50 protein-coding genes and 1 tRNA gene (1 of these 51 running past the window's edge) are annotated in these 57,671 nt (G+C 46.4%); 21 read left to right on the top strand and 30 right to left on the bottom strand.

Annotated elements, in window-relative coordinates:
* A protein-coding gene (locus K7R11_RS13420; protein WP_224491259.1) for an aspartate kinase crosses the window boundary here: on the bottom strand, positions 1-528 show its 5' portion. Its footprint begins 129 nt before the window's first position; 528 of the gene's 657 nt are visible here — the first part of the coding sequence; it begins with the start codon at positions 526-528; its stop codon lies off the left edge, out of view.
* Positions 529-634: 106 nt separating this feature from the next.
* The gene (locus K7R11_RS13415) at positions 635-994 is read right to left on the bottom strand and encodes a YraN family protein (RefSeq protein ID WP_224491258.1); all 360 of its coding nucleotides are present in this window, start codon (positions 992-994) and stop codon (positions 635-637) included.
* 215 nt (positions 995-1,209) lie between these two features.
* On the opposite strand from K7R11_RS13415, the gene metG reads away from it, so the two are divergent.
* Together metG and K7R11_RS13405 are read left to right on the top strand one after the other, a co-directional pair.
* Positions 1,210-3,297, top strand: coding sequence for a methionine--tRNA ligase (gene metG / locus K7R11_RS13410; RefSeq protein WP_224491257.1), 2,088 nt, complete (start codon positions 1,210-1,212; stop codon positions 3,295-3,297).
* Positions 3,298-3,633: 336 nt separating this feature from the next.
* Positions 3,634-4,335, top strand: coding sequence for a DsbA family oxidoreductase (locus K7R11_RS13405; RefSeq protein WP_224491256.1), 702 nt, complete (start codon positions 3,634-3,636; stop codon positions 4,333-4,335).
* An 82-nt stretch (positions 4,336-4,417) separates the two neighbouring features.
* Here K7R11_RS13405 and K7R11_RS13400 read toward each other — a convergent pair whose 3' ends face one another.
* Entirely contained in the window at positions 4,418-5,461 is a 1,044-nt protein-coding gene (locus K7R11_RS13400) for an NAD(P)-dependent alcohol dehydrogenase (protein ID WP_224491255.1), read from the bottom strand.
* A gap of 293 nt (positions 5,462-5,754) precedes the next feature.
* Between K7R11_RS13400 and K7R11_RS13395 the strand changes: the two genes are divergently transcribed.
* The 4 genes from K7R11_RS13395 to K7R11_RS13380 all read left to right on the top strand — a co-directional run bounded on the left by K7R11_RS13395 (position 5,755) and on the right by K7R11_RS13380 (position 10,266).
* Complete coding sequence (locus tag K7R11_RS13395) at positions 5,755-6,492, top strand: hypothetical protein (protein WP_224491254.1); 738 nt, start codon at positions 5,755-5,757, stop codon at positions 6,490-6,492.
* A 103-nt stretch (positions 6,493-6,595) separates the two neighbouring features.
* Complete coding sequence (locus tag K7R11_RS13390; RefSeq protein WP_224491449.1) at positions 6,596-7,498, top strand: histone deacetylase family protein; 903 nt, start codon at positions 6,596-6,598, stop codon at positions 7,496-7,498.
* A gap of 55 nt (positions 7,499-7,553) precedes the next feature.
* On the top strand, positions 7,554-9,689 hold the full coding sequence (locus tag K7R11_RS13385; RefSeq protein ID WP_224491253.1) for a Tex family protein: 2,136 nt from the start codon (positions 7,554-7,556) through the stop codon (positions 9,687-9,689).
* 58 nt (positions 9,690-9,747) lie between these two features.
* Positions 9,748-10,266, top strand: a complete 519-nt coding sequence (locus K7R11_RS13380) for a ferritin (RefSeq protein WP_224491252.1) — start codon at positions 9,748-9,750, stop codon at positions 10,264-10,266.
* A 338-nt stretch (positions 10,267-10,604) separates the two neighbouring features.
* Here the strand turns inward: K7R11_RS13380 and K7R11_RS13370 are convergent, their stop codons facing one another.
* The gene (locus K7R11_RS13370; RefSeq protein ID WP_224491250.1) at positions 10,605-11,369 is read right to left on the bottom strand and encodes a hypothetical protein; all 765 of its coding nucleotides are present in this window, start codon (positions 11,367-11,369) and stop codon (positions 10,605-10,607) included.
* Positions 11,370-11,525: 156 nt separating this feature from the next.
* Positions 11,526-11,861, bottom strand: a complete 336-nt coding sequence (locus K7R11_RS13365; RefSeq protein ID WP_224491249.1) for a single-stranded DNA-binding protein — start codon at positions 11,859-11,861, stop codon at positions 11,526-11,528.
* A gap of 174 nt (positions 11,862-12,035) precedes the next feature.
* Here K7R11_RS13365 and K7R11_RS13360 point away from each other — a divergent pair, with 174 nt between their 5' ends.
* The 5 genes from K7R11_RS13360 to K7R11_RS13340 all read left to right on the top strand — a co-directional run bounded on the left by K7R11_RS13360 (position 12,036) and on the right by K7R11_RS13340 (position 17,763).
* A complete protein-coding gene (locus K7R11_RS13360) occupies positions 12,036-13,559 on the top strand; it encodes a bifunctional GNAT family N-acetyltransferase/carbon-nitrogen hydrolase family protein (RefSeq protein WP_224491448.1) in 1,524 nt (507 codons plus the stop codon).
* 34 nt (positions 13,560-13,593) lie between these two features.
* Positions 13,594-14,151 carry an HNH endonuclease gene (locus K7R11_RS13355; protein WP_224491248.1) on the top strand — a complete coding sequence of 186 codons (558 nt, stop codon included), beginning with the start codon at positions 13,594-13,596 and terminating at the stop codon, positions 14,149-14,151.
* A 112-nt stretch (positions 14,152-14,263) separates the two neighbouring features.
* Complete coding sequence (locus K7R11_RS13350) at positions 14,264-16,468, top strand: WD40/YVTN/BNR-like repeat-containing protein (protein ID WP_224491247.1); 2,205 nt, start codon at positions 14,264-14,266, stop codon at positions 16,466-16,468.
* Between the two features lie 192 nt (positions 16,469-16,660).
* Positions 16,661-17,401, top strand: coding sequence for a hypothetical protein (locus K7R11_RS13345; protein WP_224491246.1), 741 nt, complete (start codon positions 16,661-16,663; stop codon positions 17,399-17,401).
* 11 nt (positions 17,402-17,412) lie between these two features.
* Complete coding sequence (locus K7R11_RS13340) at positions 17,413-17,763, top strand: hypothetical protein (protein ID WP_224491245.1); 351 nt, start codon at positions 17,413-17,415, stop codon at positions 17,761-17,763.
* On the opposite strand, the gene K7R11_RS13335 is transcribed toward K7R11_RS13340, so the two are convergent.
* Positions 17,760-18,227 carry a CBS domain-containing protein gene (locus K7R11_RS13335; protein WP_224491244.1) on the bottom strand — a complete coding sequence of 156 codons (468 nt, stop codon included), beginning with the start codon at positions 18,225-18,227 and terminating at the stop codon, positions 17,760-17,762. The two genes, K7R11_RS13340 and K7R11_RS13335, sit on opposite strands and share 4 nt — an antisense overlap.
* A 282-nt stretch (positions 18,228-18,509) precedes the next feature.
* Between K7R11_RS13335 and K7R11_RS13330 the strand changes: the two genes are divergently transcribed.
* Complete coding sequence (locus K7R11_RS13330; protein ID WP_224491243.1) at positions 18,510-19,334, top strand: NAD(P)-binding domain-containing protein; 825 nt, start codon at positions 18,510-18,512, stop codon at positions 19,332-19,334.
* Positions 19,335-19,439: 105 nt separating this feature from the next.
* Positions 19,440-20,168: a hypothetical protein gene (locus tag K7R11_RS13325; protein ID WP_224491242.1), complete on the top strand. Its 729-nt coding sequence runs from the start codon at positions 19,440-19,442 to the stop codon at positions 20,166-20,168.
* 69 nt (positions 20,169-20,237) lie between these two features.
* Here K7R11_RS13325 and K7R11_RS13320 read toward each other — a convergent pair whose 3' ends face one another.
* The 7 genes from K7R11_RS13320 to dinB all read right to left on the bottom strand — a co-directional run bounded on the left by K7R11_RS13320 (position 20,238) and on the right by dinB (position 28,562).
* Complete coding sequence (locus K7R11_RS13320) at positions 20,238-22,319, bottom strand: M13 family metallopeptidase (RefSeq protein WP_224491241.1); 2,082 nt, start codon at positions 22,317-22,319, stop codon at positions 20,238-20,240.
* A 183-nt stretch (positions 22,320-22,502) separates the two neighbouring features.
* Entirely contained in the window at positions 22,503-23,018 is a 516-nt protein-coding gene (locus tag K7R11_RS13315) for a hypothetical protein (protein WP_224491240.1), read from the bottom strand.
* Between the two features lie 193 nt (positions 23,019-23,211).
* The gene (locus tag K7R11_RS13310) at positions 23,212-23,688 is read right to left on the bottom strand and encodes a DinB family protein (RefSeq protein WP_224491239.1); all 477 of its coding nucleotides are present in this window, start codon (positions 23,686-23,688) and stop codon (positions 23,212-23,214) included.
* Positions 23,689-24,551: 863 nt separating this feature from the next.
* Positions 24,552-24,623 (bottom strand) — tRNA-Arg (locus tag K7R11_RS13305).
* A gap of 86 nt (positions 24,624-24,709) precedes the next feature.
* The gene (locus K7R11_RS13300) at positions 24,710-25,933 is read right to left on the bottom strand and encodes an MFS transporter (RefSeq protein WP_224491238.1); all 1,224 of its coding nucleotides are present in this window, start codon (positions 25,931-25,933) and stop codon (positions 24,710-24,712) included.
* 61 nt (positions 25,934-25,994) lie between these two features.
* The gene (locus tag K7R11_RS13295; protein ID WP_224491237.1) at positions 25,995-27,389 is read right to left on the bottom strand and encodes an exonuclease domain-containing protein; all 1,395 of its coding nucleotides are present in this window, start codon (positions 27,387-27,389) and stop codon (positions 25,995-25,997) included.
* A 69-nt stretch (positions 27,390-27,458) separates the two neighbouring features.
* On the bottom strand, positions 27,459-28,562 hold the full coding sequence (gene dinB / locus K7R11_RS13290; protein WP_224491236.1) for a DNA polymerase IV: 1,104 nt from the start codon (positions 28,560-28,562) through the stop codon (positions 27,459-27,461).
* 58 nt (positions 28,563-28,620) lie between these two features.
* On the opposite strand from dinB, the gene K7R11_RS13285 reads away from it, so the two are divergent.
* The 3 genes from K7R11_RS13285 (at position 28,621) to K7R11_RS13275 (ending at position 30,419) form a co-directional block, all read left to right on the top strand.
* A complete protein-coding gene (locus K7R11_RS13285; protein WP_224491235.1) occupies positions 28,621-29,289 on the top strand; it encodes an NAD(P)H-binding protein in 669 nt (222 codons plus the stop codon).
* 5 nt (positions 29,290-29,294) lie between these two features.
* Positions 29,295-29,786, top strand: coding sequence for a CYTH domain-containing protein (locus K7R11_RS13280; protein ID WP_224491234.1), 492 nt, complete (start codon positions 29,295-29,297; stop codon positions 29,784-29,786).
* Between the two features lie 141 nt (positions 29,787-29,927).
* Positions 29,928-30,419: a YciI family protein gene (locus K7R11_RS13275; RefSeq protein ID WP_224491233.1), complete on the top strand. Its 492-nt coding sequence runs from the start codon at positions 29,928-29,930 to the stop codon at positions 30,417-30,419.
* Between the two features lie 187 nt (positions 30,420-30,606).
* Here K7R11_RS13275 and greA read toward each other — a convergent pair whose 3' ends face one another.
* Positions 30,607-31,080, bottom strand: a complete 474-nt coding sequence (greA, locus tag K7R11_RS13270) for a transcription elongation factor GreA (protein WP_224491232.1) — start codon at positions 31,078-31,080, stop codon at positions 30,607-30,609.
* Positions 31,081-31,190: 110 nt separating this feature from the next.
* Between greA and K7R11_RS13265 the strand changes: the two genes are divergently transcribed.
* Positions 31,191-31,640 carry a hypothetical protein gene (locus K7R11_RS13265; RefSeq protein ID WP_224491231.1) on the top strand — a complete coding sequence of 150 codons (450 nt, stop codon included), beginning with the start codon at positions 31,191-31,193 and terminating at the stop codon, positions 31,638-31,640.
* A gap of 60 nt (positions 31,641-31,700) precedes the next feature.
* Here the strand turns inward: K7R11_RS13265 and K7R11_RS13260 are convergent, their stop codons facing one another.
* Positions 31,701-34,082 (bottom strand): TonB-dependent receptor, encoded by a 2,382-nt coding sequence (locus tag K7R11_RS13260; RefSeq protein WP_224491230.1) that lies wholly within the window; start codon positions 34,080-34,082, stop codon positions 31,701-31,703.
* A 289-nt stretch (positions 34,083-34,371) separates the two neighbouring features.
* Between K7R11_RS13260 and K7R11_RS13255 the strand changes: the two genes are divergently transcribed.
* Complete coding sequence (locus K7R11_RS13255) at positions 34,372-36,816, top strand: ATP-binding protein (RefSeq protein ID WP_224491229.1); 2,445 nt, start codon at positions 34,372-34,374, stop codon at positions 36,814-36,816.
* Here K7R11_RS13255 and K7R11_RS13250 read toward each other — a convergent pair.
* The 7 genes from K7R11_RS13250 to K7R11_RS13220 all read right to left on the bottom strand — a co-directional run bounded on the left by K7R11_RS13250 (position 36,813) and on the right by K7R11_RS13220 (position 42,438).
* A complete protein-coding gene (locus K7R11_RS13250) occupies positions 36,813-38,177 on the bottom strand; it encodes a sigma-54-dependent transcriptional regulator (protein WP_224491228.1) in 1,365 nt (454 codons plus the stop codon). The genes K7R11_RS13255 and K7R11_RS13250 overlap by 4 nt on opposite strands.
* 124 nt (positions 38,178-38,301) lie before the next feature.
* Positions 38,302-38,610 carry a hypothetical protein gene (locus K7R11_RS13245; RefSeq protein ID WP_224491227.1) on the bottom strand — a complete coding sequence of 103 codons (309 nt, stop codon included), beginning with the start codon at positions 38,608-38,610 and terminating at the stop codon, positions 38,302-38,304.
* A 223-nt stretch (positions 38,611-38,833) separates the two neighbouring features.
* Positions 38,834-40,396 (bottom strand): DUF4301 family protein, encoded by a 1,563-nt coding sequence (locus tag K7R11_RS13240; protein ID WP_224491226.1) that lies wholly within the window; start codon positions 40,394-40,396, stop codon positions 38,834-38,836.
* Positions 40,393-40,956 carry an AAA family ATPase gene (locus K7R11_RS13235; RefSeq protein ID WP_224491225.1) on the bottom strand — a complete coding sequence of 188 codons (564 nt, stop codon included), beginning with the start codon at positions 40,954-40,956 and terminating at the stop codon, positions 40,393-40,395. Before K7R11_RS13235 ends, K7R11_RS13240 begins: the two co-directional genes overlap by 4 nt.
* Positions 40,911-41,549: a nicotinamide riboside transporter PnuC gene (gene pnuC, locus K7R11_RS13230; protein WP_224491224.1), complete on the bottom strand. Its 639-nt coding sequence runs from the start codon at positions 41,547-41,549 to the stop codon at positions 40,911-40,913. Before pnuC ends, K7R11_RS13235 begins: the two co-directional genes overlap by 46 nt.
* The gene (locus K7R11_RS13225) at positions 41,533-41,793 is read right to left on the bottom strand and encodes a thiamine-binding protein (RefSeq protein ID WP_224491223.1); all 261 of its coding nucleotides are present in this window, start codon (positions 41,791-41,793) and stop codon (positions 41,533-41,535) included. Before K7R11_RS13225 ends, pnuC begins: the two co-directional genes overlap by 17 nt.
* A 12-nt stretch (positions 41,794-41,805) precedes the next feature.
* Positions 41,806-42,438, bottom strand: a complete 633-nt coding sequence (locus K7R11_RS13220) for a 4'-phosphopantetheinyl transferase family protein (protein ID WP_224491222.1) — start codon at positions 42,436-42,438, stop codon at positions 41,806-41,808.
* Between the two features lie 109 nt (positions 42,439-42,547).
* On the opposite strand from K7R11_RS13220, the gene ahcY reads away from it, so the two are divergent.
* Both ahcY and K7R11_RS13210 read left to right on the top strand, forming a co-directional pair.
* A complete protein-coding gene (gene ahcY, locus K7R11_RS13215; protein ID WP_224491221.1) occupies positions 42,548-43,864 on the top strand; it encodes an adenosylhomocysteinase in 1,317 nt (438 codons plus the stop codon).
* A gap of 178 nt (positions 43,865-44,042) precedes the next feature.
* Positions 44,043-44,792: a hypothetical protein gene (locus tag K7R11_RS13210; protein ID WP_224491220.1), complete on the top strand. Its 750-nt coding sequence runs from the start codon at positions 44,043-44,045 to the stop codon at positions 44,790-44,792.
* 142 nt (positions 44,793-44,934) lie between these two features.
* Here the strand turns inward: K7R11_RS13210 and K7R11_RS13205 are convergent, their stop codons facing one another.
* The 8 genes from K7R11_RS13205 to K7R11_RS13170 form a co-directional block, all read right to left on the bottom strand.
* Positions 44,935-46,758: a cytochrome c oxidase subunit I gene (locus K7R11_RS13205; protein WP_224491219.1), complete on the bottom strand. Its 1,824-nt coding sequence runs from the start codon at positions 46,756-46,758 to the stop codon at positions 44,935-44,937.
* A 42-nt stretch (positions 46,759-46,800) separates the two neighbouring features.
* The gene (locus tag K7R11_RS13200; protein WP_224491218.1) at positions 46,801-47,862 is read right to left on the bottom strand and encodes a cytochrome c oxidase subunit II; all 1,062 of its coding nucleotides are present in this window, start codon (positions 47,860-47,862) and stop codon (positions 46,801-46,803) included.
* A gap of 32 nt (positions 47,863-47,894) precedes the next feature.
* The gene (locus K7R11_RS13195; protein ID WP_224491217.1) at positions 47,895-49,265 is read right to left on the bottom strand and encodes a quinol:cytochrome C oxidoreductase; all 1,371 of its coding nucleotides are present in this window, start codon (positions 49,263-49,265) and stop codon (positions 47,895-47,897) included.
* 29 nt (positions 49,266-49,294) lie between these two features.
* On the bottom strand, positions 49,295-49,855 hold the full coding sequence (locus tag K7R11_RS13190) for a c-type cytochrome (protein WP_224491216.1): 561 nt from the start codon (positions 49,853-49,855) through the stop codon (positions 49,295-49,297).
* 9 nt (positions 49,856-49,864) lie between these two features.
* Positions 49,865-50,389 carry a DUF3341 domain-containing protein gene (locus tag K7R11_RS13185; protein WP_224491215.1) on the bottom strand — a complete coding sequence of 175 codons (525 nt, stop codon included), beginning with the start codon at positions 50,387-50,389 and terminating at the stop codon, positions 49,865-49,867.
* Positions 50,390-50,401: 12 nt separating this feature from the next.
* A complete protein-coding gene (gene nrfD, locus K7R11_RS13180) occupies positions 50,402-51,889 on the bottom strand; it encodes an NrfD/PsrC family molybdoenzyme membrane anchor subunit (protein ID WP_224491214.1) in 1,488 nt (495 codons plus the stop codon).
* A gap of 35 nt (positions 51,890-51,924) precedes the next feature.
* Positions 51,925-55,032 carry a TAT-variant-translocated molybdopterin oxidoreductase gene (locus tag K7R11_RS13175; RefSeq protein ID WP_224491213.1) on the bottom strand — a complete coding sequence of 1,036 codons (3,108 nt, stop codon included), beginning with the start codon at positions 55,030-55,032 and terminating at the stop codon, positions 51,925-51,927.
* Between the two features lie 129 nt (positions 55,033-55,161).
* Positions 55,162-56,442, bottom strand: coding sequence for a c-type cytochrome (locus K7R11_RS13170; protein ID WP_224491212.1), 1,281 nt, complete (start codon positions 56,440-56,442; stop codon positions 55,162-55,164).
* Positions 56,443-56,657: 215 nt separating this feature from the next.
* Here K7R11_RS13170 and K7R11_RS13165 point away from each other — a divergent pair, with 215 nt between their 5' ends.
* Complete coding sequence (locus tag K7R11_RS13165) at positions 56,658-57,065, top strand: SPOR domain-containing protein (RefSeq protein ID WP_224491211.1); 408 nt, start codon at positions 56,658-56,660, stop codon at positions 57,063-57,065.
* Positions 57,066-57,671: the final 606 nt, after the last annotated feature.

Genomic DNA, 57,671 nt, shown 5'->3' with positions numbered 1-57,671 from the left:
GAATATAAAGTAATAAATGCCCGGAACCACCACATTTTCTTCCGGAAGCTTAACGCTGATAGAAGACAGGTGCTCTTCCTTTTGAAGTAAGCGCTCTGACTTGAAGATGTCTTCCACCACGGCATTCATTGAATTACTCACAACGATATTGGTTTCATTTACGCCCCGTGATGAGGTGTAAAATACATCCTGACCATCGATTTCCTGTAGCAACCGGGCCTGTTTATTCAGGATGGTCTCCGAGAGCATAAAGGTATAATCGGTAAGACTTGACCTCACGGTAATTTCTCCAATATTCTTCAGCACTTTAAGAATCTTATGCGTAGCCCGGAACTCCAGATCTGCACTTAGACGCTTAAGCGCCATAACCACTGCGCCATTACGCACCTCCTTTCCCAGTTGCAGCTCGATCTCCGGTTTGATCACACGCGAAAGCGAGGTGAGATTGATGATACCCTGTGCCAAGGCACTTTGCAAAAATGGCTTCGACTTGATGTAATTCTCAACAACAGATGAAATGGTCTTCATGATCCTGTTTTGGATTAAACTGTTTGATTTATTGGAAATTCCGGTATAAAATTACTTTTTTTCAACAATTAAAAAAATTCCTGACTAATTGTTACAAATAAAACAATTAGAAAAAGTAAAACGCGTCTTCCAGGTGCTCCACCTGAACCCCATTTTCGCCTTTAAGAATACCGATGGCGTCAAAACGCACTTCATTATAAAAATCGTTTGCAGTCATATAATAATTAGCTGCCTTTACCAGCCGGGCTACCTTTTTACGTGAAATAAAATCCTGGGGGTGTCCGAAATAATCGGTACTTCTGGCCTTCACCTCGACGATAACGATCAGATTGCCGTATTCGGCAATAATATCAATTTCGGCCCGGTCGTACCTGAAATTGCGCTCAAGAATAACATAACCCTTATCCTGAAGGTAATTAACAGCATGGTCCTCGGCCCATTTGCCTAATCGGTGTGACGATCTCATTATTAGCGTTTTACCCTATAAATATCCGATTATTTTCGATATCTCCGAAATCGCTGCTCTAGTATCCATACTGTTGTAAATAATGAGTGCTGCTCCTGGAATTCCGGGAGGCCTGACTCCCTTTTCCGTATACCTGAAGTTCTGTTCTCATTTTCAGGTTAGCAGGCATACTTCATGTTAAATTGATTATTTTTGTGCCTTCAATGCAAATAACCATGTCAAACACGCTCAGCGAAACATCCAATACTACCCAGAGGTACACCATAACTGCCGCCTTACCCTATACCAACGGCCCCATTCATATCGGGCACCTGGCAGGGGTTTATGTGCCTGCAGATATTTATTCAAGATACCTTAGATTAAGAGGTCACGATGTGGCTTTCATCTGTGGAAGTGACGAACACGGAGTAGCTATTCCTATGAAAGCTAAGAAAGAAGGTGTTTCTCCCCAGGAGGTGATCGACAAATACCACAAGATCATTAAAGATTCTTTTGAGGATTTCGGAATTTCTTTTGACAATTATTCCCGTACTTCTTCACAGATCCACCATCAGACAGCCTCTGATTTTTTCAAAAAATTATACGATCAGGGGGAGTTCATCGAGGAGGTTACCGAACAACTTTACGACCGGGAAGCGCATCAGTTTCTCGCCGATCGTTTTGTAACCGGTACGTGTCCGAGATGCGGGAACGAAGAGGCTTATGGCGACCAGTGTGAAAGCTGTGGAAGTTCGCTGAACGCCACCGATCTCATCAACCCCAAGTCTACTTTAACCGGAAGTAAACCGGTACTAAAGGAAACCCGTCACTGGTTTCTTCCCCTGGACCGCTATGAATCTTTCCTGAGAACATGGATTCTTGAAGGTCATAAGAATGACTGGAAACCTAACGTTTACGGACAGGTAAAGAGCTGGATCGACGAAGGACTGAAACCCAGAGCGGTTACCCGCGATCTCGACTGGGGGATACCCGTACCTGTAGCTGGTGCAGAAGGCAAGGTATTATACGTCTGGTTTGATGCCCCGATTGGTTACATCTCGTCCACCAAAGAGTGGGCGGCCCGCGAAGGAAAGGACTGGGAACCTTACTGGAAAGATAAGAACACAAAACTGGTGCATTTTATCGGGAAAGACAATATCGTATTCCACTGTATCATTTTTCCGAGTATGCTCAACGTTCACGGCGACTTTATACTTCCTGAAAACGTACCCGCGAATGAATTCCTGAACCTTGAGGGAAACAAGCTCTCCACCTCCAAAAACTGGGCGGTATGGCTGCATGAATACCTGGAGGAATTTCCGGATAAGCAGGATGTTCTTCGCTATGCACTAACGGCAAATGCCCCCGAGACAAAAGACAACGACTTTACCTGGAAAGATTTCCAGGCTCGTAACAATAACGAATTGGTAGCCATCTTCGGGAATTTCATAAATCGCGTGGTTGTGCTTACCAACAAATACTACGAAGGTATCGTTCCAGAACCAGGAACCTTTACCGAAACAGACCGGGAAGTACTCGGGGAGTTGAAATCATTCCCTGAAGCCCTGGGGAACAGTATGGAAAGATACCGTTTCAGGGAGGCCTCACAGATCCTGATGAACGTGGCGCGACTCGGGAACAAATACCTGGCCGACGAAGAGCCCTGGAAGGTGATCAAAAATGACCCTGAGCGGGTAAAGACCATCATGTACGTAGCCCTGCAGATCGCTTCGGCCCTGGCTGTGCTCTCTGAACCCATCCTGCCATTCACTTCAGAGAAGTTAAGGAAAATGCTGGACCAGGAAGGAGATCAAAAACTCAACTGGAACGAGCTTTCCACCATGGAAACCTTACTTCCGGCGGGAAAACAGATCAATACAGCCACCTTGCTTTTCACTAAGATCGAAGACAGCGAAGTAGCCCATCAACTTCAGAAACTGGAAAACACTAAAAAAATGAATGAAGCTGCGAATAAAACCGTAGAACCGCAAAAAGAAACCGCGACCTTCGAGGATTTCAGTAAAATGGACCTCAGAACAGGAACCATCCTGGAGGCAGAAAAGATGCCAAAGGCAAATAAACTTTTGATCTTAAAGGTCGATACTGGGATCGACACCAGAACGATCGTATCCGGAATAGCCCAGAGTTTTAAGCCGGAGGATATCATCGGTAAGAAAGTTACCGTACTCGTTAATCTTGCACCAAGAAAGCTTCGCGGAGTAATGAGCGAAGGCATGATCCTGATGACCGAAAATGCGGAAGGAAAACTCGTTTTTGTAAACCCGGATGAAGATGGAGTAACCAACGGGACAGTGATCAGTTAAACGTTTACGATACAACCTATTCGCCCCGCTTATGCGGGGCTTTTTTTATCCCCGGATTCATAAGGAATTATAAGCCCAGTTTCAGAACTGTGCAGTGCAGTCGCCTTGCAGATCCGCCATCCAAAAAAAGACCTACGCCTCTACGCCTGCCTTCCCCATGCAGCATATTCCCTCTGTGATCCATGCATTGTCTTTAAGCCTGGGCCTCACCATTCAACCTCCAGAGTCTATTCCCCTGCCGATCCACCAGCATACTCCTCCCTTGTAATGTGATCAGATATTTACGACCAATACTGTATTGAATAAAACACAGAGAAATAAAACATTGCAAAAAATATGAAAATAGAGATCTGGAGTGACGTAGCCTGTCCGTGGTGTTATATCGGAAAGAAACGATTTGAAAAGGCCCTGGCTGAATTTGCAGCAGCCGAAAAAATAGAGGTGGAATGGAAAAGCTTTCTGCTTAACCCGGATCAGGTAACAGATCCAGAGGAATCCCTTACCGGGTATCTTGCCCGCGAAAAGGGACTTTCTGAAGCACAGGTCATAGAAATGATGGACCAGGTAGCCCGCGTAGGGCGATCGGAGGGGATCGACTTCGATTTTAACAAGGTGGTTGTAGCAAATACGGTTCGAGCCCATGCTTTACTGCAGATGGCTAAGGAAAAAGGACTAGGCCAGGAGATAAAACAAGGGTTACTGAAGGCTTACTTTTCCGAAAGCGTCAACGTAGACAACCCGGATGAACTTATCGCAATCGGGGTAAAAGCCGGGCTGGATGCCGCAGAAATCAAAGAATATCTTTCTACCGACACCCCGTTCAGAAAGGTGGAGAAAGAAATCCGGGAAGCGCAGGCCCTTGGTGTTAAAGGGGTACCCTTCTTTGTGATCGACCGCAAATACGGGATTTCAGGAGCCCAGGAATCCCAGGTTTTTTCTCAAGCCCTGGAAAAGTCCTTTGAAGAATGGAAAAACGCCCAAGGTGCTCCTTTGGATATCACGGAAGGGCAGAATTGCAACAAGGATGAGGGATGTTAACCAAATACCAAAAAAAAGCCCCGTCAAACAATTCTGACGGGGCTATTGATTTTTAATTACCTGTGGATTCTACCAATAAAGCTCAGGATTTAAGCGAACTCATATCGATCACAAAACGGTATTTCACATCCGACTTCATCACCCGGTCATAGGCCGTATTAATATCCTGGATGGGAATCATCTCCACATCGGAAACGATATTGTGTTTCGCACAGAAATCAAGCATTTCCTGTGTTTCCTTTATCCCTCCGATCAGGGATCCGGAAATATGCTTCCGACCGAAAATAAGACCCATGCTGTGGAGATCTACCGGGGTTGCCCCCACCAGAACCATGGTTTTGTTGTTTTTCAGCAAAGGGATATACGGGTTGATATCATGTGCCACCGGAACCGTATTCAGTAAAAAATCAAAGGTGCCTTCATGGGCCTTCATCTGCTCCGGATCCTTGGAAACCAACACGTCATTTGCACCAAGGCGTCTGGCATCATCTCCCTTTTCCGGAGAGGTGGTTATCATAACTACATCTGCTCCCATGGCCGCAGCAAATTTAACACCCATATGTCCGAGACCGCCAAGTCCAATAATACCCACCTTTTGTCCCTTTCCTACCTTCCACTGGCTCAGGGGCGAATACGTAGTGATTCCGGCACAGAGTAACGGTGCTACCGCCTTGGTGTCCAGGTTTTCTGACACCTTTAAAACAAAGGGATCCTTTACCACGATCTGGGTAGAATAGCCCCCGTGGGTAACACCACCCATTACCGGATCGGGACTTCCGTAGGTCATCACCATACCCTTTTCACAAAACTGCTCTTCGTCCTCTTTACAGGAACTGCACTCCCCACAGGAATCCACCATACAGCCAACTCCGACCAGGTCTCCCTCCTTAAAACGGGTTACTCCCGGGCCTACCTCCGTAACCCTTCCAATGATCTCATGGCCGGGTACTACGGGATATTGGGTCATGCCCCAATCGTTGTGCGCAAAATGAATGTCACTATGACAAACCCCGCAATAGGCAATTTCGATTTTCACATCATCTTCATGGAGGTCCCTCCTGTCGAATTCATAGGGTTTTAATGCTTCTTTAGCCGAGAATGCGGCATAGGCTTTTGTATTTGACATCTTTGGTTGTGTAATTCATTAAACAATATTTTCAGTTTGATGAAGGTAGCAAAATAATAGCTTTATACCTGACTATCAACGACTTAAAATCATTGTCTGTTTATAAAAAAATACTGCCCGTCATTACTTTTCCTTTTTCAGGGTTGAATGCCTGAATCCTGCTGCGCTTCTAAGCAGGGCGTAACTAAAAGAGACCTATCTGCCTGGCCTGACAGGCAATAGCCAAATAAAATACCTGTAAAATTTTCATGAATTTCAAAAAATGACGAAATTACCTTCAAATTCAAAGCTTTATGAAACCGCAAGCACTTTTCACCTTCCTTATCGTAATGGCCTGGACACTTTCCGGCGAGGCTCAGACTAAAAAAAGCTCCTGGGATTACCAGCAGTTCGACTGGAACAAAGCATATCAAAGTCAGAGTTTCTCCGGATATTACAAAGAAGGGGGAGAATTTATCGACCTCAAAATGGTGAAGGGATCCCCTTATTTCGTGGCTGTTTTTATGCCCGGAAAGGTATCTTTCCAGGGAAAAACTTCGAAGGATTTTTACATCCGTTACAACGCTTTCGGGGATGAGATCGAGGTAAAGGAAGAACTAAGTGCCACCGGGGTAAAGGCTTTGCTCAAAGACCCTGAGATCACTGCTGAATTTAACGGAGAACTCTTTGTCTATGTCGAAGATTTCATTAACGATAAGGATGAAAAAAACAGCGGATATATGAGCCTTATTCACCAGGGGCCTCAATATACCGTGTATTTACAAAAACGAAAGATCTTCAAACGGGGAAAGGAAGCCCGGACTTCTTTTGAATCAGGTTTTCCGGATCAGTTCGTAGATGAATACAACTATTACATTTCTGAAAACGGCCAACCTGCCACCTACATAAAAATGAATAAAAGGTCGTTAACAGACCTTGCAGACGGAAGTCAGAAAAACAGCCTGAAGCAATTTATCCGGGATAACAATATCGACACCGATGCACCGGAAGATATTGAGAAGCTATTCCGTTTTATAGAACAGTCCATGTAGTTGTCGCACTTTTTTGTTATAACTCCGTCTTTGTATAAAGTATCGGGGGTATCTTAGTATTCACAATCCCTTTTGAAAGTGTAGAAACCAAATTGGAATGAGTTTGCTCAAGGTTGCCTATCATCCTATTTACAAACACCCATTGCCGGAAGGTCATCGTTTTCCGATGCTTAAATACGAACTTCTGCCCCGGCAGTTGCTCTATGAGGGCACCTGCGAACCTGAGAATTTCTTTCAACCGGGGATTCCGGAAGACCGGCATATCCTCGAGGTACACACCCGGGAATATTACGAACAACTGAAGACCTTGTCTCTTGACAGCAGGGCGGTTCGCCGGATCGGGTTCCCGCTCTCTGAAGCACTTGTGAAACGGGAAGTCATCATTGCACAGGGCACGATCACGGGCTGCGACCATGCCCTGACAACTGGCGTGGCCATGAACATCGCCGGTGGTACCCACCACGCATATACCGGGAAAGGGGAAGCCTTTTGCCTGCTCAACGACCAGGCCATTGGCGCCCGCTACCTCCAGAAATCGGGAAAGGCCGCAAAGATCCTGATCGTCGATCTCGATGTGCACCAGGGAAACGGAACTGCCGAAATTTTTCAGGATGACCCCAGTGTTTTCACCTTTTCCATCCACGGAAAAAACAATTACCCCTTTAAGAAAGAGCAGAGTGATCTCGACATTGCACTCGATGATAAAACCGGAGATACCGAATACCTGAATATTCTGAGGGACACCCTGCCGGGATTGATCGAAGACCAGCACCCGGACTTTATATTTTACCTCTCCGGGGTGGATATCATCGCTTCAGACAAGCTCGGAAAGCTAGGACTGAGTCTTCAGGGGTGCAGGGAGCGGGATGCATTTGTCTTTCAAACATGTTACCGGAAAGGCATCCCTTTGCAATGCAGCATGGGAGGAGGATATTCTCCCGATCTTCGCACCATTATCGAGGCCCATGCCAACACCTACCGATTGGCGCAGGAAATATATTTCTGAGTGAAGAGTAACAACCTCCTGTTTTTTTTAACTTGCCTTCCACAAAATTGAGATCATGACTGCCACTCATTATATTACACAGCGACTGAACCTGAACACTTCAGCCATTGAAAATACCCTTCGGCTATTCGACGAGGGATGCACCATTCCTTTCATTTCCCGTTACCGGAAGGAGATGACTGGCAATCTGGATGAGACCCAGATCGAAAATATCAGCAAATACCAAAAGGAATTCCTGGAATTAGAAAAGCGCAGGGCATCCATTTTAAATACCCTCAGGGAGCAGGAGGTGTTAACCAATGACCTGGAGGCCCGGATTCTCCAGGCAGAACAACTTACCGTACTTGAGGACCTGTATCTTCCCTATAAAAAAACAAGGACTACCAAGGCCGACAAGGCCAGAGCCCGCGGTTTGGAACCCCTTGCCAGGATCATTATGGCGCAGAACGCCCGGGATCTCGAAGACAGGGCCTCCGGCTTCACCAATAAGGAAGTGGCTTCTGCCGAAGAAGCCCTGGAGGGCGCCAGGCATATTATAGCAGAGTGGATCAATGAACGACTCGACATCAGGAACCATCTCAGACGGTCTTACGAGCGCCATGCCGAATTGAGCTGCAAGGTGGTCAAGACTAAAAGTGAAGAAGAAGAGGCACAGAAATACCGGGATTATTTTGACTGGACAGAGGCGCTGCATCGCTGCCCGTCTCACCGTTTGCTCGCCATCCTCAGGGCATCCAATGAAGGGTATATCCGGATCAACATCAACATAGATGAAGACCGCGCCCTGGATTATATCAACACCCGGATCATCAGGAGCAATAACGCATGTGCTGTACAATTGGAGCTGGCGGCGAAAGATGCCTTTAAACGACTACTGGCACCTTCTCTATCGAACGAGGCCTTAAGCGCCTTTCGCTCAAAGGCCGAAGCCACGGCTATTGAGGTGTTTGCAAAAAATCTCAGGCAGTTGCTCTTAGGCGCACCCCTGGGTGAGAAACGCATCCTGGCCCTGGATCCCGGATTCCGCACCGGCTGCAAACTGGTCTGCCTTGGAGAGGGGGGTGAACTTCTTCACAATGAAACCATCTTTCCCCATCCGCCCCAGAAAAAAGACAGGGAGGCCATAAAAAAACTGAGTACCCTGGTAAATGCTTATAAAATTGAAGCCATTGCCATAGGTAACGGAACTGCATCCCGGGAAACAGAGGCCCTGGTTAAAAGAGTCCGGTTTGACAGAGACCTGCAGGTGTTTGTGGTTAATGAAGCCGGAGCCTCGGTGTATTCGGCCTCTCCGATCGCTCGCCAGGAGTTTCCGAACTATGATGTTACCGTTAGAGGTGCAGTATCTATTGGTCGCCGCCTGGCCGATCCCCTGGCAGAATTGGTGAAGATCGACCCGAAATCGATAGGCGTCGGACAATACCAGCACGATGTAGACCAGAACAAACTAAAGGAAGAGCTGGACCTGGTAGTGAGCAGCTGTGTAAATAAGGTCGGGGTCAACCTGAATACAGCAAGCGAATCGCTGCTCTCCTATGTTTCAGGAATAGGGCCTGCCCTGGCCGCCAACATTGTGGAATGGAGAAAGGAGAATGGGAAGTTTACCAACAGGAAACAATTAAAAGAGGTAAAACGTCTGGGAGAAAAGGCTTTCGAACAAAGTGCCGCCTTCCTGAGGGTAAAACAGGGCGATCATCCCCTGGACAATTCTGCTGTACATCCGGAACGCTATAAGCTGGTACAGGATATGGCGAAAGACATGAAGATGGAGGTAAATAAACTTATCGGCAACCGGGAAGCCATCATCAGGATCAGCCCTGAAAAATATGTCAGTAAGGACGTGGGAATGCCAACCCTGGAAGATATTTTAAAAGAATTGGAAAAACCCGGACTCGACCCGAGAGAGAAGGCAAAAGTATTTGAATTTGCCCCCCATATTAAAACCATCAACGACCTCAAAACCGGAGAAATACTTCCGGGAATTGTAAACAACATCACCAATTTCGGATGTTTTGTTGATATCGGCATAAAGGAAAGCGGCCTTGTGCATATCTCAAAACTTAAAGACGGATTTGTATCGGATGTGAACGAGGTGGTTAGTTTGCACGAACATGTGAGGGTGAGGGTAGAATCCATAGACCTGGATCGCAAAAGGATACAGCTCTCCATGAATTTCAGGGAAGGCAATTAAAGAGGGATAGCACCCTTATTTTCAGCTAATTCCTTACATTTACCTAAAATCGAATATCATGTTAAAAAAATCCATAGAAAAAGCATTGAACGAGCAGGTCCGGGTAGAAGCCGAATCATCACAGGTCTATCTCGCTATGGCGTGTTGGGCAGAGGTGAAGGGACTCGACGGTATTGCCAAATTCATGTATGCCCAGTCTGACGAGGAACGCGAGCACATGCTTAAGCTCATTAAATTTATCAATGAACGGGGCGGACATGCACAGGTATCGGCACTGAAAGCGCCAAACGTGACGTTCAACTCCTTCAAGGAAATGTTCAAAAAACTTTACGAACACGAGATCTTCGTTTCGGAATGCATCAATAAGCTGGTAGAGATCACCCTTGATGAAAAAGACTTTTCGACCCATAATTTCCTCCAGTGGTATGTGGCAGAACAGATCGAAGAGGAAGCCATGGCCAGAACCATCCTCGATAAGATCAATATGATCGGTGACGATAAGGGAGGCTTATACCTCTTTGACCGGGATGTACAACAACTTACCATTAATAGTTCTGTGACCCCTCCGGATGCCTGATAAACAGAACTGTTAAATTCTTATTTAGATTCAATAAAAATAAATATCTTTGCCGGGATTAAAATCCTGAGACCTTGGGCAAGAAGAAAGATAAGGAGAAGAAGGCAGAGAAAAAGCAGGCAAAAAAGCTTAAAAAGCTTCAGGAAGGCGACGTGTCTAAACCCCTGAAGACAAAGTGCTGCAAAAAGTATAAAAAATCGGAAAGCAAACGCTGCAAGCGTTGTCCCTGTTTTGATTTACTGAAAAAAGTTGCGTAAATACAGCATAAAAATGCCCGGGATATCCCGGGCATTTTTATTGCATACTGATACTGATCCATTTCTCCGGTCTGACTCCGGTTAATCGCAACGGTTGGATAGAATGATCTCAGTGATCTTTTCCTTCTGACTCAAAGTTTTCACACATTCTCCGGTCCGGGAGTTATACCAAACCCGATACGTCTTCCCCCCGTCCTTATGGTTCTTCGTCTCCCGAAACCCTTCATCGGCCAACCGGTCATACGCCTTTATAGCACCCCAGCCCTGCAGGAAGTCCAGACTGGTACGTCCACTACCCTTGCTGTATGATTCCTCCGGTCGATTCCCTGCATTGGTACAGTAAGAAGTGCTGGTATAACGAACATCCCTTACAACATCGTCATCGACCTCCATCCTCAGGCATTGCCTGGTCCTGGAGTTATACCAATACATATCTACCCGTCCTGCTCCCTTGCCATCTGTGCTTACAACCCGGTATCCTTCACGTTGTAACCTGCTGCTTACATGCACCTCATTCATCCCCCGCATGGAAGTCATGTTGAGTTCACGCCTCCCCTCGTCATATCCCTGACCACATTTGCCTTCTTCCACAGCTTTGACATGGACCACACGGCCATTATAGATCGTAGATTGCACACAACGCCCCAACCTGCTGTTGTACCAATACTGGTAAATTCCGGTGGACGTCTTGTCTACACTCGATAGATCATACCCCATGCGTTCCAGTTCCTCTTCTGCCGAACCCGCACGCATATCCCTGATATCATTCACATTACCTGCTCCATGTTGCGCAAAAGCAAATCCAAAAGAAACTAAGAACGAAAGTAGCAACCCAATATTCCTCATAACTTTTTCATATTTCCGGCCAATTTACATCTTTAGCGACTGATTTACAACACTTTATGAGTTGTCCCCGGTTATTTTTCAACCCCGATACCGGAATAAAAAGGAAAGATCCCCGACCCTTTTAAATAAGGGCAGCGAGGACCTTTCCAACCCAACTCACTTACTACCAAGCATAAGCAGTTCGCTGCAATTCACCTCCGTAACATACCGCTTTGTACCTTGTTTATCTTCATAGGCCCGGGTGGTTAGTTTACCTTCCAGGGCCACCTCACTGCCCTTCTTTACATATTTTTCTATGATCTCGGCGAGCTTCCCCCAGGCCACGACCATGTGCCACTGCGTATCTTTTACGAGATCTCCCGAAGCAGACTTGTATGTTTCGTTGGTAGCAAGGGAGAACCTGGCAAGTTTTCTGCCGCTTTCCATTTCAATGATCTCAGGGTCGTTCCCGAGATTTCCGATCAATTGCACTTTGTTTCTTAAGGCATTCATAATTCAATTGTTTAAAGGTTAATACTTATCTATAATTTGTAAATTCGAGAGCAATAGATGCTCCTGTCAAAGGTGCGACCACCTGGAAATTATTTCCGGTCCTTACATGATTACTTTCGTTTAAAAGTGCATGTAAACGTTTGTAAACGAATAGAACGATAGCTTATGAATTCAATGAACTCCGTGAAAAAAATAGAATTACGAAACCTTCAGATTGATGATTACCTGGAACTGAAACGATCTATGATAGAAGCCTATCCCGAAATGGAGAATATGTACTGGAAGGAGCATCATATAGAAAAACTGCTTCATCTCTTTCCCGACGGTCAGCTCGTCGTGGTTGCGGATGGTAAAGTAGTGGGATCTGCGCTCTCCCTGGTTATCGATGAAAAGGATATTGATGAGAACCACACCTACGAAGAGATCACCGGAAATTACACCTTTTCCACTCACGACCCCAAGGGGAATATCCTTTACGGGATCGATGTATTTATCCATCCCAGTTATCGCGGGTTAAGACTGGGCAGAAGGCTCTATGACCAGCGTAAAGAACTCTGCGAGCAGTTAAATCTCAAGGGAATCATGTTCGCGGGAAGGATTCCTAATTACAGTAAAGTGGCCGATCAGATCACCCCAAAGGAATACATCGAAAAGGTACGTCTTAAGGAACTGTTTGACCCTGTACTTGCTTTCCAGCTCAGCAATGATTTCCACGTTAGGAAGGTGATGAAAAATTACCTGGAAGGAGATAAACGCTCCAAGGAATTTGCGGTGCTTATGGAATGGAATAACATTTATTACGATCCACGCCCTAAACTCATCAACACCAGGAAATCTGTAGTGCGCCTGGGACTCATACAATGGCAGATGCGTTCTTTATCTAACCTGGAGGCCCTGTTTGAACAGGCGGAATTCTTTATTGACGCTGTTTCCGGATACGAAAGTGATTTTGCGTTGTTTCCGGAATTGTTCACAGCTCCACTAATGGCCGACTACAATCACCTTAACGAGGCCGATGCGATCAGGGAACTTGCTAAATTTGCCGACCCTGTACGCAAGAAATTCCAGGAATTCGCAATTTCCTATAACATCAACATCATTACGGGTAGCATGCCATATCTCGAAAATGGCAAATTGCTTAACGTCGGATTCCTGTGCAAACGCGACGGTAGTTCAGAAATGTACACCAAGATCCATATCACCCCAAATGAGGTGTCGACCTGGGGAATGAGCGGTGGAGACCTCATTAAAACCTTCGATACCGACTGCGGGAAAATTGGAATTGTGATCTGTTACGATGTGGAATTCCCGGAACTCCCCCGCTTACTTGCAGACCAGGGCATGCAAATTCTGTTTGTGCCCTTCCTCACTGACACCCAGAACGGGTACACCAGAGTGAAACACTGTGCCCAGGCCAGAGCTATCGAGAACGAATGTTATGTAGCCATTGCAGGATGTGTAGGAAACCTGCCTAAAGTAAGCAATATGGATATTCAGTTTGCCCAGGCCGCCGTATTTACCCCCTCAGACTTTGCATTCCCGACCAATGGAGTGAAGGCAGAAGCCACCCCAAATACTGAGATGACCCTTATTGTGGATGTCGATGTGGACCTGCTCCGGGAACTCCATGAACACGGTAGTGTGAAAACTCTAAAAGACAGAAGAATCGACTTATATGAAGTAAAAAAAAAGAAATAAGTAGTATATTTACGCGTTCCCTCAAACACTGAAAATGATTATAAATTTAAAGAACGAGGTCTGGAAAGACCTCCAACGTGATTATTGGAGAGAAAACGAACGCTACAAAATCTCAAACTATGGTCGGGTGATCAGTTTCAAACATCACCTGGAAGGCAAACTGCTCGAGCCCGGAAAAGTGGGTGGCTATGCAGTAATAACAGCCATCAGAAAAAACAAGAAGAACGACCTGGTATACATCCACAGGGCTGTTGCCGAGTTGTTCCTGGAAAATGAAGAGGAGAAAAAGTTCGTTATTCACCTCGATTATGACAAGCTGAACAACACGTCTGACAACCTTGCCTGGGCTACCCGAAGTGAACTTACCCTTCACAACAGTAAGAACCCAAGAGTAATCAGGGCCAAGGAAAAGAAAAAGACCCAACGCAGTTATGCCAAGCTTACCGAAGCTAAGGTAAAGCTGATCAAAAGAAAGATCAACGACCCCAACCGAAAAACCAGAATGAAGATGATCGCCAAGCAATTCGGGATCTCAGAAATGCAGCTCTACCGGATTAAATCAGGCGAAAACTGGGGAAGCGTGGAACCCTGATATTCTGCAACCCGAAAGAAGAAATGGATGTGTTGGCCCATGTACTGTTCCCAGTAAGCAGGGCACAGTGACGCGCTATTGATGATACTATAACACTCCTAAATACACTGCTATGAAGCGATTTATTTTCTTCTTCTGGGCGGTCCTGTTCCTGGCCGGCCACTCTTCTGTAAACTCCCAAACGGTTGAAAATAATGAAGATCCAAACGGATTCCATCAACTAAAATGGAGAAATATTGGTCCGTTTCGCGGAGGTAGGAGTGTTGCCTGTACAGGAGTAGCAGGTGATCCGTTAACCTATTATATGGGCACAACCGGAGGAGGGATCTGGAAGACCACCGATGCCGGAATTTCCTGGCACAACATTTCTGACGGTTTCCTTAAAACGGGAACCGTGGGTGCTATTGCCGTGGCACCCTCCGACCCCAATGTGATCTACGCCGGGATGGGGGAGCATGCGGTACGAGGAGTAATGACCTCCAGCGGGGACGGCGTATACAAATCCCTGGATGCCGGTAAGACATGGACCCATATCGGACTGGAAGAAAGCCGGCATATCTCAGACATTATCGTAGCCCCTGATGATCCTGAAACGGTTTACGTGGCCGTTCAGGGATCGCAATACGGGCCTTCGGGGGATCGCGGGATTTACAAGTCAGCAGATGGAGGTGCCTCCTGGCAAAAGCAATTATATTTTCACGAAACTACAGGAGCTTCCTCCCTGGCAATGGACCCTTCCAATCCCAGGATCCTCTATGCCTCTATGTGGCAGCACAGGCGTTATCCGTGGGTCATGGAGTCAGGCGGAGAGCATTCGGGATTATACAAATCCACAGATAGCGGCCTAACCTGGGAACAACTTAAGGAAGGGCTCCCTGAGGCCATGGGTAAATCCGGGATCACAGTTTCTGCTGCCAATCCCGATCGGGTGTGGACTGTCATTGAGGCAGAAGGAAACCAAGGGGGAGTATACCGCTCTGACGATGCCGGAAAAACCTGGAAACAGATCAATAAAGACCGTATCAATATCGCCCGCTCCTGGTATTATATGGAGATCTTTGCCGATCCATCTGACGAAAACACGGTATATGTTCTGAATGCCCCCATGCTGAAATCCATCGATGGAGGAAAAACCTTTACTCCTGTTCCTACTCCCCATGGCGACAATCACGACCTATGGATCAATCCATCCAATTCGCAGATCATGATCAATGCCAATGACGGGGGTGCAAATATCAGTATGAACGGGGGCAAAACCTGGTCAGCGCAAAGCAATCAGCCAACAGCACAGTTCTACAGGGTTATTACAGACAACCAGGTACCTTACAGGGTATACGGCGGACAGCAGGACAATAGTGCTATTTCCATTGCAAGCCGCACCGATGATAATGGAATTGACTGGAAAGACTGGTATTCGGTAGCCGGTTGTGAGAGTGCCTTCCTGGCCTTTAACCCCGAAGTGCCTGATATGATCTTCGGAGGGTGTTATCAAGGTATTATAGAGAGTTACCAGGTTGCGAACAACACGATCAAGGAGGTCAAGGCCTACCCGGAAATGGGACTGGGAAAAGAGCCTAAGGACATGAGATACCGCTACAATTGGAATGCGCCCATTATCTACTCACAACATCACGAAAACACGATTTATCACGCGGGGAATGTAGTTTTCAAAACCACCGATCAGGGGCTTTCCTGGGAGGTGATCAGCGGTGATCTCACCAAAAATGAAAAAGATAAACAAGGTCCTGGGGGAACTCCCTTCACCAACGAAGGCGCGGGAGGCGAGAACTACAACACCATCACCTACCTGGCCGAGTCACCTCATGGCCCGGGAATACTTTGGGCAGGAACTGATGACGGCCTGGTATACAAGACAGAAAATGAAGGCAGGGACTGGACCAAAGTAACACCGGCTGCCCTGGAGAACGGGATCATAAACAGTATAGAAGTCTCCCCTCATGATCCGGCTACCATTTACATCACGGTCATGCGATACAAAAGGAATGACCTCTCACCTTATATTTATAAAACCACCAATAACGGTCGCTCCTGGAAGCGCATAACCAACGGAATCGATGCACCTCATACATTCGTGAGAGTGGTAAGGGAAGACCCTAAAGTAAAAAACCTGCTCTATGCGGGTACAGAAACCGGCCTATACGTCTCTGTGAACGGAGGAGGCGAATGGAAAAAACTTCAGCTCAATCTTCCGGTGGTCCCCATCAACGACCTCACTATAAGACAAAATGACCTGGTGGCAGCAACTGCAGGAAGATCCTTCTGGATCCTGGATGACCTGAGCCCCCTGCAACAATAACTGCTGCGGGCACCGGATGAACTAACCATCTACCACCCTAAGGATACCTACCTGTATGAAGGTGGTTATGAGAAAAAATTCACTCCTGGCCTGGGCCAGAATCCCAGATCGGGTGTAACGTTCGATTATTACATCCCCAAAGGCCTTGATACGATCCCGCTTTCCCTTGAGGTCCTTAATTCAAGAGGGAAGGTGATCAGGCAGTATACCAACCAGGAAACGGAGGATTTCAAATCCTGGCCTGGTGGACCTTCCAAGCCGGAAGTGCTTACCTCATCGATTGGTTTTAACCGCTTCACCTGGGATTTCAGGAAAACGTCCATTCCCGCTGTGAAGGATGTTTTTGTACTTGGAGATTATACCGGAAACCGCATAATTCCAGGGGAATATACCCTTCGGTTACGTTCAGGAGATCAACTCTCGGAAACCACAGTGAGTGTACTTGCCAACCCGAATATCGTTGCCACCACGCAGGATTACACCGACCAGGAAGCTTTTTTAAATGAGGTCGACTCTCTTGTTACCGACATCCACCTTTCAGTAAATAAAATGCGTGACGCCAAAGGTCAGCTTGAGACCTATAAGACGCGAATGAGTAGCAATGAAGCATACGAGCCCCTTGCCGAAAAAACAGACTCTCTTATTCTGGCTATCGAAGCATGGGAAGAACATCTTATTCAGCCCCGACAGAAAACCTTCCAGGACGTAATTAACTTCGACAACAAACTGAACGCCGAGCTGATGCATCTCAAATCCTATGTGGCCGGAAATGATCCCCGGATCACTGCCGGAGCAAAAGCCAGACTGGAAGACCTCAAAACCCAATGGACCGCCCTTAAACAACAGCAGGAAAAAATCTCAGGCAGTGAGTTCGAAAAGTTTAACGCCATGTACAGGAGTTACGAGGTTCCTGCCATTATAATGAATGATTAAAGTTTGGATCCATGGGTAAGGTATGTATAGAATGCGGGGAGAAACTCCTCGGTCGTTCGGATAAGAAATACTGTAATGACTATTGCAGAAATGCCTATAACAATAAGCGAAACAAAGACAGCAACAACCTGGTACGCACAGTAAACAACCGGTTGCGCAGAAATTACCGGATTCTAAGAACCCTGAACCCCGATGGGAAGGCCAGGATCACAAGGTCTAAATTACTAAATGAGGGATTTGATTTTGAATGTATAACGCGGGTATACACCACCCAAAAAGGGAGCACTTACTATTTTGTTTACGATCTTGGGTATTTACCCCTGGAAAATGATATGTATATGCTCGTGAAGAAATCCGTTTAATGTCGCCAGCTGAACGCCTTTATTTTCAAAGCTGCAGCAAGAACATCTTTACGACTTATCTGTCCTACCAATCTGCCGTGCTCCAGTACGGGAAAGCGTCTTCTGTTGGTTTTGTTAAACCTGGAGGCCGCATCAAAAATACTCTCATTATTCCCTATGGTCTCTACCTCTGTAGACATGAAATGCGACACCCGCTTATCCAGAATAGGCATATTAAAATATCGGCTTTCTGAGATCTCCTTCATACAATCTGCCTCGGAGATGATCCCCACAAGGTCTCCATCGTCATTACATACAGGTCCCCCGGAGATCCTGTACCGTATTAATAGCTCCATAACCTCTAAGATAGACTGATCCGGATGAAAGGTGATCAGATTCTTGGTCATATAATCCTCTACAAGAATAGGTGCTTTAAACTCATTCTTTAGTTCTGCTCTTGGTCCCTGATAACTCTTAATCCCCATATCGAAAATGTATTAACTGGTTTTGGTCTTTTCTATACCTCGCATTCCCCCGGAAAAATAACACCCTGGAAATCACAACCTTAATATATTCAAAAATTATCATTTTTCACACACTATTTTAAAGGATCATTAATTTTAAGGGCTAAATATTAGCATGTATCTTTAAACACAATACTTCCGGACCAATAAATCCCGGAGCACACCAACCAGTTAATCATCATCAGAATTAATAATTGACTTTGCTATCGAAATGCAAATTCGCGTTAAATCCATCATTCGATTGTGACTCAAAAACATCTTCAACTAAGTATACTGGGATGCGGGTGGCTTGGCCAGGCACTCGCCCGGGAACTGACCGAAGAAGGCATCGGGGTTAAAGGCAGTACCACAAGTCCTTCTAAAATAACTGCATTAAAGGAGCAGGGGATTGATCCTTTCCTGATCGAACTACAGGAAAATACATTCAAAGGGCCTTTGGAAGACTTCCTGAAGGGTTCAGACATCCTGATCATTGATATTCCGCCGGGACTAAGGAAAGACCCCTCCAGGGATTTTTGTGCGGTTCTGCAGCCCGTAGTAACTGCCTTGAATGGCTTTGGGGTGAAACACACCCTGATTGTAAGCTCCACTTCGGTCTTTCCGGATGAAGATGACGTCTTCGATGAACACTCCATTTTTTTACCGGATTCTCCACCCGGGAAACAAATGCTGCAGGCAGAACAACTCATTCTCGATCAAAACCCGGGAGCCAATACTGTGTTGCGACTCGGGGGATTAATTGGGCCCGACAGGCACCCGGTTCACTACCTTTCCGGAAAAAGCAACCTTAAGGGTGGTTCCGACCGGATCAACCTCATCCACAGGGACGATGTCATCGGGATCCTAAAGGCCATAATCGCCAAAGAACAATGGGGAAAAACCTTGCACGGGGTTGCCCCCCACCACCCGGAAAAACAGGAGTATTATCCTGAGATGGCTGACCGGTTCAACATCGACCCGCCTTATTTTAAAAGACCCTCTTCCCGTTACACCGGCAAGGTGATAGATGCAGCCTATACCACAGAATTACTCAGCTATAACTACCAATTCCCGGATTTGAAAGTATAAAAGACTGCTGCTTTCAGGTCTTAGAAAAACTTTATGAGGTTAATAGAATTATTTTAATAGATTTGGCTTTCTGCAAAAAACAAAGCAAGAATCAAACTTTAAATCATGAAAAAGATCGCACTAATAGGCCTGTTTATGCTATCGGCAGGCAGCTATGCTCAGAGCAACCCACAGCTCGTCTCACATTATGAAGCGTTTTACCAGCAAATGAAAGCACAGGGAGATGTAAGGGGAGTTATCGACGCCCTTACCCACCTCAACGTTTTAAGCCCGAGCCCGGAACGCAGAGACACCCTGGCGTACTTCTATGCCAATTCCAAGCAATACGTACAGGCCATTAACGTCCTGGGTACAGAAAAGGACGCTGAGGCTTCTGACCTGGCTGTAGAGGTTAAGGCGATCTCCCTTAAATCGCTCAACCAGCCGCAACTGGCCGTACAGCAGTTTGACATTATGTTTGGGCGCAACCCCGACGTATACCTGGCCTATGAACTGGCAGACCTCAACCTGCAGATCGGAAAAACCGTGGAAGCCAAAACCTATATTAATTATGGGCTGGAAAACACCAAAGACGAACAGATGCTGCCGTTCTACGAAGCCAACCCGCCATACCAGGTACCGCTCAAAGCGGCCTTCAAATATCAGGAGGGACTATTTCTTTACAATGAAGATAAGACCAATATGGACGAGGCGATCAGGCTGATCGACGAGGCCATCGTCATGGCCCCCAATTTTAACATAGCCAAGCAGATCAAGGAGATCCTGCTCAAACAAAAGCAGGCACAGAACGCAGCGTCGGCTGAAGAAAAACAGAAACAGGATACCAAAAACTAATCCGGTAAAAACCAAAAAAAAGGCTGTTCAGAAGAACAGCCTTTTTTAGTGTTATTGTGTTGTAAAAGATTACCAGATCTTAATCCGGTTTTCCGGAGCGAGGTACATACTATCGCCTTCTTTAACATTAAAGGCTTCGTAGAAAGCATCGATATTCTTCAGTGGCTGTGTCGCCCTGGTCATTCCCGGAGAGTGGGTATCGGTAAGGATACGGGTTCTCAGGGCCTGGTCACGCATTTTGGTTCTCCAAACCGTTGCCCAGGACATAAAGAAACGTTCCTCAGGGGTAAACCCGTCAATCATGCCGGGATCTCCGTTCTCCTGAAGATGAAGCTGTAAACCATCATAGGCAGCATTCACCCCTCCGAGGTCCCCGATATTCTCACCAAGGGTATATTTCCCGTTGATAAACAGGTCCGGAGCCACTTCGATAGCACTGTACTGATCTGCCAGCTGCCCTCCTAATTCCTGGAATTTCTCAAGATCCTTTTCGGTCCACCAGTTCATCAGGTTTCCTTCGGCATTGTACTGCGCTCCCTTATCGTCGAAACCATGAGAGATCTCGTGTCCGATAACGGCCCCAATTCCTCCGTAATTCACAGCGGCATCGGCATTGAAATTAAAGAATGGTGGCTGAAGGATAGCCGCGGGAAACACGATCTCGTTATATCTTGGATTGTAATAGGCATTTACGATCTGAGGAGCCATAAACCATTCGGAACGATCTACAGGTTCATTAAGCTTGGCTGTATTTTCTTTGAACGACCACTCCCTTAAAGCCATCCGGTTCGAGAAATAAGAACCGCCTTCTTCCGGGGCTTTTACCGTGAGCTCCGAATAGTCTTTCCATTTATCGGGATAACCCACCTTAACGGTAATTCCTTTTAACTTCTCAATAGCCTTCTGTTTTGTCTCCTCGTCCATCCAGTCCAGCTTGTTGATACGGATCTCATAGGCACGGATCACGTTGGCGATCATATCCTCGGCCGTCTTTTTAGCTTCTGCAGGGAATTTCTCAGAAACATAAAGTTTTCCAAGAGCCTCTCCAAGTCCCCAGTTGATAGCGCCAAGGGCCCGTTCGTTCATAGGCAACTGCTCCTGGGCACCATTAAGCTCTTTGGAATAGAAATCCCAATTGGCTTTTTCCATTGAAGTGGAAAGGTTACCCGCATTCGAATTCACCAGGTCCCAACGCATTAAAGCCTTGATCTCATCCAGACGATCTTCCTGCATTACCTCATTGAGGGAAGCGATATAATCAGGCTGAGAAACGATAAGGGTATCTACACCCTCTGCCCCAATGCTTGTAAAAAACGTGTCCCACTTAAATCCCTTAAGAAGCGTTGGTAATTCTGCAACCGCTTTTGGATTATATGTCTTGTTCGGGTCTCTGCGCTCCACCTTATCAAGCATATTGCGTGCCATTTCGGTTTCAAGAGCAAGGATCGATCCGGCCTGAGCCCGGGCAGCCTCTTCCTCCATTCCAACCATTCCCAGCATCCTAACGATGTGATCTGTATATTTCTGTCTGATCTCCACAGATCTTTCATCTTCTTCCAGGTAATAGTCGCGGTTAGGTAAACCCAATCCTCCGGTTCCGATAGAAGCAATATTTCGGGTGGTATTCTTGGAATCTGCTGAAACCCCGAAACTGAAGAATACATTTCCTCCGGAAGGTGTATTTTGAATCAGGTAATCCTGAAGTTCCTCAATACTTGAAATGGCATCAATTTTTTGAAGCCATGGCTCTATTGGGGCTGTTCCTGCCTCATTTCTGGAGACGGTATCCACGATGGATTTAAACATGGCAACCGCCTTACCCTGATCGGTATTCATATCCAGGGTCTCATCTTCGGATGCACTTAAAAGGATCTGAAGTACATCTTCTGTTGTATTTTTACGAAGCTCATTGAAACTCCCCCATACGGCGCGATCTGAAGGGATCTCTGTTTCTCTGAACCAGGTTCCGTTTACATAATTGAAAAAATCGTTCTGAGGGGCCACCGTAGTATCCATATAGGACAGGTTAAGACCGGGCACCACTTCAGTTTCACTATTCATAGCCATGCGATCATCCTTTTCCGACTTACAGGAAAAAGCGATAGCCCCGGCTGTCAATAACGACAAAAGCGTTAATTTGTTCCGTTTCATAATTTTATTAAAGTTTTTAGAAATCTGTCTAAAAATAAGGCGTGAAGGAAACTTTAGAGGGGTATTTAAATCTTTCTTAACATAATACAGGAAGATCCACTTTATAAGAGTGCATATGACCCCGGTAATCTATACACTTTCAACAGCATAGACCAGGGTTTCATTTTGAAGAATCCCTGGAAATTAATTCTTAACCGGGGGAATACTGTCAGGTCTCGTCGTATCCCTGTTCAGAAAGTCCTCATATACTTTTTCTCTCAGGGCATCTGCAATATGAAAGCGGAAGGCATTGTAAGATTCCAGCATTTTTACCCGTGTAGAATCAATATCTGCAGCAGATATCCGGTGCTCTACCTGGTCCTTCAGCTTATAGGCAAGTGTTCTGAAAACCAGCGACCGGCTTTTTACAGCAGGAAGCTTCACCTTTTCGGGGATAGAGTCATGCAGCAACTCCTTTTCTATCCTGATAAGCTCATCCACGTTAAAGCTCAGGTCTCCGGTATTTTTCGAACGAAAGATCTCCATTTCTTCCTGAAGCTCCCAGAAAGCAGTCCACTCTCTCAAACTGTCTTCTACCGAGGGTTGCAGTTCGATTATGGGCCCGAGAGGGGAATACGCATACGACACAGGAGCTTCTGTACTTTTCTCCGTATTCGTTTCCGTCTCTTCCTCACGGCATGCCGTTAGAAGTACAGCCACAACCAAAAATTTCAAAACGCAGATGTTTCTGAAGGTACCCATTGTTTTCATGAGAATGCTTTACATTTCGATCACGGAGCAGCGGCTGCCATGATCACTCCGGGCAAATATAATACTTTAGAATACGTCTCCATCCATGACTTTGAGCAATCAGCCCTGGTGATCATATAAATCCCTGCCCTATTTGCCTTATTTAAATCTTATTCCACTCCCAGAGTCCATACCGCAATTCCTTCGGGATCTGCCGTCCACATAATTTTAAGGTAAGTAAGATATTACCCCTGTGATGTGCCTCGTGATGTATAAAATATCCCAGCAATGGAACCACCCCACGCTTAAATCCTTTTATATCGCCTTTATGCTCCAACCCTTTCTGCAGTCCCTTATGGATCAAATCGGCAGAGGTTTCATGACAATCTATCAACATCGAAATACTTTTCGGGTCAGCAGCCCTGATCGTAGTTAAATCCTTTACCAGGGTTTTATCCATCCGCTCCAGCTTCCAGTAACGCACGTTATACATATGAGCCAGCTGATGCCCTATGGTACCTCCACCGCGCTTTGAGGTGGTAAAGGCAAGATCCGCCACTGTAAGCGCATTGATCAGGATCATGTTAGTGCGATGGTTGATCAACCAGGTATCGAGTATTTGCTGTTGTATAACTTCCATTTAAAATCACTTATTTAACTCATAACCATGCCCGGATAATTTTAAACCCGGAGAGGGGTATAATATTGTTTCGCCCCTCCAAGCTAAGAAAATATTCCATACCAGCATACGCCTCCTTCTATGCTCCTGTAACTGTTATTGATTTCTGAAAAAGTCAGAGAAATTAAAATACTGATCGCATTCCGGATCCGGGATCACCCTTGACCTGCGATGGAAGCTGGTACGGAAAAAAACCCATACGCCAGGAGTATTGCATGGACCTGTTTGGCCTACTCCTGCAAATAGAAAACCCAGGCTTGCCAGGGCAAGCCTGCTGTTTTTTTTATACCCCTTCACCCTGAGCAAGCAAGCTCGCTACTTTTTGGGTCCTAACCCCGGTAAATAACACCTACGCCAGGAGTATTGCATGGACCTGTTTGGCCTACTCCTGCAAATAGAAAATCCAGGCTTGCCCTGGCAAGCCTGCTGTTTTTTTATACCCCTTCACCCTGAGCAAGCAAGCTTGCTACTTTTTGGGTCCTAACCCCGGTAAAAAACACCTACGCCAGGAGTATTGCATGGACCTGTTTGGCCTACTCCTGCAAATAGAAAACCCAGGCTTGCCAGGGCAATCCTGCTGTTTTTTTATACCCCTTCTCCCTGAGCAAGCGAGCTTGCCAATTTTTGGGTCCTAACCCCGGTAAAAAACACCTACGCCAGGAGTATTGCATGGACCTGTTTGGCCTACTCCTGCAAATAGAAAACCCAGGCTTGCCAAGGCAAGCCTGCTGTTTTTTTATACCCCTTCTCCCTGAGCAAGCGAGCTTGCAGGGTTTGGGGTATAAAAAAACCCATCGCTCCTGCGATGGGTTTTCTGCTTGATGTAGCCCCGCCAGGACTCGAACCTGGATCTAAAGTTTAGGAAACTTCTATTCTATCCCTTGAACTACGGGGCCAGGAATTAAACTTCCCTGAATAGGTCAATGCAAAAATAATTGGTTTTTAAAAGTACCCATGGATTTTCATGTAAATTTTTACGTCATTACAGGGTGACCGATTCCCGCTTTCTTGGCACTTTTAATATCCGCATGGCATTTAGCTGGGCAAGCACCATCAGGCAAAATAATAAAAATACGGCCCACACAAAGGGAAGCCCGTTATCGAGCAGTGCCCCAACTACCAGGGGCCCCAGTGCTGTACTTAACACCATAAACATGGTAAACAAACTGCGTATGGTACCCATCATTGACGTTCCATAGACCTCGGCGATCACAGCAGTTTTTACCGTTCCGGCGATTCCCATGGTAATCCCACATAAAATAAGAAATACCAGGGCTCCCAGGATATGATCAACAAAGGCCAGAAACAGGAGTCCGGCACTCATGGGGAAGAGGTAAAAGGCAAACAGTTTTCGGGCGCCATACCGATCTACCCAGATACCCCCTGCCACAGACAGCAAAAAACGGGTAATGGCATAGGCCGTAAAAAAGGAGGCATAAAGTGTTAGCGACCATCCTTTCTCTTCGGCAAACACATACTGATAGAAGAATATCGCGGTTGAGATAAAACCGAGTGCAAAGCTGGGACTTACAATAATAAAAAATCGTTTGTCCCGGATAAGCCTACCAAAGGCCTTCCCCAACTCCCTCCAGGACAAGCCCCGGGCCTGAGCCTGCTGACGGTCAAATCCCCGAAGGTCCATAAACTGTACCATGATGGCATAGCAAATGAGCATAACACCACTCCCAACAGCCGCAACCCGGAATCCGTAATGCAGAAAGACTGCAGAGATGATCAGCGGAAAAACGGCCTCTCCCACAGAAAACCCCAGGGAAGTAAGACTTAGTGCCTTTCCCCGGTCGCGATCGTAATACCTCGACATAAGGGTGAACCCGATATGCGTAAGCATGCCCTGGCCATTTAGTCGCAATCCTGTAAAGGCTATGAATAAGAATGCAATGTGCCACCCGGAATACCCCAGGAAAAAACAGGAAATGGCGAGTGCCAGAAGCACCAGGGTGGTGATCTTTTTGACAGGTTTGTGATCTATGGTATGCCCTATGGTTAACATGATCACCGACGCCGTGATGGTACAGAGGGCATATACACTTCCGAAACCAGCCTTGCTCATTTCAAAAATACGGAGCAATTCCGGCACGTAGAGCGATAAAAGAAAGGTTTGTCCGAAACTGGAGAGAAAGGTCATGCTCCAGGCAAAAGCTACAGGTTTTCTGTTCGTATTTAAAAATCCCAAAAGGTCTTTCAAAACAATTCTCTTTAAGGACAAAGCTAATGAGAAGAAAATGAAATCCAGGACAGGAAGGCACCTATTCTCCCTGAAGCTGTCCCATGGCTTCAGGATACAGAAGCTCGGGATTTTTATTTGAGCGTAAGTACATGGAAATTAGCCTGAGCACATCACTATTGTGCTGAGCCGGGGTGATGTAATGACCCAGATCACTCCAACATCGGACCTCCTGGTCCTTTTCTATAAATCCGTACCCCCTGTACATCCCTTTTTCTACCAAGACCAATCCCTTTTCCGAAGACGTCCGCCCAGCGAGAACAAGGGCAAAGGATTCCCCCTCCATGGTAAGCATTTCTACAGCTTTTTCAACCCTTTTGTTATAGCTTTCCACAGATTCCCTGTCCATGCAGATCCCTTTACAGGAATGAATCCTGTAGTGGTTACACTGCCCCGAATGGCTTTGCAACTGGGTATACCTGGGACAAAGCTCGTATTTAAGGCACAGGCGTTCCAGCTCGCCGATGCATTCATGTACACTAAAAAAAGTTCGCAAGGGATTAGTGACAAAACGGGACTGATTATACCCAAGTTGCAGTATCCCTTTCCTGTTCTTATAAACGGTAAGTGCATATCCCTTATTGGTACGTTTCTGGGCGCGGTTGTATTTGGGGTATCTCTTTTTGATTTCCTGCGACTCCATGAGCAGGGCCATGAGTTCTGAACCGCTAAGCTCGAAATCGAGAGCAGCTGTTTCCCGGCAAAGGGCTACTTCCCTTGCCTTTTTATCGTAGAAATGGCCCAAAACACGCTTTTTAATGTTTATCGCCTTTCCCACATAGATAATGTTTGCATGACGATCCTTAAAGAAATAGATCCCGGGTGCTTCAGGAAGCCTGTCAAAATCTTCTTTTGGTAATAAGGAGGGTATGGCACTCGTTCCGGAGGCCCGGGAGATCATTTCCCTGTAGACATTCTGCTGATCTGCAGCGAGCAGCTTTTCGAAAAGCAATACGGTGGCATCTGCATCCCCCTTAGCCCTGTGCCGGTCCTTAAGCGGTATCTCCAGGCTGGTACACAATTTCCCCAGGCTGTAGGATCCCAGTCCCGGGTAGACCTTTCGCGACCAGCGAACCGTACAGAGTTTTTTTCTGTAGAATTCCAAACCGTAGCGCCTGAACTCACTTCGAAGCACCTGGTAATCAAATTGTACGTTATGTGCCACAAATACCCGGTTCTCCATAAGCTCGAGCAACCTTTCCGCCAATTCCCCGAAAGGAGGGGCATCCTGTACCATCTGATTATCTATCCCGGTAAGCCCGGTAACAAATGGAGAGATCGGAACCTGTGGATTCACCAGCGATTGAAACTCATCCTGTACCTGTTCCCCATCATGAAGGATCATGGCGATCTCGGTTACCCGGTTATCGGCTCCTGAAAGCCCGGTGGTTTCTATATCGACAATGACAAATTCCATTTGGGAAAATTTACAGGAATCAAGACTCAAAATTAAGGCTTTTCATCCTTTATTGGCCTTCCGGGATGCTTAAAACTCAATCCTGAGTTGTACCGACAGATCCTCTTTTCCGGATATGACCTCCGGTTTTTCAGCCGTATTGAGATTAGAAAGAGACAATCCGAGAAGGCGAACAGAATCCTGGAGTTCATCCTGGTAGAGCAACTCTTTTGCAAGTTCCAGCAGTAAACTCTTATCTGAAATATAAAACTCCTGGGTCCTGGAACGGGTCTGCACTTTAAAGTCGCTGTATTTGATCTTCAGGGTGAGCGTTTTCCCCGACACGCTGTGTTTTCTCAACCGGTTCCCCAATTCCTCGGCGATCAGACCGAGTTTTTCCAACATAAAGATCTCACTACTCAGGTTTTCACTAAAGGTTCGCTCGGCTCCCACAGACTTGGGAATACGTTCCGGTTTCACCGGACTGGTATGAATACCGCGTACCACCTGATAAAAATGACTGCCACTTTTACCAAAATGTTCCACAAGGAATTCCTCGGATCGCATTCGGAGTTCTTTCCCGGTAAAAATGCCCAGTTGATACATTTTTTCGGCAGTCACCTTTCCGATGCCAAAGAATTTACGGATATCCAATTGCTCCAGGAATCCCAGCACCTCCTCCGGGGGAATGGTTTTTTGTCCGTTTGGCTTATTGATATCACTGGCTACCTTAGCCAGGAACTTGTTTACAGAGATCCCTGCCGAGGCATGAAGTCCTGTTTCTTCATAGATGCGCCTTCTTATCTCTTGAGCAAGTACCGTGGCAGAGGGCATTCCTTTTTTATTTTCCGTCACGTCCAGAAAGGCTTCGTCCAATGACAGGGGTTCCACCAGGTCGGTATAATCAAAGAAAATTTTCCGGATCTTTTGAGAGATCTCACGGTAACGCTCAAACCTGGGTTTTACAAAGACCAGGTCCGGGCAAAGCCTGGCTGCCAACCTGCCCGACATGGCACTTTTTACGCCGAATTCCCGCGCCTGATAACTCGCCGCTGCCACCACGCCGCGTTTTTCCCCTCCGCCTACTGCAACAGGCCTACCTTTCAGGTCAGGATCGTCCAGTTGCTCCACAGAAGCATAAAAGGCATCCATATCCACATGAATGATCTTTCTGACGGGAAACATTTCTTCCATACAGCAAAATTAAACTAAATTAGCAGGAAACCACCCTTAGCGGGAATAACCCAACCTAATGAGTAAAAAAGCTATTATCCTTGGCGCTACAGGACTTTCCGGCGGTCACCTTTTAGAGCAATTGCTTCATGATGCACGCTACGGGGAGGTTGTTGTTTTCGGACGCAATTCAACGAGCCGGGAACACCCAAAACTCAGGGAATTTCATGCGGATCTGCTGAAACTGGAAGAACAGGAAGCCCGCTTTTTTGCAGACGAGGTGTATTGCTGCATAGGAACCACCAAAGCAAAAACCCCGGATAAGGACACCTACAGAAAGATCGACCTGGGCATACCTCTTCAGGCCGCGAAGCTCTGCAGCAAAAACGGGATCAACACCCTTACGGTGATTTCGGCCATGGGTGCCAAAGCTGGCAGCCCCGTTTTTTACAACAGGATCAAAGGAGAAATGGAGGAGAAGGTTTTGGAAGTGGGGGTACCTCGCACCTACATGGTTCAGCCCTCTTTAATAGGAGGAGAACGGGACGAGAACAGGCCTGCCGAATGGTTTTTTAAGCAACTGTTTAAAGGCCTTAATTACCTTATGGTGGGACCCCTGAAAAAATACAGGAGCATTCAGCCGGAAGAAATCGCCAAAGCCATGATCTGGCTCTCTAATGAAGAATTGCCCCCGGGAAGGTATGAGAATGACCGGTTGATTGAATTCGCTGAGCAATACAAAGCATAATACCCATGAAAGAGATCGAGCATAAATTTCTGGTTATAACGGATGACTACCGAAGATCGGCCCTAAAGAAGACACCTATCGAGCAGGGATTTTTAAATACCGACCCGGATCGCACCGTGAGAGTTCGCCTCAGGGGAAGCAAAGGCTACCTGACGGTAAAAGGCCGGTCTAACGACAGTGGAACTTCCAGGTTTGAATGGGAACACCCGATCAGCAAAAATGAGGCCAAAGCCCTGCTGTCATTATGTGAACCCGGCGCGATCAAAAAGACCCGTTTTGAAGTGGAATACGAAGGCAAACTTTTTGAGATAGACGTGTTTCACGAAGATAATGAAGGGCTTGTTATTGCGGAGATCGAACTGGAAGCCGAAGGAGAACACTTCGAGAAGCCGGAATGGTTAGGGCGCGAGGTCACCGGGGTGAAAAGGTACTACAATTCCATGCTCAGCAAACATCCTTACAGCAACTGGAGTGAGGAAGAGAGAAATGGGGAATAAGCAGTTGGGAATCGGGGGCTTAAGGAAAGGCGGAACACTTAAGATCGATGTCAGGATCCCGGGGAATTTCCGGCAACCGTTTCAACCACAAATATATCTTCCATGGACCTCATCACTGCAAAACCGTAAAACCAATATCCAATGAAAGCATTTCTATCCGTTGGCATCCTTGCACTGATCATGAGCTGTACGGCCGAAAACAAAACGACCGAAGGGAACCCTGAGGCCAGTACCGAAGCAACCACCTCGGTTAAAGCACTTAAAAAGAACCTTCAGGATCAGGGATACCAGACCTTTGACTATATAGATGAAAAAACCGGGGATACCATCCTGATGCAACAATACTTTATCGCCTTTCTGAAATCAGGACCGAAACGGTCTCAAACCAAAGCTGAGGCCGATAGCCTGCAGCGTTTGCACTTGCAGCACCTTTCCCGCATGTACGAGGAAGGCTATGCCGACATTTCCGGGCCTTTCGGAGATGATGGAGCGATCAGAGGCATAACCATTTACAACGTCCCCACCCTGGAAATGGCCGATAGTCTGGCCAATATGGACCCGATGGTTCAAAGCGGCCGGCTTATCATAGAAGTACATCCCTGGTGGGCAGCAAAGGGGTTTTCGCTCCGGTAAAACCCAGAAGGCGTTGGTTATCCATTCAGGCTTCCTGCATAAAGTTGAATTCTGCTATTTCCCGTTTTCCAATACTACCCAACTTTATTGACCTTTTGCTTGCGGCATCTCCTTTTCCCGGCCCGTCCCCAATAAAAAAAGGCCTCAGAAACCTGAAGCCTTTACAATTGTATAAACTTATATCTGCTTATCTGGAAATTTCCAGGATCTCGAAATTCATGGTTCCGTTTGGCACTTTGATCTCGGCGATATCCCCTACAGATTTCCCGAGCAGGCCCTTCCCGATAGGAGAGTTCACAGAGATCTTCCCGCTTTTCAGATCGGCCTCGCTTTCAGCAACAAGGGTATAGGTCATTTCCATACCATTGGTCTGATTTTTAATTTTCACCTTTGACAATACCAGAACCTTAGAGGTATCCAGCTGTGACTCATCTATCACCCTTGCATTGGCCAGGGTTTCTTCCAGTTTGGCAATACGCATCTCCAAGAGTCCCTGGGCCTCCTTGGCAGCGTCGTATTCGGCATTTTCAGACAAATCTCCTTTATCTCTTGCATCCGCGATAGCTTGAGAAGCTTTGGGGCGCTCCACACTTTTAAGTTGATCCAATTCAGCGCGCAACTTCTTAATTCCTTCTTCTGTATAATAGGATACTTTACTCATAACTTCATGGTTTATAAATACAAAAAATCCCCTTTTCTCTAAGAGGATTCAAACAAATATACAAAATTTACCCAACATTTATTTTCGTAAATTGCCGCAAATATTCCTTCATGAGACACCCGGCCTTACTTATTCTTTCTGCTATGATGTTCCTTATGCTGAGCTGTGATAACAGTGACCGTGAGAGGAATCCGTACCTCAGGGAACCTCAGTTCAGTATTGACATCAACCTTAACCTGCCCCAGTACGGGAGCCTGAACACGCCCGGAAGTGCGCTCTATATCGGGGGGAACAATGTAGGCATTAAAGGCATCATAGTTTATAACCAGGGCTTTGGAACTTATCTCGCCTGGGAGGCTACCTGTCCGAATCACAGTCCTAACAATTGCTCCACCCTGGTGGTACAGGATGGGGTCACCGCAAAATGCGGTTGTGACGACTTTCTGTACAGCCTGGTCAATGGCGCCCTTTTAAATGAGACGGAAGAAGGGCAGCGCCCGTATGCCCTGCTCAATTACCGGGCTTCTGTTAACGGTACCATAATCACCGTATACAATTAGCCCCCTGATCTTATCAGAGGGCCATCATCTTTTTCAGGTTTCAAAACTGCCGGGATTTCCCTAGAATTTGAGGTCTACTCCCACCAGGAAATTAAGACCTGCCTGCGGATAATATCCCGTACCACTAAAGGTTTCTGTTGAACCGTCGGGGTTTTGTACATCATAGGTGTAGAAGTATCCATTGGAAATGTATTCCACATCAAAGATATTGTTGAGCAATCCGCTAAAGGTAACCGTATCAAAGAATCCCCCTGTATCAACCACATACTGCAGGTTAAGATCATTGACGAAATAATCATCCAGCTTAGAGCTTTCCGCGTCGATATTTCCAAGATACTGCTCAGAAACATATTTTGACAACAGGGAGACCTGAAAACGATCTGTGGGAAACCAGGTCAGCATATTCCCGGCGATAATTCCGGGGGAATAGGCTATATGGGTGTTTCCGAGTTCCTCTAAGGCTCCGTCGCGCTCAAAGAAATAATCGAGATTCCTGTTATCGCTCAGGGCCAGGTTGGGCCGGAGCACCCATTGATCTGCAAGACGCAGGGTAGCATCGATCTCCAGTCCCAAACGGTAACTGTCGCCAACATTTCTTCTCAGGGGTGCACCCACATCGTTAAGCGCTCCTGTAAGTACCAGCTGGTCTTTATAGCGCATGTAATACACATTGGTATTGAGTTGCAGTTTACTTTTTTGCAGCCTCCACCCCAATTCAATATCATTGAGTTTTTCAGGCCTTGGGTTCCCGCTTTCATAATCGTTCCTGTTGGGCTCCCGGTTCGCCCTGGCATAAGACGCATATAGCTGGTTCGCATCGTCGATACGGTAGGTTAGCCCCAGTTTAGGATTAAAAAAGTTAAAGGTGTCGTCTACCAGTCCGGTCTCATTACCATTTGCAGCATAACTTACGCGGCGGTACTGAAGGTCGCCGAAAAATCCCAAACCATTCTCCAACCGATAATTTACTTTACCGTATAGATTAAAATCGGTCTTATCCGAATTATCGTTATAATACCTGTCTTTATAATCGCTCTGAGATGCAAACCGGGCCCAGATCACCTCCCCAAAATGATCGCCCTTATAGGTATTCCAGGCGCCTCCTGTAATGATACGCAGCCGGTCCTTCTGATAGTGCACCGAAAAGGTAGTGCCGTAAAAATCATTATCAAGCCATCGCCTTCGAATCAGGTCTGTGGTAGTGAGTAAGGAACCGTTTACCTGCAGGGGTTCAAAACCATAGGTTGCAAAGTCATCATCCTGGCGGTATTGCTCAAAATAGCCCCTGCCATAGGTATAGTGCAAAGCAAAATTGGAACTCCAGTAGGGACCCCACTGCTGATTCCAGTGGAGCTGTGCATGGTCCTGCTTATAATTATCGACCTCATTGTCGTAAAAATCAACGATCTCACCTGCCTCATTATAGATGGCCCCGGCAATATTAAAGGTTCTGTCGTTCTCCAGGATCTCCGGATCCTCGATCCCATACCAGGCCTGGTAAGTCACTTCCTTACCTCCGAAAAGCAGCACTTTGATCAGCGTATTTTCATCTACATACGATCCCTGAAGAAAATACGAATCCAGGTCAGAACTGGCTCTGTCTATGTATCCGTCTGACTGGATCTGCGACAGTCGCCCGTACACCTCAAAATGGTCATTCATAAGTCCGGTGCTGAACCGCAGGCTGGTTCTGAGGGTATTGAAACTTCCGCCGGCGGCAGAGATCTGGGCATAGGCTTCTTCAGTGATCGCATCCGTTAACAGGTTCAGGCTTGCTCCAAAAGCTCCTGCACCGTTCGTAGAGGTACCCACCCCACGCTGCAGTTGCAAACTCTCCACAGAAGAGGCAAAGTCAGGAAGGTTCACCCAAAAAGTCCCCTGGGATTCGGCATCATTATAGGGTATTCCGTTTATGGTAACATTTACACGGGTGGCATCGCTTCCCCTTACTCGTATACCGGTGTATCCCACTCCGGCTCCGGCATCAGAGGTGGTCACCACCCCCGGCATATAATTCATGAGTATGGGAATATCCTGCCCGAGGTTTCTGGGGGCGATCTCCTCTGCCGAAAGGTCGGAATAACTCACCGGAGACTCCCGGTCTGCCCGTACAGCCGAAACCAGCACTTCATCCAGTAATACATCTTTTTCCCTGAGTCGGATATCCAACCGGGTATCTCCGTTTACTGCCACCGATCGGTACAGCGGCTGGGGAGAAGAATAATAGAAAACGAGGTCATAAGTTCCTGACGCTAAGAAGAGCTCCCAGCGTCCGTCAGCATCGGTCTGAGTTCCGGCATTGCTGTTTTTCACCTTTACGGTGACACCGGGTACCGGTTCGCCGGTCTGATCCTGAAAAGTTCCGTAAACACGGTAGTCCTGGGCTGATAAGATTGAGAGGCCTCCCAGGAAAAGCCCTAAACATGCGAATATGAATTTCATTCGTAATTGAATTTACGAATAAAAGGGGTCATTATTCTTGCTATTAAACATTGATTTCTTACGAAGAACAGCTTCCCGGCCGTACGAAGCTGCTCTTCTGTTTCCCTAAACAGCATTACCTGTTCCAGGTTCTATGGGTATGATCTCAGCCTGTAAATCTTCCGGATGGTTCCGGGCGATCGAGGCACCCCTTTTGAGACGGGGCAAAATTACTAAGTATTATACAATTAGAAGGATTATTTTTACAAAATCTTATAAATATCGCTAACGCTCTGATTATCTTTGTTTTATGACGAGCCTTAAACAGGGAATCACCGCCAAGGTACTCATCAGTTACCTCATGCTTCTGGTACTGGCCATAGTGGTCGGGTGGATCATCTATGCCGAGATCAATTCTTTTGCCCGGGCACAGGAGGATAAGGGCATTGAGAATAAGAAAGTATTCCGAATCGGAGGCTTACTCACCCTGATGTACGAAACAGAAAGTTTTGCAAGGTCGGCCATTCAATCCAACCGGAATGCCCCCTATGAAACCTACCTGCGCAAGAATGACTCCATCAATATGGCCATCGACTCCCTGATTCTTATCATGGATAACGACACCCAGAGAATGCTTCTGGACAGTGTAAAAATCCTCTTGGAACAAAAGGTGACTAATATTTCTGAACTCAGGCAGATCAGAAATGACAAAGGCTCGGACATGGCCCTGAACAAGGCCATTGAGAAGTTCTCTAACATTGAGCAAACCCTGGGCAGGCTCTCCCTGGAAGATTTCGTGGTTAATCCCCGGGAGCTCACTCAGGAAAGAAGGGCACAACTCCAGGAACAGATCAATATCCTCAATAATTATATCCCGAGAGATTCAACCAACACCGTAGATGAGGCCATCCTGGACTCTTTGGTTATTGCCTCCAGGGCCATGCTGGAACAGATCCGAAAAGAGACGGCCCAAAGAAAACTATCGGTAGCCATTAAGGAAAATTCTCTCTTACAAAACGACCTGAATACTTCCCAGCAATTACGGGAGATCCTTTCGACTCTGGAGGGCGAGCTCCTGGAAAATGCGCAACGTACAAATACCAGAAGAGAGGCTGTACTTAACCGAAGTATCAGGGTACTTACCTGGGCTGCGATTATCGGGATCGCCCTTGTGATTCTCTTTTCCCTCCTTATCCTTAATGACTTTCTAAAAAGTCAGAAATACCGGGAGCAACTGGAAAAGGCCAATGATTACGCCCAGAAACTGCTCAAAGGGCGGGAACAACTTATCTCCATGGTGAGTCATGACCTGCGCACCCCCCTGAACACCATCCTGGGCTACACCGAGCTAATGGCAGAAAATACCAAATCGCCCCGGGAGGCCTATTATGCCGGCAGGATCAAAACAGCGTCAAACTATGTTACCAAACTGGTGGATGACCTGTTAGATTACACCAAACTTGAAGCCGGAAAGGTCGCTATTGAAACGGTGCCATTTGACCTGAAAAAACTCATCTTCGAGACCGCAGAAAGCCTTAAGGCTATTTATCATCACAAACCCATAGCGCTTAACTACAATTTCGAAGACAAGCTGCCAGGACAATTAATCAGCGATCCCCACCGGGTAAAACAGATCCTTAACAACCTTATCGGCAATGCCTATAAGTTTACCGAAACCGGGGCGATTACCATTACCGTATCCTACCGGCATCCCATGAAATCGCTTGAAATAGATGTTACAGATACGGGCATTGGCATCCCTGAGGAAAAGCAACCCATGATCTTCCAGGAATTCACCCAGGCAGATCAATCCCATGAAAAGAAATTCGGCGGAAGCGGGCTGGGGTTGTTTATTTCCTGGAAACTTGCCGGACTCCTGGACGGGGCTTTAAAACTGCGATCAAAAAGCGGAGAAGGAAGTACCTTTACCCTGGAACTTCCGGCGAAATTCAGCGAAGCACCGGCGGCATCTGAAAAAGAAATCCTGCCTGCGGGCGACCTCGCCTTTAAAAGGGTGATCATTGTAGATGACGACACCCTGCTTCTGCAAATGCTGGAGGATTGGCTGGTGACCCGGAAAGCCATCGTTCACGCATTTAAAAGCGCCACAGAGGTGCTGGCACAAATCGATAAAATAAACTTTGACCTGATCATCACCGACATCCAGCTGCCCGGTATTAACGGGTTTCGGTTCCTGGAGTTGCTTCGGTCTGATCCGTCCTACGGATACAAGGGACAACCCGTGATCGCAGTATCTGGGAGAAAAGACCTGGACGCCGAAAAGTACCTCATCAACGGATTTTCTGCCTTTGTATTCAAACCCTATAAACCCTCTGACCTGCTGGAGGTGATCTCCGGACTCGAAGAGCGAAAACAACCAGAGGAAGAACATCATGGCGAAAGGCAGACCGACCGCCAAACACCGCCGCTTTACGACCTTGACGACCTGAAGTCTTTTATGGATAATGATGAAAAGGCCCTTCAACAACTCCTGGACAGTTTTATGCAAACCACAGAAGACGACCTGGAATCCATGAAAGCATTCAGGTCAAAAGGAGATGTACATGCGATCCAGGATCTGGCCCATCGAATGAAAACCATGTTCCGGCAAATTCATGCAGAAAGCATGGTGAAAGTTCTTGAGAAAATAGAACTGGAAACCACAAGCGATATGACAGAAATAAGCGGCTGGATCGCAGACCTGGAGAAGGCCTTCCAAACCCTCCAGGAATCTATAACCAACCAGAAGACCTAGACATCGATCTCGTATTCCCTGATCTTATTGTATAGGGTTTTCCGGGTAATCTGAAGCAATCTGGCCGCCTTGGTCTTGTTATTCCCCGCCTCCTTTAGGGCATTGAGAATAAGGTCCCGTTCATGATCTTTCGTGGAAAATGAGACCGAAGAAGTACCGCCGGTCTCTTTCATAGCAATTTGCACAAAATCCGGGGGAAGGTTCTTCTTCTGAATAATATCTCCCTGACTCAGCAATACACCACGCTTGACGATATTGGATAATTCCCGCAGGTTTCCGGGCCAACGGTATCCCTGGAACATCCGGATCACCTCATCGGTAAACCCGACTGCAGATTTGCCTAGTTGCGTATTCGAATTTTGCAGAAAGTGATCGGCGAAGATCATCAGGTCTTCCCTCCGGTCTGTTAAAGAAGGGACTTTTATGGAAAATTCATTCAATCGATGATAGAGGTCTTCGCGGAACTTACCCTCTTTTACGGCTTCCAGCAGGTCTTCATTGGTTGCCGAGATCACCCTGATATCCACATCGATCTCCTTACTGCTCCCAATAGGTTTGATCTTCCTTTCCTGCAGGGCCCTCAATAACTGTACCTGTACCTCGTAAGGAAGATTGCCCACCTCATCGAGAAAAAGGGTACCGCCGTTGGCCTCTTCAAAATGTCCTTTCTTGTCATGTACCGCCCCGGTAAATGAGCCCTTGAGATGCCCGAAAAATTCACTCCCTGCGATTTCCCGTGGGATAGCCCCGCAATCTACAGGAACAAAGCCGTTATTCTTCCGTTCACTCAACTCGTGTATTCGCTGTGCCACCACCTCTTTGCCCGTACCGCTCTCTCCGGTAATGAGTACCGACATATTTGTAGGTGCCACCAGGGAAACGTATTCGTTGAGCTTTTGTGAAGCCTTGCTTATTCCTTTAACTTTTGTGAGGTCTCCCGAAGAAGTTTCCGCTCTTTTTCCGGAAGGGGTTTTTACAAATTCTGAGGTATCCACCGGTTTTTCCTTTTTAAGAGCATTCCCTAAAACGGCCAGGACTTCATCCTGATTAAAAGGCTTGGATATATAATCGAAAGCACCCTTCTTCATGGCTTCCACGGCAGTGGTTACCTGTGCATATCCGGTCATAAGAATTACCGGAAGGTGCTCGTTGAGCTCCTTAATTCTGCTCAGGATCTGAATGCCGTCTTCATCCGGGAGCCTCAGATCGGTAAAGACGAGGTCGTACTTTTCCTTTTCGAGTAACTGATATGCACTTTCTGCATCAGAACATCTGTCTACGGTATACCCGTGACGCTCCAGAAAACCCTGGAACATCCTGGAAAAATTGATATCGTCTTCAATGAGTAGTAACTTTGGCATGCCAGATGGTATCCGCCCTAATACGGTAGTTTATAACATGCTGAATTTAAGGAAATTAAATAAAAAAAGGATGGGTAATGCCCATCCTTTTTTCAATCAAACTAACTAACTACTATATACAGACTTATTTCTGGATCCACTCTCCGTTTTCATTGGCATACAGGGTGGCAGTTTCTTCACCCATAGTTACTTCAAGCTTGTATTCACTTGCTTCGTTCACATATGCTTTTGAGATCTCAGCTCCGGGATAGTCATTTGCCAGCGCATCCTTTACTGCTTGTGGCACCTCATCGTGCGCAATCTCAGAAAATTCTTCCTGAACTACTTCCTGATAGATATCTTCAGAGATTCCATCGTGGAAAATAACCGGAGTTGCTGCAAAAGAGGTAAAACTTCCTAAGGCAAGTGCTGAAACTAATACTAGATTTTTCATAATGATTTATATTTTAAGTTATAAGTGTTTGATTAGTATATTGCCACTATCGTACCAATTCGGAAACCCCCTGTTTACAAAACATAAAAAACCCCTGAAAGCACTGTGCTTAAAGGGGTTTGATGATTTTTACATCTGTTTATGCCATTTCCGGAAAGTGTGTAAATCTGGTATACACCGTGTAATTTTTACACACTATTGTGTATACCGGGCCTCCGGAAGCTTACAATGCCCTCACCTGGTGAGGCTGTTTTAAAAGGTCTACTACGGTTTTGGCAGGGTTAAAGGTGATCAGGGAAACCTCCACAAAAACGGTATTCCAGAACGCCATGCCCCCGTTCCACAGTCCGGGAAGTTCAAGAGCCTTTAATTCCTTTCCCTCTTTGGTCTTGTGGGTGATGAACGCCTGTTTGTGGTCAACATAGTTCATAAGATCGTATTTCTCTCCCTTATAATTCTTGACACTGCATACAATGTCAACCGGGTTAAAGTGGGTAGCGGCATTTAGGATCTGTCCCTGAAACTTATTCTTTTGATCGATCTGGGCAGATTCGATGATCTGCAGTGAAATATTGCCATCTTCATCCTTAATCCAGAACGGACCTCCACCGGGTTCTCCTTCATTCTGTACCATTCCGCAAACCCGAATTGGCGCATCGAGTTTTTCCTTGAGGAACTCGATCTGATAGATCTCCTTATACTTATTGACATCCGACTTGATCCGCACATTCAATTTCTCTGATAGAAACTGCTTGATCTCCTCTATGGTTGCCTCATCGGGAACCGATTCATCCAGCAACTTCGAATAGGCATAGGTCTGTTCTCTTAATTCAAGTAATTTCCCGGCAAGCATTTTTTTATACTCGGCCATCTCATGCTTGAATTTGTACACCACTACATTATCGATATTTTTTATAAAGATCAGGTCTGCATCCTGGTCATTGAGGTTCTCGATCAGGGCACCATGACCTCCGGGCCTGAATAACAGCGCTCCCGATTGCAACCGGAATGGGTCGTCGTCGGGGGTAACGGCAATGGTATCGGTCGCAGGTTTCTGAAAGGAGAAACTGATATCGAACTTCACCCCCGTTTTTTCCTCCACACTTTCACGAATAGCTTTAAATTCTTCTTCGAACTTTTTCAGATGATCTTCAGATATGGTAAAGTGCAACCTGGCCTTTCCTTTGGAACTGCTGTAGAGGGCTGCCTCGTAAAGATGCTCTTCAAAAGCTGTAGACGGGCGGGTTTTATACCGGTGGAACGGTAATAATCCCTTGGGGAAGGACCCGAAATCAAACCCATCCTCAGAGAGCAGCAGCTTTACGAAAATGTATTTCTGATGGTCATAGGGCAGCTTGATATAATCGGGATAGCGTTTCTCCATTTCCTCCATCACCTCCTGGTAGAACGGAAATTTCTCCACCCCGACAAAAAACGTTCTTATAACCTGGTCTTTGGTGCGGTTCACATAGGCATTTACCGTTTCCTTCTCCGGGTCATATCCGTTGAGAAACTCAAACAAGGCCTTAAACATCCGTGTAGCTGCCCCCGAAGCAGGCACGAACTTCAGCAGGTCCAGGTTTTCCCTCGATGCTTCATACAGGGAGATGTAATGTTGTTTTTCAGCCTCTTCATAGCGCTCTATTCCATCGCCTGTCGTTGCTGCAGCCACCAGGTTAACAAACGGGATCCCGCGTTTAAACACCTCGATCTGTTCCCGGATCTTTTCGGGAGCAATACCAAGGTTTTTAATTTGTTTCAGGTCAGTTTCTAACAGTGTGGTCATGTTTTGATCAGTTTATCTATTAAACGTACGGCTTTTGCAAATCGCTCCTCTTCAGTCCCGGTTAGGATAACATAGGGTTTATCGTATTTCTGCAGGGTTTTCTCGAACATATTGAACATCTCTTCCCGCTGATCGGGCCTGTCCCTGAGATCGTCGGCCACCCAAGGGGTGTCTATATAGGTTAACAAATATAAATCGTATTTATTCTCTATGGCATATTTTTCGAGCAACGGATCTACATAACCATTGTAATAAGCCTCAGAGTACACCCTGGTAACCAGGAGGTTGGTATCTAATATCAATACCTTATCTGCTTTCTCCCCAAGGGTATTTTCGAGGTGCATCTGCCCTTCTGCAATAGGAATAATGTCTTCCGGCTGGCACACCTGCTTTTCCCTGTCCCACTTATCCTGAAGGTAATCCCGGGCATATTCAGGCACCCATTCGGTTTGGTAATGCTGTGCAAGTCGCCGGGCCAGGGTGGTTTTTCCTGTCGATTCAGGACCATAAAGCACTACCCTAACAAGGTCTGCGGACTTCTGTTCAAGTTTTTCTTCCATGCAATATACCCGTATATGGCTATTATGGTAAATATAAAATATTGAAAGCTGGTTAAGGTTAATCCCTTGTAAAGATATAGCGGAACAGAGATCAGGTCACCGGCGATCCAATAGACCCAGTTTTCGAGCTTTTTACGGGCCATGAGCCACATCCCCACAAAGAAAATTGCTGTAGTAAGCACATCTGCGTAGGATATCCATCCGTCCCATTTATTAAAAACCTGATACACTGCGCTTACAAAGACCACGGTTGCTGCAAACAGGACAACCGACCACACCTGCTCTTTCCTGCTGGTGGTGGTTACCGGAGTGAAATGATCCGGATCTACCTTTCGGGTCCAGATATACCATCCATAGATGCTCATGATAAAATAATAGGCGTTGATGAGCATATCCCCCAGCAATCCCCAGTACAGCAGGATATAAACGAAAATTGCCGTGCTGATGATCCCGGTAGGATACACCAGGATGTTCTCACGCTTCGAATACCAAACGCTGAGAAATCCGAAGAGTACGGCGACCGCCTCGAGAAGTATCAGATGTACCGGCACCCCCTGGTAAGGAGCTAAAAGTAATTCAAAAATGCGGCTCATAGTCGCTGCGGTCAGATTTAACGATCTTCATGTATAACAATCCCTTATCTATCATTTCCAGGGCAGATTTTATTTCCTTTTGCATTACCTCCATCACCTGATCATATTCGCCATAAACCTGGGTGCTCAATGGATTTTCCAGGACGGTAAGTCCGGACGCCCTCAGCCTCCTGATGAATTCAATAATGGCCGGCTCAAAATCGTCCTGCAGGGGAGTCAGGGTAAGTTCTACTGAGATCTTCATAAGTTCTTTTAATTACTGTTTTGTGCGATCCCTGAGGGCCCAGGATGCGGTAAATCCATCAAATTCGGCATACTCAAGGTGGTACTTCTCCATTTTCCCCTTGTATTTTACCCAGGCCTTGGCCCGGTGGTCATCCAGCGTAAAGGGTATAACCCGGGTATGCTCCCGGAAGCTGAGCCCTTCGGTGGCAAATAATTTATAGAGGCTTTCCTTTATACACCATACCACGGTAAGCTCCCGCACCTGGGTGGTATCCAGAAAACCGAATTCATAATCGATAAACTTGGAAGCGATACGACCGATCTTTGACCGCTGTTTTTCTATATCGATACCTACGGGTTCATCGCTGATGATGATCCCCGAAAAGGTAAAGGAATGGGTTATAGAGATATGCCTGCCGTCTCTAAGGTGGGGACGTCCCTGAAGGTCATAAAAAAGATCATGACTGGTATAACCGGCAGCTTTTAACAGATGCCTCACACTGAGAAATCCCCGCTGATGGATCTCAGACTTCATCCCGGCCAATCGCAGGCGGCAATTTTCGGTAAGCGTTACCCCACGCTCGAGTGCCTCCAGACCTTCTTCTATCTTCCAAATCAGAACCTTAGTGGTATTGCTTACTGTTATAGTTTTAAAAAGAGGCATTTTTTTCTTAAAGTTATTGCGTACCTTTGTGGCCGTAAAAATTCCAGGGAAACCAGCATTGTTTTGTGCGGTTAAACCCTGTTTAGGAACGTAAAAATAACAAAGTAATATGAGTACCAAAACTATTCCTTACCTGCCTTATAAAGTTAAAGACATCAGTCTGGCTGAATACGGCCGAAAGGAAATTGAGCTTGCCGAAGCAGAAATGCCGGGTCTTATGGCCCTTAGAGAGGAATACAAGGAGGAACAGCCACTGAAAGGAGCGCGCATCGCCGGATGTCTGCATATGACCATTCAGACCGCAGTTCTTATCGAGACCCTTGTGGCTTTGGGTGCAGAAGTTACCTGGAGTTCCTGTAACATCTTCTCTACGCAGGACCATGCCGCGGCAGCCATCGCTGCAGCAGGCATACCGGTTTATGCCTGGAAGGGAATGACAGAAGAAGAATTTGACTGGTGTATCGAACAAACCCTTTTCTTCGGGGAAGATCGGGAGCCTTTAAATATGATCCTCGACGACGGAGGAGACCTTACCAATATGGTTCTCGACCGTTATCCTGAACTCGCTTCGGGGGTGAAGGGACTATCAGAGGAAACCACTACCGGAGTTCACAGGCTCTACGAGCGCATGAATAAAGGCACCCTGCCTATGCCGGCCATCAATGTGAACGACTCGGTGACCAAATCCAAGTTCGACAACAAATACGGATGCCGTGAAAGTGCCGTAGATGCGATCCGAAGAGCAACAGACGTTATGCTTGCCGGAAAACGCGTTGTAGTATGCGGTTACGGCGATGTTGGAAAAGGAACCGCTGCCTCTTTCAGAGGTGCCGGATCCATCGTTACCGTTACCGAGATCGATCCGATCTGTGCCCTGCAGGCTGCGATGGACGGTTATGAGGTTAAACGCCTTGAAACGGTTGTTGCAAAAGCAGACATCGTTATCACCACTACCGGGAACAAGGACATCGTTCGCGGAGAGCACTTCGAGGCCATGAAAGACAAGACCATCGTTTGTAATATTGGTCATTTTGATAATGAGATCGATGTAGCCTGGCTCAAACAAAACCACGGCAACACTCATATTAACATCAAGCCTCAGGTAGACAAATACAATGTGAATGGTAACGATATCATTCTCCTGGCCGAAGGACGCCTGGTAAACCTTGGATGTGCCACCGGCCACCCAAGCTTTGTGATGAGTAACTCCTTCACCAACCAGACCCTGGCCCAGATCGAGCTCTGGAACCACGCTGACAAGTATGAGAACAAAGTGTATATGTTGCCAAAACACCTCGATGAGAAGGTTGCTAAACTCCACCTGGAAAAGATCGGAGTAGAGCTAACCGAACTTAAAAAGGATCAGGCAGAATACATCGGAGTAGAAGTGGAAGGTCCGTTTAAACCGGAGTATTACCGATACTAATTCATTTTTTTATTATAAATAAAAACCCGCAGAAGTCCTTTCTGCGGGTTTTTTTTTGTAAAGTACGCTGCGTCAGTTTTTTACACACCATTCATGACTACCTTGTAGCGTTAGGCTTGTTAATTTCTGGCCTGCACTACAAAACAAAGATCAATTTATACACTAAAACCTTGAGATCATGAGAACTGTATGCACGACCCTTATGGCGGCTTTACTCCTGTTTGGCTGTTCAAATGACGACGACACTCCGGACATGGATTCCGGTGATGAACTCCCGGAAAACCTACCCGCATTTAGTGAAGACCAATTTTCTGACCCCTTAAGCATCACCAACATATTTTACGGACCTTCTGAAGATGACATATATGTTTATGAAGGCGGAGAAATTGGCGAAGAGCCTGAAGAGGAGATCCGGCTGGAACGCCTGAATACCACCAGGGTGGTGAATGGGGTTACCTGTATTATCCAGAATGATAAAGTATATCTTGATGATATATTAATTGAGGATACGGATGATTGGCTAGCCCAGGATGACAGTGGAAACCTTTGGTATTTCGGGGAAGAAGTGGACAACTATGATGAAGACGGAAATTTTCTCGATAATGACGGTGCCTGGGAAGCGGGAGTAGATGGAGCCTTACCCGGATACTGGCTTCCTGCCAATCCTGAAGTCGGGCAAAGGTACTACCAGGAATATTATGAAGGGGAAGCAGAAGATGAGGCTGAAGTTATTGCCCTCAACGAAGAAGTTACCATTGGCCTGGGTTCTTACAGCAATTGCCTGGTAACAAAAGACTATACTGCTTTGGAACCAGGAGAATATGAATTAAAATACTATGCTCCCGGAGTTGGCTTGATCATGGAAGAAAAGTTTGAAGATGGCGAACTTACCGAACGTGTGGAACTGGTTGAGATCATAGAACAATAGGAGATCTAACATTGCTCCGGATGCTCTCTCCGAAAAACAGAATTCCACTACTCTTAGTACCGAACAAAAGGTACCGATGAAACCGGTTAGAAAAATAAAAGGCCTCCAAATTGGAGGCCTTTTATTTTATATAAAAAGATCTTTAGTGATTCAGTTCTTCTTCCTTATCCTGCAACGGAACCGTTTGCGGAACAAAGTCCTGACCTGGAATTACGTATTCCCCGTCTTCTCTGGTCTTAGAATAATCATAAGCCCATCTGTGTACGTGAGGAATCTCTCCCGGCCAGTTTCCGTGGATATGCTCTACAGGAGTAGTCCATTCCATGGTATTTGATCCCCATGGGTTCTGAGGAGCCTTCTGTCCGTAGAAAATGCTTCTTACGAAGTTGTAAACAAAGAATAACTGTGCAAACCCGGCGATGATGGCAAATACCGTCATTACCACCTGTACATCGGTAAGGTCGTCAAACATCGGGAATGCCGTGTTGGTATAGTAACGTCTTGGAACACCTGCCATTCCCACGAAGTGCATCGGGAAGAACACCCCGTAAGCACAGATCGCAGTGATCCAGAAATGAGCGTATCCAAGATTCTTATTCATCATTCTACCAAACATCTTAGGGAACCAGTGGTACACTCCTGCAAACAGTCCGTAAAGGGCTGAAATACCCATTACAAGGTGGAAGTGAGCAACCACAAAATAGGTGTCGTGTACGTTAATATCCAGTGCACTGTCTCCAAGGATGATCCCGGTAAGACCACCTGTAATAAAGGTAGACACCAGACCAATGGAGAATAGCATGGCAGGGTTCATCTGAAGATTTCCCTTCCATAAGGTCGTGATATAGTTAAATGCTTTTACAGCCGATGGGATCGCGATCAACAAGGTGGTAAAGGTAAATACCGAACCGAGGAAAGGATTCATACCAGATACGAACATATGGTGCCCCCAAACGATGGTCGAAAGAAACGCGATCGCAAGGATCGAAGCTACCATCGCCCTGTATCCGAAAATAGGCTTTCTGGAATTGGTCGCAATAATTTCGGAGGTGATACCTAACGCAGGTAATAATACGATATATACTTCAGGGTGTCCGAGGAACCAGAAAAGGTGTTCGAACAATACAGGAGAACCTCCCTGATAGTGCAGTGCTTCTCCCTGGATAAAGATATCCGAAAGGAAGAATGAGGTACCAAAACTTCTGTCCATGATCAGCAGTAAGGCTGCAGAGAGCAGTACCGGGAAAGAAACTACCCCGATAACAGCGGTGATAAAGAAGGCCCAGATGGTAAGGGGCAATCTTGTCATGGTCATTCCTTTGGTTCTCAGGTTGAGCACCGTTACAATATAGTTCAGGGATCCCAGCAGAGACGAAGCAATAAAGATGGCCATAGAGACCAACCAAAGTGTCATACCCATTCCGGAACCACCCTGAGCTTGCGGCAATGCACTAAGCGGAGGGTAAATGGTCCAACCCGCAGCCGCAGGTCCTGCTTCCACAAAAAGAGAGATCACCATGATCACACTCGACAGGAAGAACAACCAGTAAGATACCATATTCAGGAATCCTGAGGCCATATCCCTCGCTCCGATCTGAAGGGGAATAAGCAGGTTACTGAAGGTACCACTCAAACCGGCAGTAAGTACAAAGAATACCATGATGGTACCGTGGATGGTTACCAAAGCCAGGTAAATATTAGGATCCATCACCCCGTCAGGAGCCCAGTCACCCAAAAGCAGTTCGAAAACCTTGAACGATTCTCCAGGCCAGGCCAATTGCATTCTGAAAAGCAATGACATTGCGATACCGATAACCCCCATGATAAGACCGGTGATCAGGTATTGCTTGGAGATCATCTTGTGATCCTGACTAAAAATATACTTTGTGACGAAAGTCTCCTTATGATGATGCCCGTGATCGTGCGCGTGATCTTCTGCGTGTGCGTGTGCTGCTGTTGCTGACATAATCTTTAATTCGTTTTAATTTTTTTTCTTTTTAATAGCTAATTACTGAGCTGACGCCATTTGCTCTCCGAAGGTCTGCTGAGCCTCCATCCAGGCGTTAAACTCTTCCTCTTCCTCCACTACGATCTTCATCTGCATGTTGTAGTGAGATGATCCACAGATCTTGTTACATAAAAGCACGTAATCAAATTCCCATGAATCTACATCTTCTCCATTCGCTCTTCTCTCTGCTCTTAGCTGATTAATGTTCTGCACTTTGCTTTGCATTCCCTGGTCTGCACGCATCTCTTCAGTAGTTACAGTAGGTGTAAAGGAAAATTGGGTAATCATCCCGGGCACACAGTTCATCTGCGCTCTGAAATGAGGCATATAAGCCGAGTGCAATACGTCCTGAGAACGCATCTTAAAGATCACTTTACGTCCTACAGGCAAATGCAATTCTGTTTGAGAAACCACATCATCCTTGGCATAAGGATCGGTTTCGTCAATTCCCAGAACATTATTTTTATCGATCTCAATCAATCTTACGTTAGCATCACCAAGCACATTATCGGCTCCGGCGTATCGCGCCTTCCAGTTAAATTGCTGGGCATAAAGCTCTATAATGATCGGATCTCCCTCTTCTTCATCGATATCCATCAGGTTGGTCCATGTGTAGAGACCATACAGGATCAATCCGGCAAGGGTGATCACCGGAATGATGGTCCAGATAAATTCGAGTTTGTCGTTGTCTGCATAAAATAAGGCTTTTTGACCTTTTTTTCCGTGATATTTAAATGCAAAATAATGCAACAGCGCCTGGGTGATGATCTGTACAAAGAAGATCAGGGCCATTGAGATATACATCAGGTTATCGTATTCCGAACCGTGTTCTGAAGCAGGAGTACCCAGGATCTTGTCTCCCCATTTCCAGAAAGAAATGATGGTAAGAAGATAGATAAACACAAGGAACCCGAACATCAGGTAACCGTTCAGCTTGTTGTCTTTGTCGTTGGCCACCTCTGACTTCTCAGATTTCACCTGAGAAAGTTCAAAAATCTTCGTCATTTGCCAGATCGCAATGGCTACAAGTACAAGAACTATTATTGTTAAAAATGCCGTCATTTTAATTCTCCCGTTTACTTTTTAATAATTAATTAGTAGTGAAAGTGCTTACTTTCTTCTATATATGGGTTCCTCTTAGCCAATAAGGGTGCTTTTGTAAGGGCATTGAATACCACAAAGATAAACAACCCGGCAAAGAATAGCACGCCACTGATCTCTGCAATTCCGATAAACCACTGGTCTCCTACGGTAGCAGGCATGATCATATTGAAGATATCCACATAGTGCCCCATCAGGATCACGATACCGGCCATGATAACGAACCAGTTCAGACGCTTGTAATCACTGTTCATCAGGATCAGCAGCGGGAAGATAAAGTTCATCACCAGCATTCCGAAGAATGGCAGTTTATAGTCTTCGATACGGGTTACGAAATAGGTAACCTCTTCCGGGATATTGGAATACCAGATCAGCATGAACTGTGAGAACCACAGGTAGGTCCAGAAGATACTCACCCCAAACATGAACTTGGCAAGGTCATGGATATGGCTGTCGTTCACGAATTCAAGGTATCCCTTAGATTTCAGGTAGATCGTGATCATGGCGATCACAGTGATACCGGAAACGAACATACTTGCAAATACGTACCATCCAAACAGGGTTGAGAACCAGTGCGGATCAACACTCATGATCCAGTCCCATGACATCATCGATTCTGACACCAGGAAGAACACAAGGAATCCTGCTGAGATACGGAAATTCTTTTTAAAGTTACTATCGTCTGAAGCGGTGTCCTGGGCCACAGAGAACTTTCTGGAGAAATACTGGTAAGCACCCCAGCCTCCGATATAGATCAGTGCTCTGACCAGGAAGAAAGGCACGTTCAGATATCCGGATTTCCCCTGGATAAGCGCATCGTGAGCTACTACCTCAGGATCCATCCATACAAAGAGGTGATTCATGTGCAACCCGGAAAGTACCAGGATAACAAATACGATCAGTGCACCCGGAACCAGGTAAGAGGTAATTCCCTCCATCACCCGGAAAAGTACCGGAGACCATCCTGCCTGCGCAGCCCTTTGGATGGCATAAAATGCCAGCACTCCCAAAGAGATCATCATGAAGAAAAACGCACTTACATACAAGGCAGCCCAGGGCTTGTTTTGCAATTGATGCAGCAGGTGTTCCCCGTGATTGCTTCCATGCTCTTCTTCATGGGTTTCAGCGCCATGCGCTTCTTCGCCATGCGCCTGTTCTGCATGTGCCTCCCCGTGAGAAGCTTCCCCTTCTGCTGCATGGGTGGTGGCAGCTCCATGATCTTCACCGTGGTGGGCATCAGCTACCATGGCCATGGCTTCTGCTTCGGTAGAAGGCGCGGCAAAAAATCCATACACCAATCCAAGAGCACCAACTATCATTAGTACGAAAGCTGCTGTTCTTAATCTGTTTGAAAACGTATACATATCCTGAATCTTCTTATTGATAGTTGATATTATTTTTCTAAATCTTTTTTCAGCTGCATTACATATTCAGCCACCTGCCAACGCTCGGTCTGATTCAACTGATTCGCATAGGAACCCATAGAGTTCAATCCGTAGTTGATTACGTGGTACACACTACCCTCGGTAATGGCACGTCCTGCATCGTCGTAACTCGGAACCCCAAGGATCTTTTCACGCTCTACCAGAATACCTTTACCATTTCCTTTGGTACCATGGCAAACGGCACAGTAGATATTGTAAAGTTCCTTCCCTGTTTTCAGGTTATCCTCTGCACTCAAAGAGTCCAGCGGGCTGGTCAGGTTTGCTTTTGCAAGGGCGTAATCCTCAAGGGTATTTTCGTATTCGTACACGTCAAACCCTCTCGGGATAGTTCCTTCCACCGGCAATTGTCCTTCCTTACCGTTTCTGAAGGCTTCGCTCTCCTGATAGGTTTCATACCCTACTGATTCATACATATTAGGCATGAACTGATAATTAGGTTGCGTTTTATTCTGGCAGGAAACCAAAACAACCGCACTTAAAACAATTGCTATTTTGCTAATAATTCTCATTACGACTAATTAATGCTTTTCAGTAATTTTTACTTCCACAGCCCCGGTTTCCACCAAGAGTGCCTTTAATTGATCTTCATTATCGTGAAGGGCCACCTCCATAAGGAAGTGATCATCTGTTGTTCTCACATCAGGATTTTCCGCTTCCTTGAAAGGCCACATTCTACTTCTCAGGTAGAAGGTGATCACCATAAGGTGGGCCGCGAAGAATACCGTTAACTCAAACATGATCGGAACAAAAGCCGGCATGTTTTCAAGATAACTGAAACTGGGTTTTCCCCCGATATCCTGAGGCCAGTCCTGGATCATGATAAAGTTCATCATGGTGATGGCTACTGTAAGACCCACACATCCGTAAAGAAAGGAAGTGATGGCAATTCTTGTCGGTGCCAGCCCCATCGCCTTATCCAGCCCGTGAACCGGAAAAGGAGTGTATATCTCTTCGATGTGATGACGCTCTGCCTTTACGCGTTTCACGGCAGACATCAGTACGTCGTCATCGTTGTATAGTGCTTGAATAACTTTTGAAGCCATAGGTTATCTTTTTTAATTTTCAGCCTTTCCGGCCAAATCATCGTTATCGGTATCTTCAATTACCTCATTGGCGTAAACTGCCGTTCTTTTATCCATTCCGGTTCCACTCAGGGTTTGCCCGGATTCTCTAAGTCTCTTATAGCGTTCTCCTGAAGATTTCAGGATGGTTTTAACCTCGGCCTGAGCAATTACAGGGAACGTTCTCGCATACAACAGGAACAGTACGAAGAAGAAACCGATGGTTCCAACAAAGATCCCGATGTCAACAAAGGTCGGAGAGAACATGGTCCATGAAGATGGAAGGTAGTCTCTGTGCAGGGAGGTAACGATAATTACGAAACGCTCGAACCACATCCCGATGTTTACCACGATAGAGATAAAGAACGAGAACATGATGCTGGTACGCAGTTTCTTAAACCACATGAACTGTGGAGAAAACACGTTACACGTCATCATACTCCAGTACGCCCACCAGTAAGGTCCTGTAGCCCTGTTAAGGAATGCGTACTGCTCGTATTCCACCCCTGAGTACCAGGCGATGAATAACTCAGTGATATAGGCACATCCAACGATAGAACCTGTGATCATGATCACGATGTTCATAAGCTCGATATGCTGTACGGTGATATAATCTTCCAGGTTACATACCTTTCTCATAATGATAAGAAGGGTGTTTACCATGGCAAATCCGGAGAAGATCGCCCCTGCAACGAAGTACGGAGGGAAGATCGTGGTGTGCCATCCGGGAATTACCGAAGTAGCAAAGTCAAACGATACGATGGTGTGTACCGAAAGTACCAGCGGGGTAGCAAGACCTGCAAGTACCAGCGACACCTCTTCGAAACGCTGCCAGTCTTTTGCACGGCCGCTCCATCCAAAACTCACCAGGCTGTAGATCTTTTTCTGAAAAGGTCGCACGGCCCTGTCGCGGATCATAGCGAAGTCAGGAAGAAGACCGGTCCACCAGAATACCAATGATACCGAAAGGTAGGTAGAGATCGCAAATACGTCCCAAAGCAGAGGAGAGTTAAAGTTTACCCAAAGCGAACCAAACTGGTTCGGGATCGGGAGTACCCAATAACCCAACCATGGACGACCCATGTGAATAATCGGGAACAAACCTGCCTGCACTACCGAGAAAATAGTCATTGCCTCTGCAGACCTGTTAATAGCCATTCTCCATTTCTGGCGGAACAGCAGCAGTACTGCCGAGATCAGGGTTCCTGCGTGACCGATACCTACCCACCAAACGAAGTTGGTGATATCCCAGGCCCAGCCAACGGTTTTATTAAGACCCCAGGTACCAATACCGGTTGATACCGTATAAATTATACAACCTAACCCCCAAAGAAAGGCAACAAGAGAGATCGAAAAAACAATCCACCATTGCTTATTAGCTCTTCCTTCTACCGGAGCAGCTACCTCTACCGACACATCGTGGTAAGACTTCTCCCCGGTTACAAGGGGTTTACGTATAGGTGCTTCGTAATGCGACGCCATATCCTTATATAATTGTTTCTAGTGTTATTTAATATTTAAGCTTCCTGAGTATTTCTAACCTTCACGTGATAGAATACATTAGGTTTTGTCCCAACATGCTCTAACAGGTGATACATACGGTCACTTTCCTTCAGTTCAGCAACTTTACTTTCCTTATCATTAATATCTCCAAAGACCATAGCTCCGCTTGAACAAGCTGCAGAACATGCTGTCTGGAATTCTCCATCTTTTACCACACGTCCTTCACGCTTGGCATCAAGAATGGTCTTCTGCGTCTTCTGGATACACATAGAACATTTTTCCATAACCCCTCTGGACCTTACAGTCACATCCGGGTTAAGAACCATCTTACCGAGATCGTCATTCATATGGAAATCAAACTCGTCGTTGTTATTGTAAAGGAACCAGTTAAATCGACGCACTTTGTAAGGACAGTTGTTCGCACAGTAACGGGTACCCACACAACGGTTATAGGCCATATGGTTCTGACCCTGACGTCCGTGTGAAGTTGCAGCCACAGGACACACGGTCTCACAGGGAGCGTGGTTACAGTGCTGACACATTACCGGCTGGAACGCTACCTGCGGATTCTCAGAAGCAGCCTCCATTTCTCCGAAGGTGCTCAACGAATCTCCCAGTCCGCTCATATTTTCCTTAGTCTCGTTATCCCCTTCAAAAGTTTCTTCAGCAGAGTAGTAACGGTCAATTCTCAACCAGTGCATATCTCTTGACTTACGCACCTCTGCCTTACCAACTACAGGAACGTTGTTCTCTGCGTGACAGGCAATAACACACGCACCACAACCGGTACAGGCGTTAAGGTCGATAGAAAGATTGAAATGATGACCTACAGACCTGTCAAACTCACTCCAAAGGTCTACCGATACGGCATCCACTTCCTCGTGATTCAAAGACACCTGAGGCTGGTGATTCCACTCGCTGGCATCCTTGGTATTGAAGATCTCCAGGGTAGTCTCCTTAACGATATCACCTCTACCCATCAGGGTATTGTGCAGCTGCACGCAGGCAAATTCGTGCTCTCCGGCCACCTTTTCGATGGTCACGCTTTGCACATCATTAAATTCATTGTAGAGTGCAAAGGCATTCACCCCGGTCTGCATCTCTGTCTTCATTCCTGAGGTACGACCGTACCCGAAAGAAAGACCTGCAGTACCCTTGGCCTGACCCGGCTGAATCACAACCGGCACCTTATCGATACTCACTCCGTTCACGGTAACCTTTGCATAACTACCGTTTAATCCACCGTTGGCTACATTCCAGTTCTCCAGTCCTAATGCCTTAGCATCTGCCTGAGAAACGGTCAGGTAGTTATCCCAGGAAACCCGGGTAATTGGATCAGGAAACTCCTGCAACCAGGGGTTATTCGCCTGTTGCCCGTCTCCCATTCCGGTTTTGCTGTATAAAACAAGCGCCATACCTTCCTGGGCAGCAGATGCAAGTGCTCTTGCCGCTGTTACTCCCGTAGCCGCCACTGAAGCCGCTTCTTCCGAAACATCTCCTTCAGTTTCTGCAACCACTTCCTCGGTTACGGTTGCAGTCGAGGTAAACACCCCGTCGTGCAATGCCTTATTCCAGGCAGCGCCTCCGAGAACAGAAGTTTCCCAGTTATTCCTGATATAGCTGTAATAATTTTCAGAACTCCCCATCCACTTCAAGAGCGCATCCTGAAACTGACGCGTATTGAACAGCGGACGAATGGCAGGCTGCATTAATCCGTAGTGACCTTTTTTGATCTCTACATCCCCCCATGACTCGAGGTAGTGAGGCGCAGCCGCTATATAATTTGCCAGAACGGCAGTTTCATCTTCCTTTTGCGAGAACACAACACTGTGTCCTACGCTCTTCATGCCTTCGGCGAACTGAGCCGCATTAGGCAGGGTATATGCAGGGTTTACCCCTACAGCAACCAACACCCCAACTTTTCCGGCTGCCATATCCTCCACCAATGAAGCCATCTGAGCGGCGTTACCCTGACGGGTAAGCTTCGGCTGCGCGGCATCAAAGGCAGCACTACCCAGCATTTCATTGATATCCTGAGCCAGGGCCTGGGCATTAACATCTTTAATTCCTGTTACCACAACAGCCTTGGCACCGGCAGCTTTAACCTGGGCAGCTGCATTCTTAACCGCAGCATCCACCATTTCAGGTAGCTCCCCTGAAACCGAGGTTCCATTGAGATATCCATAGAACTTCGCCATTGCAACCTTAAGCTGCGCAGGAGATACAGGCACTCGCTTATCGGCATTAGAACCCGATAAGGTCATGTTAGATTCAAACTGTACGTGACGAGACATTTTGCCATGCTCAGGAATACGCCCTTTAGCATAACCGCTGTCGTATCCGCCACCTTGCCAGTCTCCAAGGAAATCGGCTCCGAAAGAAACGATCATCTCCGCTTTGGAGAAATCGTAATCTGCCATGGCGCGCATTCCGTACTTCGACTGGAAAGCCTTAACAGCTGCCTCCTCAGAAACAGCATCATATATTACATGGCGGGTATTGGAATACATCGCCTTGAAATCAGCAACGAGCTTCGCAGTAGACGGACTGGCAAAGGTCTGGGTAAGGAATACGATCTGCTTTCCTGAAGCCTGGGCAGCCTTAACAGCCTCCATGGTCCTGGCATCAATCTCATCCCAATCCACATAAGAACCGTTTGCTTTTGGCCCCTGCACCCTCTTGCTGTCGTACAACCCAAGTACAGACGCATGAACCCTGGCATTCGCTCCGGCTCCTGCTTTCGCCTCCTTGTTGTTTTCCACCTTGATCGGACGCCCTTCACGGGTCTTGATAAGCACAGAGGCAAAATCAAAACCATCTGCGATGTGCGTCGCATAGTAGTTAGCCACCCCGGGAACGATCTCCTCAGGCTGCACTACATAAGGAATAGACTTTTTAACCGGCCCCTCACAGGCTGCCAGTGAAGCTGCAGCTGTACTGAAACCAACGTATTTAAGGAAATCCCTACGCGTGGTAGAAGAGGAAGCCAAAGACTCCTTGTCCCCTAAAAATTCATCTACCGGGATCTCTTCAACAAACTCATTCTGTTTAAGCGTTTCTACAACAGAGCTGTTAGGGTTAAGCTCTTCAACACTTTTCCAGTATTTTTTGTTTGATGCCATGTTATTATATTACTGATTTAAACCACCCTTTCGGGCCTGATATATTCTATTTTAAAACCGGGACTCGCATCCCACACAAAAACCCGTGATCTTGAAATTTTCGCTCACCGACCACAGGTTCTATTTTTTTTAGTAGTGGCATTTTCCACACTCAAGACCACCCATCTGGGCTGCCGTAAGCTTATCCACACCGTATTTTTTAGACAACTCTTCGTGAATCTTCTCGTAATATTCATTACCCTCCATCTTCACGTTAGTTTCCCTGTGGCAGTTAATACACCACCCCATAGTAAGCGGAGAGTACTGGTACATTACCTCCATCTCCTCAACAGGACCGTGACACTTCTGACACTCGATACCTGCTACACTTACGTGCTGAGAGTGATTGAAATATGCGAAATCCGGAAGGTTGTGAATTCTCACCCACTTCACCGGCTGAGTCTCTCCTGAATAGGACTGGGTATTCATATCCCAACCAACAGCCTTGTAAAGCTTCTGGATCTCGGCATCGTAAAACTCCTTGGAATATTCTGCGGTAGCAGTCTCAGGAGATACTTCCACGATATTCTTATGACAGTTCATACAGATATTCAAGGAAGGAATTCCGGAATGCTTAGACACCCGGGCTGAAGAGTGACAGTACTTACAGTCGATCTCATTCTCACCTGCGTGAATTCTGTGAGAGTAATGGATAGGCTGAACCGGCATATACCCCTGGTCAACACCTACCTGCATCAGGTAGCCATAGGCGAAATACGCCCCACCCAAGAGCAGGAAGATAGCAGTAACAAGAACCAGGAACTGATTCTGAACAAAAGCCTTCCACAATGGAAGTCGCTTTTCTTCTTCCGCTACGGCAAATTCAACACCGTTAGCTTCTGCAATCCTGCGCAAGGTCTTATTGACCAGGAACAGCATTACAACCAACATACCGAAAACAAGAGCCAGGGCAGCGAGGATCACCTCGTTACCAACTCCGCCTCCGCCTTGCACAGGAGCCTGAGCTCCGGCCGCTACATCAGCCTTAGGCTCCTCCTTAGGCTGCATGGTATAAGCGATAATATTATCTATATCCTCATTAGAAAGCTGAGGAAATGCCGTCATCACAGAAGGCTGATACTGATCCCACAAAGCAACCGCCTGATCGTCCCCGGATTTTATCAACGCCTGGCTGTTCTTAATCCATTCGTACAGCCACTCGCGCTCATACTTATCTCCCACTCCTCTAAGAGCAGGCCCGGTCATGTTCCTGTCCAGGTTATGGCAGGCAGCACAATAGGTATTAAACAGGCCTTTACCGGCAGCTGGATCGCCCTCCTGGGCTGTTAGGGTAGTTGAAAACGAAAAGAATAACGCTAAACCAATACCTAGAATTCTCAATGCAGAATTACGGTGTATCACCTTTTTCATATTGAAACCTTAAATTTTCTATCTTTAATTGGCACGGTTTTTTCACTTCAAACACAGTGAGAAACCGCTATTTCAAAATCAGGCACAAAAATACGACATTGACTTTATTTGGGAAATCTTAGTGTTCTGTTAATTATTAATTTATAATAATTCTAAATTAGTTTTTTAGGCCTGTAAAACAATAAGGTTTATTTTTGCACAAAACCCCATTCATTATGAGATTTTTAACCGGAAAAACGATCGTGATCAGCATATTTACCATGCTTTGCTGTGTAGGAATTTCCTCTGCCCAACAAGGAGTAAATCCAACAATAACCAAGGGCAAAATCAACATTAAGCAAGACCCGAAGATAGATAAACTGTTGGAGGCCAAAAAAGACATGTTCCAAAACGAGGAAGCCACCCTCTACAGGATACAGATCTACAACGGCACCCTCGATGAGGCTAAAGAGGTTTTAAAGGAGTTTCGTGAAGATTTCGAAGACTGGAAGGCCGACATCAGCTTTGAACTCCCCAACTACAAGGTACGGGTAGGAAGGTTCAGAACCCGCCTGGAAGCCGACCGAAAGCTCATGGAAATAAAAAGAAGCTACCCCAGCGCATTCCTGCTGGAGCCACGATAACAAAAAAAGCGACCTCAGGGGCGCTTTTTTTTGTGCCCGGGACACCACAATAACCTCTTCAGACGCAACTCCAACAAAGACACCTCTTCGGTCCCCTAAAAAGCCACCATTTTCGGACGACCTTTAGTTTCTCCGGCTAAGGGGAAGTCATACGCAGCCCCTTACTTTCATAAGCTACCTCCTCCCTACAAAAAGAAGAAAGCCCTGCTCCAACCCCTTCCAAAAGGACACCCAAGGCACCCCAAATACCTTTAATATTCCCTGAAACACCCTTCATTTCCCAACACTCATCACTCTCCACTCTTCACTCTTAACGACTCCCCATTAACCACTAACCACTCTTCACTCTTCACTCTTCACTCTTCACTCTTCACTCTTCACTCTTCACTCCTCACTCCTCACTCTTCCCACTTCACTCTTCCCACTTCACTCTTCCCACATCACTCTTCAAGCATCACTCTTCAAGCCTCACCTATCACTGAACATCCCTAAATAGTGTTGACCGGTTTTTGACTTAAATTTTCATTATTAAAAATAGTGATTACTTCCCGTTCTTCTTTCTTTGTATGTTGACATTGCTGTTTAAATAAAGAAGGAGGAGTTCGG

This window comes from Robertkochia flava, assembly GCF_020166515.1.
Taxonomy (GTDB): domain Bacteria; phylum Bacteroidota; class Bacteroidia; order Flavobacteriales; family Flavobacteriaceae; genus Robertkochia; species Robertkochia flava.
Note: the sequence above shows the minus strand (reverse complement) of the source record. Positions and strands in the feature narration are given on the sequence as shown.

What these genes read in the sequence shown, in the direction of transcription:
- K7R11_RS13415 (WP_224491258.1), bottom strand. Translation starts at nt 994, where the DNA reads ATGAGATCGTCACACCGATTAGGCAAATGGGCCGAGGACCATGCTGTT.
- metG (WP_224491257.1), top strand. Translation starts at nt 1,210, where the DNA reads ATGTCAAACACGCTCAGCGAAACATCCAATACTACCCAGAGGTACACC.
- K7R11_RS13405 (WP_224491256.1), top strand. Translation starts at nt 3,634, where the DNA reads ATGAAAATAGAGATCTGGAGTGACGTAGCCTGTCCGTGGTGTTATATC.
- K7R11_RS13400 (WP_224491255.1), bottom strand. Translation starts at nt 5,461, where the DNA reads ATGTCAAATACAAAAGCCTATGCCGCATTCTCGGCTAAAGAAGCATTA.
- K7R11_RS13395 (WP_224491254.1), top strand. Translation starts at nt 5,755, where the DNA reads ATGAAACCGCAAGCACTTTTCACCTTCCTTATCGTAATGGCCTGGACA.
- K7R11_RS13385 (WP_224491253.1), top strand. Translation starts at nt 7,554, where the DNA reads ATGACTGCCACTCATTATATTACACAGCGACTGAACCTGAACACTTCA.
- K7R11_RS13380 (WP_224491252.1), top strand. Translation starts at nt 9,748, where the DNA reads ATGTTAAAAAAATCCATAGAAAAAGCATTGAACGAGCAGGTCCGGGTA.
- K7R11_RS13370 (WP_224491250.1), bottom strand. Translation starts at nt 11,369, where the DNA reads ATGAGGAATATTGGGTTGCTACTTTCGTTCTTAGTTTCTTTTGGATTT.
- K7R11_RS13365 (WP_224491249.1), bottom strand. Translation starts at nt 11,861, where the DNA reads ATGAATGCCTTAAGAAACAAAGTGCAATTGATCGGAAATCTCGGGAAC.
- K7R11_RS13360 (WP_224491448.1), top strand. Translation starts at nt 12,036, where the DNA reads ATGAACTCCGTGAAAAAAATAGAATTACGAAACCTTCAGATTGATGAT.
- K7R11_RS13355 (WP_224491248.1), top strand. Translation starts at nt 13,594, where the DNA reads ATGATTATAAATTTAAAGAACGAGGTCTGGAAAGACCTCCAACGTGAT.
- K7R11_RS13350 (WP_224491247.1), top strand. Translation starts at nt 14,264, where the DNA reads ATGAAGCGATTTATTTTCTTCTTCTGGGCGGTCCTGTTCCTGGCCGGC.
- K7R11_RS13340 (WP_224491245.1), top strand. Translation starts at nt 17,413, where the DNA reads ATGGGTAAGGTATGTATAGAATGCGGGGAGAAACTCCTCGGTCGTTCG.
- K7R11_RS13335 (WP_224491244.1), bottom strand. Translation starts at nt 18,227, where the DNA reads ATGGGGATTAAGAGTTATCAGGGACCAAGAGCAGAACTAAAGAATGAG.
- K7R11_RS13325 (WP_224491242.1), top strand. Translation starts at nt 19,440, where the DNA reads ATGAAAAAGATCGCACTAATAGGCCTGTTTATGCTATCGGCAGGCAGC.
- K7R11_RS13320 (WP_224491241.1), bottom strand. Translation starts at nt 22,319, where the DNA reads ATGAAACGGAACAAATTAACGCTTTTGTCGTTATTGACAGCCGGGGCT.
- K7R11_RS13310 (WP_224491239.1), bottom strand. Translation starts at nt 23,688, where the DNA reads ATGGAAGTTATACAACAGCAAATACTCGATACCTGGTTGATCAACCAT.
- K7R11_RS13295 (WP_224491237.1), bottom strand. Translation starts at nt 27,389, where the DNA reads ATGGAATTTGTCATTGTCGATATAGAAACCACCGGGCTTTCAGGAGCC.
- dinB (WP_224491236.1), bottom strand. Translation starts at nt 28,562, where the DNA reads ATGGAAGAAATGTTTCCCGTCAGAAAGATCATTCATGTGGATATGGAT.
- K7R11_RS13285 (WP_224491235.1), top strand. Translation starts at nt 28,621, where the DNA reads ATGAGTAAAAAAGCTATTATCCTTGGCGCTACAGGACTTTCCGGCGGT.
- K7R11_RS13280 (WP_224491234.1), top strand. Translation starts at nt 29,295, where the DNA reads ATGAAAGAGATCGAGCATAAATTTCTGGTTATAACGGATGACTACCGA.
- K7R11_RS13275 (WP_224491233.1), top strand. Translation starts at nt 29,928, where the DNA reads ATGAAAGCATTTCTATCCGTTGGCATCCTTGCACTGATCATGAGCTGT.
- greA (WP_224491232.1), bottom strand. Translation starts at nt 31,080, where the DNA reads ATGAGTAAAGTATCCTATTATACAGAAGAAGGAATTAAGAAGTTGCGC.
- K7R11_RS13265 (WP_224491231.1), top strand. Translation starts at nt 31,191, where the DNA reads ATGAGACACCCGGCCTTACTTATTCTTTCTGCTATGATGTTCCTTATG.
- K7R11_RS13260 (WP_224491230.1), bottom strand. Translation starts at nt 34,082, where the DNA reads ATGAAATTCATATTCGCATGTTTAGGGCTTTTCCTGGGAGGCCTCTCA.
- K7R11_RS13255 (WP_224491229.1), top strand. Translation starts at nt 34,372, where the DNA reads ATGACGAGCCTTAAACAGGGAATCACCGCCAAGGTACTCATCAGTTAC.
- K7R11_RS13250 (WP_224491228.1), bottom strand. Translation starts at nt 38,177, where the DNA reads ATGCCAAAGTTACTACTCATTGAAGACGATATCAATTTTTCCAGGATG.
- K7R11_RS13245 (WP_224491227.1), bottom strand. Translation starts at nt 38,610, where the DNA reads ATGAAAAATCTAGTATTAGTTTCAGCACTTGCCTTAGGAAGTTTTACC.
- K7R11_RS13240 (WP_224491226.1), bottom strand. Translation starts at nt 40,396, where the DNA reads ATGACCACACTGTTAGAAACTGACCTGAAACAAATTAAAAACCTTGGT.
- K7R11_RS13235 (WP_224491225.1), bottom strand. Translation starts at nt 40,956, where the DNA reads ATGGAAGAAAAACTTGAACAGAAGTCCGCAGACCTTGTTAGGGTAGTG.
- pnuC (WP_224491224.1), bottom strand. Translation starts at nt 41,549, where the DNA reads ATGAGCCGCATTTTTGAATTACTTTTAGCTCCTTACCAGGGGGTGCCG.
- K7R11_RS13225 (WP_224491223.1), bottom strand. Translation starts at nt 41,793, where the DNA reads ATGAAGATCTCAGTAGAACTTACCCTGACTCCCCTGCAGGACGATTTT.
- K7R11_RS13220 (WP_224491222.1), bottom strand. Translation starts at nt 42,438, where the DNA reads ATGCCTCTTTTTAAAACTATAACAGTAAGCAATACCACTAAGGTTCTG.
- ahcY (WP_224491221.1), top strand. Translation starts at nt 42,548, where the DNA reads ATGAGTACCAAAACTATTCCTTACCTGCCTTATAAAGTTAAAGACATC.
- K7R11_RS13210 (WP_224491220.1), top strand. Translation starts at nt 44,043, where the DNA reads ATGAGAACTGTATGCACGACCCTTATGGCGGCTTTACTCCTGTTTGGC.
- K7R11_RS13205 (WP_224491219.1), bottom strand. Translation starts at nt 46,758, where the DNA reads ATGTCAGCAACAGCAGCACACGCACACGCAGAAGATCACGCGCACGAT.
- K7R11_RS13200 (WP_224491218.1), bottom strand. Translation starts at nt 47,862, where the DNA reads ATGACGGCATTTTTAACAATAATAGTTCTTGTACTTGTAGCCATTGCG.
- K7R11_RS13195 (WP_224491217.1), bottom strand. Translation starts at nt 49,265, where the DNA reads ATGTATACGTTTTCAAACAGATTAAGAACAGCAGCTTTCGTACTAATG.
- K7R11_RS13190 (WP_224491216.1), bottom strand. Translation starts at nt 49,855, where the DNA reads ATGAGAATTATTAGCAAAATAGCAATTGTTTTAAGTGCGGTTGTTTTG.
- K7R11_RS13185 (WP_224491215.1), bottom strand. Translation starts at nt 50,389, where the DNA reads ATGGCTTCAAAAGTTATTCAAGCACTATACAACGATGACGACGTACTG.
- nrfD (WP_224491214.1), bottom strand. Translation starts at nt 51,889, where the DNA reads ATGGCGTCGCATTACGAAGCACCTATACGTAAACCCCTTGTAACCGGG.
- K7R11_RS13175 (WP_224491213.1), bottom strand. Translation starts at nt 55,032, where the DNA reads ATGGCATCAAACAAAAAATACTGGAAAAGTGTTGAAGAGCTTAACCCT.
- K7R11_RS13170 (WP_224491212.1), bottom strand. Translation starts at nt 56,442, where the DNA reads ATGAAAAAGGTGATACACCGTAATTCTGCATTGAGAATTCTAGGTATT.
- K7R11_RS13165 (WP_224491211.1), top strand. Translation starts at nt 56,658, where the DNA reads ATGAGATTTTTAACCGGAAAAACGATCGTGATCAGCATATTTACCATG.